The 57,312-nt window shown below is 73.3% G+C and carries 51 protein-coding genes (2 of these 51 only partly in view); 31 read left to right on the top strand and 20 right to left on the bottom strand.

Features of this window, described 5'->3' with window-relative positions; translation table 11 throughout:
- The 5 genes from OO47_RS15180 to OO47_RS15160 form a co-directional block, all read right to left on the bottom strand.
- Positions 1-245 carry the start of a flavoprotein gene (locus OO47_RS15180; protein ID WP_030214245.1) on the bottom strand. The gene continues 301 nt to the left of window position 1, outside the view, so 245 of the gene's 546 nt are visible here — the first part of the coding sequence; the start codon lies at positions 243-245; the stop codon falls past the left edge of the window.
- A 51-nt stretch (positions 246-296) separates the two neighbouring features.
- Complete coding sequence (locus OO47_RS15175) at positions 297-1,508, bottom strand: helix-turn-helix domain-containing protein (protein ID WP_030214242.1); 1,212 nt, start codon at positions 1,506-1,508, stop codon at positions 297-299.
- A gap of 216 nt (positions 1,509-1,724) precedes the next feature.
- Positions 1,725-2,669, bottom strand: a complete 945-nt coding sequence (locus OO47_RS15170; RefSeq protein ID WP_030214240.1) for a hypothetical protein — start codon at positions 2,667-2,669, stop codon at positions 1,725-1,727.
- Between the two features lie 42 nt (positions 2,670-2,711).
- Positions 2,712-4,343 carry a DUF6801 domain-containing protein gene (locus tag OO47_RS15165; RefSeq protein ID WP_030214238.1) on the bottom strand — a complete coding sequence of 544 codons (1,632 nt, stop codon included), beginning with the start codon at positions 4,341-4,343 and terminating at the stop codon, positions 2,712-2,714.
- A gap of 281 nt (positions 4,344-4,624) precedes the next feature.
- Positions 4,625-5,266, bottom strand: a complete 642-nt coding sequence (locus OO47_RS15160) for a hypothetical protein (protein WP_030214236.1) — start codon at positions 5,264-5,266, stop codon at positions 4,625-4,627.
- A gap of 710 nt (positions 5,267-5,976) precedes the next feature.
- Here OO47_RS15160 and OO47_RS15155 point away from each other — a divergent pair.
- From OO47_RS15155 to OO47_RS15095, 13 genes are read left to right on the top strand one after another with little or no spacing between them, the layout of a single operon-like run.
- The gene (locus tag OO47_RS15155) at positions 5,977-6,990 is read left to right on the top strand and encodes an ABC transporter ATP-binding protein (RefSeq protein WP_030214233.1); all 1,014 of its coding nucleotides are present in this window, start codon (positions 5,977-5,979) and stop codon (positions 6,988-6,990) included.
- Positions 6,987-7,751: an MlaE family ABC transporter permease gene (locus OO47_RS15150; protein ID WP_030214232.1), complete on the top strand. Its 765-nt coding sequence runs from the start codon at positions 6,987-6,989 to the stop codon at positions 7,749-7,751. Before OO47_RS15155 ends, OO47_RS15150 begins: the two co-directional genes overlap by 4 nt.
- Positions 7,752-7,756: 5 nt before the next feature.
- Positions 7,757-8,563, top strand: a complete 807-nt coding sequence (locus OO47_RS15145; protein ID WP_030214230.1) for an MlaE family ABC transporter permease — start codon at positions 7,757-7,759, stop codon at positions 8,561-8,563.
- Between the two features lies 1 nt (position 8,564).
- On the top strand, positions 8,565-9,818 hold the full coding sequence (locus OO47_RS15140; protein WP_030214228.1) for an MCE family protein: 1,254 nt from the start codon (positions 8,565-8,567) through the stop codon (positions 9,816-9,818).
- Positions 9,815-10,870: an MCE family protein gene (locus OO47_RS15135; protein WP_030214227.1), complete on the top strand. Its 1,056-nt coding sequence runs from the start codon at positions 9,815-9,817 to the stop codon at positions 10,868-10,870. The genes OO47_RS15140 and OO47_RS15135 overlap by 4 nt, the downstream gene beginning before the upstream one ends.
- Positions 10,867-11,916 carry an MCE family protein gene (locus tag OO47_RS15130; RefSeq protein WP_030214226.1) on the top strand — a complete coding sequence of 350 codons (1,050 nt, stop codon included), beginning with the start codon at positions 10,867-10,869 and terminating at the stop codon, positions 11,914-11,916. The genes OO47_RS15135 and OO47_RS15130 overlap by 4 nt, the downstream gene beginning before the upstream one ends.
- Positions 11,913-12,938: an MCE family protein gene (locus OO47_RS15125; RefSeq protein WP_030214224.1), complete on the top strand. Its 1,026-nt coding sequence runs from the start codon at positions 11,913-11,915 to the stop codon at positions 12,936-12,938. Before OO47_RS15130 ends, OO47_RS15125 begins: the two co-directional genes overlap by 4 nt.
- Positions 12,935-14,326 (top strand): MCE family protein, encoded by a 1,392-nt coding sequence (locus tag OO47_RS15120; RefSeq protein WP_030214221.1) that lies wholly within the window; start codon positions 12,935-12,937, stop codon positions 14,324-14,326. Before OO47_RS15125 ends, OO47_RS15120 begins: the two co-directional genes overlap by 4 nt.
- Positions 14,323-15,603 carry an MCE family protein gene (locus OO47_RS15115; protein WP_030214219.1) on the top strand — a complete coding sequence of 427 codons (1,281 nt, stop codon included), beginning with the start codon at positions 14,323-14,325 and terminating at the stop codon, positions 15,601-15,603. The genes OO47_RS15120 and OO47_RS15115 overlap by 4 nt, the downstream gene beginning before the upstream one ends.
- Positions 15,600-16,148: a hypothetical protein gene (locus OO47_RS15110; RefSeq protein WP_030214217.1), complete on the top strand. Its 549-nt coding sequence runs from the start codon at positions 15,600-15,602 to the stop codon at positions 16,146-16,148. Before OO47_RS15115 ends, OO47_RS15110 begins: the two co-directional genes overlap by 4 nt.
- Positions 16,145-16,825 carry a membrane protein gene (locus OO47_RS15105; RefSeq protein WP_033209090.1) on the top strand — a complete coding sequence of 227 codons (681 nt, stop codon included), beginning with the start codon at positions 16,145-16,147 and terminating at the stop codon, positions 16,823-16,825. Before OO47_RS15110 ends, OO47_RS15105 begins: the two co-directional genes overlap by 4 nt.
- A gap of 50 nt (positions 16,826-16,875) precedes the next feature.
- Positions 16,876-17,418 (top strand): nuclear transport factor 2 family protein, encoded by a 543-nt coding sequence (locus OO47_RS15100; RefSeq protein WP_030214213.1) that lies wholly within the window; start codon positions 16,876-16,878, stop codon positions 17,416-17,418.
- A gap of 48 nt (positions 17,419-17,466) precedes the next feature.
- On the top strand, positions 17,467-18,279 hold the full coding sequence (locus OO47_RS15095; RefSeq protein ID WP_030214211.1) for a hypothetical protein: 813 nt from the start codon (positions 17,467-17,469) through the stop codon (positions 18,277-18,279).
- A gap of 25 nt (positions 18,280-18,304) precedes the next feature.
- On the opposite strand, the gene OO47_RS15090 is transcribed toward OO47_RS15095, so the two are convergent.
- Positions 18,305-19,087: a putative protein N(5)-glutamine methyltransferase gene (locus OO47_RS15090; RefSeq protein WP_030214208.1), complete on the bottom strand. Its 783-nt coding sequence runs from the start codon at positions 19,085-19,087 to the stop codon at positions 18,305-18,307.
- Positions 19,080-19,562 carry a glutathione peroxidase gene (locus OO47_RS15085; RefSeq protein ID WP_030214206.1) on the bottom strand — a complete coding sequence of 161 codons (483 nt, stop codon included), beginning with the start codon at positions 19,560-19,562 and terminating at the stop codon, positions 19,080-19,082. The genes OO47_RS15090 and OO47_RS15085 overlap by 8 nt, the downstream gene beginning before the upstream one ends.
- Positions 19,563-19,605: 43 nt before the next feature.
- Here OO47_RS15085 and OO47_RS15080 point away from each other — a divergent pair, with 43 nt between their 5' ends.
- Together OO47_RS15080 and OO47_RS15075 are read left to right on the top strand one after the other, a co-directional pair.
- A complete protein-coding gene (locus OO47_RS15080) occupies positions 19,606-19,836 on the top strand; it encodes a DUF6011 domain-containing protein (protein ID WP_030214203.1) in 231 nt (76 codons plus the stop codon).
- Positions 19,837-19,945: 109 nt separating this feature from the next.
- Positions 19,946-21,016 carry an RNA ligase (ATP) gene (locus OO47_RS15075; protein ID WP_030214200.1) on the top strand — a complete coding sequence of 357 codons (1,071 nt, stop codon included), beginning with the start codon at positions 19,946-19,948 and terminating at the stop codon, positions 21,014-21,016.
- A gap of 52 nt (positions 21,017-21,068) precedes the next feature.
- Here OO47_RS15075 and OO47_RS15070 read toward each other — a convergent pair whose 3' ends face one another.
- Entirely contained in the window at positions 21,069-21,932 is an 864-nt protein-coding gene (locus OO47_RS15070; RefSeq protein WP_030214197.1) for an acyl-CoA thioesterase, read from the bottom strand.
- A gap of 14 nt (positions 21,933-21,946) precedes the next feature.
- Positions 21,947-24,460 (bottom strand): DEAD/DEAH box helicase, encoded by a 2,514-nt coding sequence (locus OO47_RS15065; protein ID WP_030214195.1) that lies wholly within the window; start codon positions 24,458-24,460, stop codon positions 21,947-21,949.
- A 131-nt stretch (positions 24,461-24,591) separates the two neighbouring features.
- On the opposite strand from OO47_RS15065, the gene OO47_RS15060 reads away from it, so the two are divergent.
- Positions 24,592-25,383 (top strand): metal-dependent hydrolase, encoded by a 792-nt coding sequence (locus tag OO47_RS15060; RefSeq protein ID WP_030214192.1) that lies wholly within the window; start codon positions 24,592-24,594, stop codon positions 25,381-25,383.
- Positions 25,384-25,450: 67 nt separating this feature from the next.
- On the opposite strand, the gene OO47_RS15055 is transcribed toward OO47_RS15060, so the two are convergent.
- Both OO47_RS15055 and OO47_RS15050 read right to left on the bottom strand, forming a co-directional pair.
- Positions 25,451-27,232 (bottom strand): ABC transporter ATP-binding protein, encoded by a 1,782-nt coding sequence (locus tag OO47_RS15055; protein ID WP_030214189.1) that lies wholly within the window; start codon positions 27,230-27,232, stop codon positions 25,451-25,453.
- Positions 27,229-29,052 (bottom strand): ABC transporter transmembrane domain-containing protein, encoded by a 1,824-nt coding sequence (locus tag OO47_RS15050; protein ID WP_030214185.1) that lies wholly within the window; start codon positions 29,050-29,052, stop codon positions 27,229-27,231. The genes OO47_RS15055 and OO47_RS15050 overlap by 4 nt, the downstream gene beginning before the upstream one ends.
- Positions 29,053-29,955: 903 nt before the next feature.
- Here OO47_RS15050 and OO47_RS15045 point away from each other — a divergent pair.
- From OO47_RS15045 to OO47_RS38425, 7 genes are all read left to right on the top strand, one after another.
- Positions 29,956-30,144: a cypemycin family RiPP gene (locus OO47_RS15045; RefSeq protein ID WP_030214182.1), complete on the top strand. Its 189-nt coding sequence runs from the start codon at positions 29,956-29,958 to the stop codon at positions 30,142-30,144.
- A gap of 363 nt (positions 30,145-30,507) precedes the next feature.
- The gene (locus tag OO47_RS15040; protein WP_234323176.1) at positions 30,508-32,013 is read left to right on the top strand and encodes an alpha/beta fold hydrolase; all 1,506 of its coding nucleotides are present in this window, start codon (positions 30,508-30,510) and stop codon (positions 32,011-32,013) included.
- Positions 32,003-32,563, top strand: coding sequence for a hypothetical protein (locus OO47_RS15035; protein ID WP_030214176.1), 561 nt, complete (start codon positions 32,003-32,005; stop codon positions 32,561-32,563). Before OO47_RS15040 ends, OO47_RS15035 begins: the two co-directional genes overlap by 11 nt.
- Complete coding sequence (locus tag OO47_RS15030; RefSeq protein WP_030214174.1) at positions 32,560-33,132, top strand: CypD family RiPP peptide-cysteine decarboxylase; 573 nt, start codon at positions 32,560-32,562, stop codon at positions 33,130-33,132. Before OO47_RS15035 ends, OO47_RS15030 begins: the two co-directional genes overlap by 4 nt.
- Positions 33,125-33,865, top strand: a complete 741-nt coding sequence (locus OO47_RS15025; protein WP_030214171.1) for a class I SAM-dependent methyltransferase — start codon at positions 33,125-33,127, stop codon at positions 33,863-33,865. Before OO47_RS15030 ends, OO47_RS15025 begins: the two co-directional genes overlap by 8 nt.
- Positions 33,862-34,494, top strand: a complete 633-nt coding sequence (locus tag OO47_RS15020; RefSeq protein ID WP_030214168.1) for an ABC transporter ATP-binding protein — start codon at positions 33,862-33,864, stop codon at positions 34,492-34,494. Before OO47_RS15025 ends, OO47_RS15020 begins: the two co-directional genes overlap by 4 nt.
- A complete protein-coding gene (locus tag OO47_RS38425) occupies positions 34,491-36,041 on the top strand; it encodes a hypothetical protein (protein WP_030214166.1) in 1,551 nt (516 codons plus the stop codon). The genes OO47_RS15020 and OO47_RS38425 overlap by 4 nt, the downstream gene beginning before the upstream one ends.
- Before the next feature lie 258 nt (positions 36,042-36,299).
- On the opposite strand, the gene OO47_RS15010 is transcribed toward OO47_RS38425, so the two are convergent.
- The 3 genes from OO47_RS15010 to OO47_RS15000 form a co-directional block, all read right to left on the bottom strand.
- Positions 36,300-37,688 carry a Gfo/Idh/MocA family protein gene (locus OO47_RS15010; protein ID WP_030214163.1) on the bottom strand — a complete coding sequence of 463 codons (1,389 nt, stop codon included), beginning with the start codon at positions 37,686-37,688 and terminating at the stop codon, positions 36,300-36,302.
- A gap of 135 nt (positions 37,689-37,823) precedes the next feature.
- Entirely contained in the window at positions 37,824-40,748 is a 2,925-nt protein-coding gene (locus OO47_RS15005) for an FAD-binding and (Fe-S)-binding domain-containing protein (protein WP_030214160.1), read from the bottom strand.
- A 39-nt stretch (positions 40,749-40,787) separates the two neighbouring features.
- Entirely contained in the window at positions 40,788-41,321 is a 534-nt protein-coding gene (locus OO47_RS15000) for a MarR family winged helix-turn-helix transcriptional regulator (RefSeq protein WP_030214157.1), read from the bottom strand.
- Positions 41,322-41,410: 89 nt separating this feature from the next.
- Here OO47_RS15000 and OO47_RS14995 point away from each other — a divergent pair, with 89 nt between their 5' ends.
- Complete coding sequence (locus tag OO47_RS14995) at positions 41,411-43,267, top strand: ABC transporter ATP-binding protein (RefSeq protein WP_051716034.1); 1,857 nt, start codon at positions 41,411-41,413, stop codon at positions 43,265-43,267.
- A gap of 91 nt (positions 43,268-43,358) precedes the next feature.
- The gene (gene mltG, locus OO47_RS14990) at positions 43,359-44,216 is read left to right on the top strand and encodes an endolytic transglycosylase MltG (protein WP_030214151.1); all 858 of its coding nucleotides are present in this window, start codon (positions 43,359-43,361) and stop codon (positions 44,214-44,216) included.
- 94 nt (positions 44,217-44,310) lie between these two features.
- On the opposite strand, the gene OO47_RS14985 is transcribed toward mltG, so the two are convergent.
- The 5 genes from OO47_RS14985 to OO47_RS14965 all read right to left on the bottom strand — a co-directional run bounded on the left by OO47_RS14985 (position 44,311) and on the right by OO47_RS14965 (position 49,533).
- The gene (locus OO47_RS14985) at positions 44,311-45,411 is read right to left on the bottom strand and encodes an NAD(P)-binding domain-containing protein (protein WP_030214149.1); all 1,101 of its coding nucleotides are present in this window, start codon (positions 45,409-45,411) and stop codon (positions 44,311-44,313) included.
- Positions 45,412-45,537: 126 nt separating this feature from the next.
- Positions 45,538-46,749: an LLM class flavin-dependent oxidoreductase gene (locus tag OO47_RS14980; RefSeq protein ID WP_030214146.1), complete on the bottom strand. Its 1,212-nt coding sequence runs from the start codon at positions 46,747-46,749 to the stop codon at positions 45,538-45,540.
- On the bottom strand, positions 46,749-47,780 hold the full coding sequence (locus OO47_RS14975; protein ID WP_030214143.1) for an ABC transporter substrate-binding protein: 1,032 nt from the start codon (positions 47,778-47,780) through the stop codon (positions 46,749-46,751). The genes OO47_RS14980 and OO47_RS14975 overlap by 1 nt, the downstream gene beginning before the upstream one ends.
- Positions 47,781-47,953: 173 nt before the next feature.
- Positions 47,954-48,685 (bottom strand): ABC transporter ATP-binding protein, encoded by a 732-nt coding sequence (locus tag OO47_RS14970; protein WP_033209087.1) that lies wholly within the window; start codon positions 48,683-48,685, stop codon positions 47,954-47,956.
- Entirely contained in the window at positions 48,658-49,533 is an 876-nt protein-coding gene (locus tag OO47_RS14965; RefSeq protein WP_033209084.1) for an ABC transporter permease, read from the bottom strand. The genes OO47_RS14970 and OO47_RS14965 overlap by 28 nt, the downstream gene beginning before the upstream one ends.
- An 851-nt stretch (positions 49,534-50,384) precedes the next feature.
- On the opposite strand from OO47_RS14965, the gene OO47_RS14960 reads away from it, so the two are divergent.
- Both OO47_RS14960 and OO47_RS14955 read left to right on the top strand, forming a co-directional pair.
- Positions 50,385-50,927 carry a nitrobindin family protein gene (locus OO47_RS14960; RefSeq protein WP_030214136.1) on the top strand — a complete coding sequence of 181 codons (543 nt, stop codon included), beginning with the start codon at positions 50,385-50,387 and terminating at the stop codon, positions 50,925-50,927.
- Positions 50,928-50,976: 49 nt separating this feature from the next.
- A complete protein-coding gene (locus OO47_RS14955) occupies positions 50,977-53,115 on the top strand; it encodes a prolyl oligopeptidase family serine peptidase (RefSeq protein WP_051716032.1) in 2,139 nt (712 codons plus the stop codon).
- Here OO47_RS14955 and OO47_RS14950 read toward each other — a convergent pair.
- Positions 53,009-53,995 carry a helix-turn-helix domain-containing protein gene (locus OO47_RS14950; RefSeq protein ID WP_030214130.1) on the bottom strand — a complete coding sequence of 329 codons (987 nt, stop codon included), beginning with the start codon at positions 53,993-53,995 and terminating at the stop codon, positions 53,009-53,011. The two genes, OO47_RS14955 and OO47_RS14950, sit on opposite strands and share 107 nt — an antisense overlap.
- Positions 53,996-54,177: 182 nt before the next feature.
- Here OO47_RS14950 and OO47_RS14945 point away from each other — a divergent pair, with 182 nt between their 5' ends.
- The 4 genes from OO47_RS14945 to OO47_RS14930 form a co-directional block, all read left to right on the top strand.
- Positions 54,178-55,590: an aminopeptidase P family protein gene (locus tag OO47_RS14945; protein ID WP_030214127.1), complete on the top strand. Its 1,413-nt coding sequence runs from the start codon at positions 54,178-54,180 to the stop codon at positions 55,588-55,590.
- A 98-nt stretch (positions 55,591-55,688) separates the two neighbouring features.
- Complete coding sequence (locus tag OO47_RS14940; RefSeq protein ID WP_030214124.1) at positions 55,689-56,090, top strand: nuclear transport factor 2 family protein; 402 nt, start codon at positions 55,689-55,691, stop codon at positions 56,088-56,090.
- Positions 56,091-56,192: 102 nt separating this feature from the next.
- Positions 56,193-56,573, top strand: coding sequence for an STAS domain-containing protein (locus tag OO47_RS14935; RefSeq protein ID WP_051716030.1), 381 nt, complete (start codon positions 56,193-56,195; stop codon positions 56,571-56,573).
- A 265-nt stretch (positions 56,574-56,838) separates the two neighbouring features.
- Positions 56,839-57,312 carry the 5' portion of an isochorismatase family protein gene (locus OO47_RS14930; protein WP_078489667.1) on the top strand. Its footprint extends 201 nt past the window's final position, so 474 of the gene's 675 nt are visible here — the first part of the coding sequence; it begins with the start codon at positions 56,839-56,841; its stop codon lies beyond the right edge, outside the window.

Here is a 57,312-nt window from a genome sequence, read left to right as displayed (position 1 = left end):
GCCACCACGATCGCGTCCGGCCCGGGCCACACGTCCGGCTGGCCGGGGAGCAGGTGGTCCCAGCGCACGGGGTGGCCGGTGAGCGCGGCGAGACCGTCGAGGGAGCCGGCGAGCCAGCGGGCGGCCGTCGGCGTGAGGCCGAGGCACACGTCCCAGCCGTCGGCCTGCGCCTCCTCGACGACCCGTGCGACGTCGAAGACGGGTGAGGCGGCACTGCTGAACAGGTACAGGGTCCGATCGTTCATGACCGCCATCCGATCACATGACGGGCGTACGGGAACGGCCCCGGCCCGGACTCAGTCCTTCCGCTTCTTGTCGCGGAGGTGCAGCGAGCGCAGCGCCGCTTCGAGCGCGAAGCGGCGGTCGGGGTCGAGGAGCCGGTCGCCGAAGTGGTTGTCCAGGTTCCGCAGCCGGTAGCGGACCGTCTGGGCGTGCACGCCCAGCATCTCGCCGACCTGCTCCGCCGGGGCCCGGGTGGAGACGTGGACGCGCAGGGTCTCGATCAGTCGGTCGCGCCGGCTGCCGGACAGGCCGTCCAGCGGGGCCAGTTCGCGCGCGGCGAGGTGGTGCGTGAGCGCCGGGTCCGAGAGCAGCCACAACGTTGTCAGGTGTTCCTCGCAGCGCACGAGCGGCGCGTCCGGCACGACGCCGTCGTCGATGAGCTGGAGGACGCGCCGCGCCCAGCGGATGGAGTGGGCGGCCTGCGGCGGCGGCACGGTCAGACCGACGACGGCGGGGGTGCCGGCCAGGGCGGCTTCGAGCATCGCCAGGCGCTCGGCGGTGAGCGGGCCCGGGATGAGCAGGTGCGGCTGGGGGAGGCTGAGGTCGGCGAGGACGTCCCGGTCGAGGCCGGCCTGGACGAGTTCGGCGACCGGAGCCCGTAAGGCCACCATCGTGCACTCGGCGGGCAGTTCCCAGGAGGACTCCCGGCACAGCTCGGCGATGGTCGTCCGGGGCAGCGGCGGTCCGGCGAGGACGAGGTGGAGGAGCTGTCTGCGCAGCGCCGCCGTGTCCGACATCGCGCGCCCCTGGACCATGGCGTGGCCCTCGCGGGAAAGCGCTTCCAGCTCCTCGACGTAGGCGAAGAGGGCGTCCGCGAAGGCCAGGATGAGGGTGGGGGAGAGGTTGTACGTGCGACCGATGCTCTTGGCCCGGCGCAGCGCGATGCGGGCGCCGAGGCGGTAGGCGCCCTGCAGGGTGTCGAGGTCGCGGCCCTCGTAGGCCTCCACCCGGCCGAACTTGCGCAGCAGTTCGTCGCGGAGGGCCGAGTTCGTGCCGGGGTCGGCGACCCGGTCGACGAACGCCGCCAGGGCCTGCTCCACGCCCTGGCGGATCGCGTCCGAGTGGGGCCCATTGAAGAGGTGGGCGTACACCGGGTAGGTCCGCTGGACCTCCACGCCGATCTCCTTGATGAGACCGGGGATCTCCGGCCTCATCAGCTCGGCGAACTCCCGGGGGAGCGGGTCGAGGGGCTCGCCGACGCTCGGCGGCTGTGCGATAGCGGGCATGGACCGATCCCTTGCTCTTCTGCGCGACCGGTGGGGGAACGGCGGTGCGGCGCCCCGCCCGGAGTGCGGGGCGCCGCCACGGCCGTCAGGTGCGTACCTGCGGGGACTGCTGAAGCTAGGACACCTGCTCGTTGCTGTACACAACTTGCGCAGGAGTTGGGGTCCCCGGGAGGGCGTGTGCCGCCGACTAGGCCGGTAATCGCCCCTGGGTGGCCGTTACTTTACGGCGGAGTGCCAGCTCTGGGAGAAGGCCTTCCCGGCGTCGGGGGCGACGACGCCCGGCGCGTAGAGGCCGGTCAGGTAGGTCTGGGTGTTGTTGAGGACGAGGCTGTTCTTCCCGGCGGGGGAGGGCAGGCCCGTCTTGAGGTTGACCGCACCGTCGATCAGGCCGAGCAGCCCGAGGCCGCAGCCGCTGGCGCCGGGGACGGCGAAGGTGTTGTCGCCCTGGGTGGAGCCGAGGAGGTTGATGCGGCTGATGTCGCCCTCCTCGTTCGGGGTGCCGTCGGCGCCGAAGCGCTCCAGGCCGAACTCGGGCGCGGTGAAGTTGCGCGGGCGCAGGAGGATCGGCTTCTCCTTCGTCCCGATGTAGCAGTTGCCGCCGAGGAACGGGTTCTCCAGGCGGATCCGGACCGGGAGGGTGACGATCGGCTGGTCGGTGAGGACGCCCGCGATCTGGTCGAAGTCCGAGGGGGCGCCGACCGACTCCATGGTGGCGGTGATCTTGTTGAGCTTCCCGTCGGAGAGCTGCTTGCAGATGTTGCTGATGAACGGGATGTCGCTCGGACACATCAGGCCGAGCAGGCCGCCGGGGACGGTGGCGGGGTCGGCGATGAGCGCGCCGGCGGGCGGGGCGACGACCGTGCTGGTGCCGTCGGCGTTCTGGATGGCCCCCATCTGGAGGTTGGTCCTCCCGGTGGGCACCGTCGTCTTGCCCAGCTTGATGGAGCCGCTGAGCGAGAAGGAGACGACGCACTGCGGCGTCCTGTCCAGGCCGTCGGCGGCGAGCATCGCCGGAGCGTCGACGGGGCAGCGGGTGGACGGCGCCCAGCCGCCGTTCAGCTCGGGCACGGCGGCGGTCGCCGTGCCCATCGAGGCGAAGGCGCCGAGGGCGGTGAGGGCGGAGACGGTGGCCAGCTTCGTGCGGGAGGGGACGAGGGGCATGGCGGAGGCCTTTCTGGCGGAAGGGGAACGGGGCGGGGCGGGTCAGCGCTCGGGCTTGGGGACCACGAGGGGCTGGGAGTCCTCGGTGCACTCGAGCGGGTTCCAGGCGTTGGGGTCGACGGCGCAGGACTGGCCCTGCATCTGCTTCACGTAGTTGCCGGGACCGGAGATGGAGGCGGTGAGGAGCCGGTCGAGGTCCTCTCCGCCGGCACCGCAGCCCTCGAAGGCCGGAATGGTCGTCTCCCCGGTGAGCGGGCCGCCGCTGGAGAGCAGGTAGCCGACGGCGTCGGTGCCGTTGACGAGTCGTCCCTTCCCCAGGAGCACCAGGTGCTTCCCCGGGTGCCGGGCGGGGTCGGGATCGGTGGAGGTGAGCGGCTGCGCCGTACGGCAGGAGGGGCCCACGTCCAGTTCGACGCCGTTGACCTTGACGTCGAGGACGCGCAGGACGAGCGGTGCCCGGACCACGGTCTCCGTGGAGTTCGAGAAGTCCGACAGGAAGATGCGCAGGAGCGCTTCGATCGTGATGGGACCGGCCTGTTCCAGGACCATGGTCGCCGTGACCGGCTGGAAGTCGAAGGACAGGAAGGTGGAGGTGAAGGGCGGGGTCTGTTTGCGCCCCTGGTAGGACAGGTTGCCCGTCGACGGGACGAAGAAGTGCATCTCGCCCGGCGGGGCGGGGTGGGGCGGCTCCCCCGAGAGGCCCTGCTCGATCAGCATGCAGGACACCGGGAGGAGCGAGGCGCCTTTCTGTTTCCGCACGTTGCTGTAGCCGGTGACGTAGGCGGACAGCGACATGGGTGTCGGGTTCCCGGTCAGGCAGGGGGGCGCGGCCGGCCGGGCCGCCGGTGCGGGGGACGCGGTCCCGCCGTCCGCTCGCCGGCCGACCCGCGGGCCCTCCGGGGCCCCGCTCGTCCCGTTCGTGGTCTCCGGCTTCGCCGGGGTCGTCCGGTCCGGCGGGAGCGACGGCGTGGGCCGGCCGGACGAGGGGGCGGACGGCGAAGGGGCGGACGGTGACGTGGGAGGGGGGCTCGGTTCCGTGGTGGGGGCGTCCGCGCCGACCGGGAGGGTGAGGAGCCGCGTGCGCTCCCCGGCGTCCGGGCCGGGGGCGCAGGTGACGGAGAGGGACGCGGGGGCGGTGGCCGCGCCGTCGGCCGTGCTCGGGGCGAGGCCGACGGCGAACGCCCCCGCGACGAGGGCCAGATCGCCGGGGACGTCCGTCGTCAGGGAGGGGACGTCCCCGGTCGTGGTGAGCACGAGGGGTCCTTCGGCGGGCACGGCGACGGGCTGCGACGTGCCGCTCCACGCGGCTTCCACGCGCTGCTCGCGCTGGACCACGCCGACCGCGAGCCGTGTCTCCGCCCGTACGGTGGCGGCCCCGAGCGCGGTGAGGTCGGCCACGGCCCCGGCGGGGAGTTCGACCGTCGTGGTGACGTCGGTGGGGCGTATCTCCTCGCCCACGGCCGCCCGTTCGGGGAAGGCCGCCGTGATCCGTACCGTCGCGGGCTGCTGTCCCGAAGGCAGGGTGCAGACGTAGGGCAGCGCGGTGTCGACCTTCAGCGTCCCCACGGCGACGGCCGAGGCCGGGAGCAGGGGGGCGAGCGCCACGAACGCGGCGACCGTCGCGCCGCGCGCGCGGACGCGGGGGGATCGGGTGGTGGGCCCGGGACCTCTCATCTGGGTGCTCCGCTCGGGTCGTTGGGTGCCGACGGGAGGAGGGGCCGGCGCGGGGCGCGGCCGGCCCGCGAAGGCGGGAAGCCGCGCCCTTACGGGTGGGAGCCGACGATCGTCGGAACGGTGGCGACGCCGCACTTCCTGATCGGTTCCTTCACGGTGCGGGGCTCTCCTCGGTGGTCGTCGCCCCCGCGCGGGAGCGGAGGGGAAGGGCGGTGGGACGCGCGGACAGCCCGCGCCCGCCCGACCGGGGTCGCCGGCCGGGCGGACACGGAGGGAACGCCTTACGGGTTGGAGCCCACGATCGTCGGGATGACGGTGGTGCCCGTCTTCTTGACGAGGTAGTCGCCCTTGAAGGTCGGCTTGGCGCCGACCGGGACGGCGGCACCGCAGCCGGTCGAGGAGACGACGGTCAGTTCGCCGGCGAGGCTGTTGACGGAGAGCTTGCCCGTCGAGTTGGTGTACGTGCCGGACGCCTTGCCCGTGACGCGGAAGACGCAGGCGCCCACGGTCACCTTGGCGTCGACGTTCCCGACGTAGCCCTTGGTGACCCCGGTCGCGGCGGTGTAGTCCTGCGCCACGATGGTCCAGGGGGTGGTCGCGACGGTGGTCACGTTGCCCAGGACGCTGGTGCAGGGGGCGCCGGAGGCGCCGAAGGAGATGGCGCTGATGGAGGCGACGGTCGCCGGGTTGCCGGTGGCGCTGGACATGGAGGCCGTGGCGGCCGACTTCGTACACGTCATCGCGATGCCGTTGACGCTCAGCACGATGTTCCCGCTGTTCGTCGCGGAGACGCCGACCGGCGACGGTGCCGGGCTGACGGTCCAGACCGTCGAAGGCACGGCCGAGGCCGGGGACACCGCGAGGGCGAACGCGGCGGAGGCGCCACCGGCGACGACGGCGAGCTTTCTGATGGGCTTCTTCATGGCTCTGGGACTCTCCTTGGGGATTGACCAGCAGAGGGTGGCCGCGGTGGAGGGGGACGAGCGGCCGGCGGCACGGGATTCCCCGGCTGCGAAACCTGACGTTACTTGCGGGAAACTTAGCTGAACAATGGCGAAGTCCATGATTCTTTGAAGTCGTCCGATTGCCTGTCAAGTGGGTGAGCGGTAGCGGGAATCGCCTTGGTTCCGGGGTGCGCAATGTCGACAATTATGATCGATCGCCCCAGGGGTGGGATCAAGCCGCGGTGCGATGGCCGCGCAAGCTCCGGAGAGGCTTGTATTCGCTCTTCCCGATGACAAGTCGAAGGGCGACTCTGTTTCCCCGATGACAAATATCCGGCCGTTCTTCCGCGTCTCCCGAAAACTCGGAACCCGGTATTGCCCCGGGAGGTTACTCGGCCGTAACGTTCCCCGGGCGGCGCTCAGTCGCAGGTCGGCGCGTACCCACAGGCCGGTCCGGCCGCCGCGCCGGGACGGGACTCCGGCGACGGAGACCCGCTCGCCGGGCCCTGAGGAGAAGCGACGCCCACTGTGTCTCGGCGGAGACAAAACCCGGTCCGGGCTTTGTCTCCGCGGTGACAAGAACGGCAATGGATCAAGGATCGCGGCGACGCGCCTATTGTCCCGGTGATCCGCACCGCCTTAACGTGCGCCCGCGGCGCGCGCCCCGACTCACGCCTGCTGGAGGTGGTATGGGAATCGAAGTAGCCGTTGAGGGTCTGACCATGTCCTTCGGCAAGCAGAACATCTGGCAGGACGTGACGCTGACATTACCGGCCGGAGAGGTGAGCGTGATGCTCGGCCCTTCCGGCACCGGCAAGACGGTCTTCCTGAAATCGCTCATCGGACTGCTGAAACCCCAGCGCGGCCGCGTCCTCATCGACGGGGTCGACATGGTCAGCAGCCCCGAACGCGACATCTACGAGACCCGCAAGCTCTTCGGCCTCATGTTCCAGGACGGGGCCCTCTTCGGCTCCATGACCCTCTTCGACAACATCGCCTTCCCGCTGCGCGAGCACACCCGCAAGCGGGAGTCGGAGATCCGGCGCATCGTCATGGAGCGCATCGAACTCGTCGGCCTCCTCGGCGCCGAGGGGAAGCTGCCGGGCGAGATCAGCGGCGGCATGCGCAAGCGCGCCGGCCTCGCCCGCGCCCTCGTCCTCGACCCCCAGATCGTGCTGTGCGACGAACCGGACTCCGGGCTCGACCCCGTCCGCACCGCCTACCTCTCCCAGCTGCTCATCGACCTCAACGCGCGGATCGACGCGACGATGCTGATCGTCACCCACAACCTGGACATCGCCGCCACCGTCCCCGACAACATGGGCATGTTCTTCCGGGGCGGCCTCGTCACCTTCGGCCCCCGCGAAGTCCTCCTCACCAGCGACGAACCGGTCGTCACCCAGTTCCTCGCCGGCCGCCGCGAAGGACCCATCGGCATGTCCGAGGAGAAGGACGCCGCCACCCTCGCCGCCGAGGCGGACAGCGCCGGAGGCGTACGGACGGACGCGCCCCGCGTCATCGTCCCGCAGCTGGAGCCCTCGCCCGGCCTCCCGCCCCGCGCGGCCGTCGCACGCCGCCGCGAACGGGTCCTCGGCATGCTCGACCGGCTGCCGCCCGCCGCCCGCGCCGCCATCCAGGACACCTACGCGCGGACCGCCGGAGCGCCCACCTTGCGCATGCCGGCCACCGGGAGCGGCTCGTGATCACCGGCGCGCTGCGGCAGACCGGCCGCCTCTTCGCCCTCGCCGCCGAGGTGAGCCGGGCCGTCTTCCGGCGACCCTTCCAGTTCCGGGAGTTCATCGAGCAGTTCTGGTTCGTCGCGAGCGTCACCATCCTGCCCGCCGCGCTCGTCTCGATCCCGTTCGGTGCCGTGATCGCCCTCCAGGTCGGCTCGCTCACCCAGCAGCTCGGCGCCCAGTCCTTCACCGGCGGCGCCAGCGTCCTCGCCGTCATCCAGCAGGCCAGCCCGCTCATCGTCGCCCTCCTGATCGCCGGCGCCGGCGGCTCCGCCATCTGCGCCGACCTCGGCTCCCGCAAGATCCGCGAGGAGCTCGACGCCATGGAGGTCATGGGCGTCTCACCCGTGCAGCGCCTGGTCGTCCCGCGCGTCCTCGCCACCATGGCGGTCGCCGTGCTCCTCAACGGCATGGTCTCCGTCGTCGGCACCCTGGGCGGCTACTTCTTCAACATCGTCCTCCAGGGCGGCACCCCCGGCGCCTACCTCTCCAGCTTCTCCGCCCTCGCCCAGCTGCCCGACCTCTACATCAGCGAACTCAAGGCCCTGATCTTCGGGTTCATCGCGGGCATCGTCGCCGCCTACCGGGGACTCAACCCCCGCGGCGGCCCCAAGGGCGTCGGCGACGCCGTCAACCAGTCCGTCGTCATCACCTTCCTGCTGCTGTTCTTCGTGAACATGGTGCTGACGGGCCTCTACCTGCAGATCGTCCCGCCGAAGGGAGGCTGAGGCCGATGGCCTCCCCGTTCGTCTGGCTCGACCGCTCCGGCGACCAGCTCCTGTTCTACGCCAAGGCGCTGCTCTGGATCCCGCGGACCCTGCGCCGCTACCTCAAGGAGGTGCAGCGGCTCCTCGCCGAGGTCGCCTTCGGCTCCGGCGGCCTCGGCGTCATCGGCGGCACCATCGGCGTGATGGTCGCGATGACCCTCTTCACCGGTACCGTCGTCGGCCTCCAGGGCCACGCGGCCCTCGAACAGATCGGCACCGCCGCCTTCACCGGCTTCGTCTCCGCCTACTTCAACACCCGGGAGATCGCCCCCCTCGTCGCCGGACTCGCCCTCTCCGCGACCGTCGGCGCCGGCTTCACCGCCCAACTCGGCGCCATGCGCATCAACGAGGAGGTCGACGCCCTCGAAGGCATGGGCATCCGCTCCATGCCGTACCTGGTCACCACCCGCATCATCGCCGGCGTCGTCGCCATCGTCCCGCTCTACGCGATCGGCCTGCTCTCCTCCTACCTGGCCTCCCGCTACGTCACCGTCCTCTTCAACGGACAGTCGGCGGGGACCTACGACCACTACTTCAACCTCTTCCTGTCACCGACGGACGTCCTCCTGTCGGTGCTCAAGGTGCTGATCTTCAGCGTGATGGTGATCATCGCCCACTGCTACTACGGCTTCCGCGCCTCCGGCGGCCCCGCCGGCGTCGGCATCGCCGTCGGCCGCTCCGTGCGCAACGCCATCGTGCTGATCAGCGTCACCGACTTCTTCCTGTCGCTGGCCCTCTGGGGCGCGACCACGACCGTGAAGGTGGCGGGGTGAGATGAGCGATCCACGAGCCCGGACCCTGAGCCGCCGGTTCGCCGGCGTCGTCTTCCTCCTGGTGCCCGCCCTGCTCGCCTGGCTGGCGGTCGCCGTCTACGAGAAGCGCTTCACCGACTCCGACCCGGTCGTCGTCGAGACCGGCAGCGTCGGCAACGAGATGCACCTCGGCGCCGAGGTCAAGCTGCGCGGCGTCGTCGTCGGCGAGGTCCGCGCCATCGAGTCCACCGGCACCGGCGCCCGGCTCACCCTCGCCATGCGGCCCGGCACCCTGGACCACGTCCCCTCCGACGTACGCGCCCAGATGCTCCCCACCACCCTCTTCGGCGAACGGTTCGTCGCCCTCGTACCGCCCGGCAACCCCTCGGCGAAGCCGCTGGGACCCGGCGCCGTCATCCCCGAGGACCGCTCCGACAACGCCGTCGAACTCCAGCAGGTCCTCGACAACGTCCTGCCCCTGCTCACCGCCGTCCAGCCGCAGAAGCTCTCGGCGACCCTCTCCGCCGTCTCCAGGGCACTGGAGGGACGCGGCGACAAGCTCGGCGACACCCTCACGCAACTCGACGCCCACCTGCGCGAGTTCAACCCCCACCTGCCCACCCTCAACAGGGACCTGAAAGAACTCGTGAAGGTCAGCCACCTCTACGCGGACGCCGCCCCGGACGTCCTCACCGCGCTCACCGACTTCACCACCACCAGCGGCACCCTCGCCGGGAAGGAGGCCGAACTGGCCGGCACCCTCGGCGCCACCACCCGGACGTCCCAGGACCTGACCGCCTTCCTGCGCCAGAACAAGGACAACGTCATCCGGCTCAGCGCCACGAGCCGGCCCACCCTGGAACGGCTCGCCGCGTACTCCCCGTCCTTCCCGTGCACCCTGCGCACCCTCGCCCAGTTCGTGCCCGCCATGGACAAGGCGCTCGGCAAGGGCACGAACCGGCCGGGACTCCACGTGAACGTCACCGCCGTGGCCCCGCGCGGCGCCTACGTCCCCGGCCGCGACACCCCCGCCTACGGCTCCGGCGGCGGCCCGCGCTGCCACCCCGTGCCCTACCTCGGCGCCCCGGCCGCACCCGCCGCCCGGGCCTCCGCCGCCGCCGACCAGGACCTCGGGCCCGCCAACTCCCCGCAGGAGAACGACCTCGTCAACGAACTCCTCGCCCCCGCCGCGAAGAAGCGGCCCGGCGACCTGCCGGACTGGAGCAGCCTCCTCGCCGGACCCGCCTTCCGCGGAGCGGAGGTGACCCTCCGATGACGAAGCCCCCCGCCCACACGCGACGGCGCGGCCTGACCGGCACGGTCCTGAAGTCCCTGGTGTTCGTCCTGGTCACGGCGTTTGCCACCACCGTCCTCGGCCTCAGCATCGCCAACACCGGCGTCGGCTCCGACACCGCCTCGTACAAGGCGCTGTTCACCGACGTCACCGGCCTCACCGAGGGCGACTCCGTCCGCATCGCCGGGGTGAAGGTCGGCGAGGTGACCGACGTGCGCGTCGTCGAACGCCGCACCGCCCAGGTCACCTTCACGGTCCGCGAGGACCGCACCCTGCCCCGCTCCGCCACCGCCGCCGTGAAGTACCTCAACATGGTCGGCCAGCGGTACGTCTCCCTCGACCGGGGCACCGGCGACCTGTCCGGCACGCTCCAGTCGGGGGACACCATCCCCCTGGAACGCACCACGCCCGCGCTCGACCTCACCCTGCTCTTCAACGGCTTCAAACCGCTCTTCGAAGGACTCTCGCCCGCCGACGTCAACGACCTCGCCGGCTCCCTCGTCCAGGTCCTCCAGGGCGAGAGCGGAACCGTCGACAGCCTCCTGCGGCACATCGGCTCCCTCACCAAGACCGTCGCCGCCAAGGACGAGGTCGTCGGCCAGGTCGTCACCCACCTCAACACCGTCCTGACCACCCTCAACGACCGCGAGGCCGGCTTCGACGACCTCGTCGTCACCCTCCAGAAGCTCGTCACCGGCTTCAACGCCGACCGCAAGCCCCTCGGCGAGGCCGTCCAGGCCATCGGCGACCTCACCACCACGACCGCCGGACTGTTCCAGGAAGGCCGCGCCCCCCTCAAGCAGGACATCCGCGAACTGGGCCGGCTCTCCGGGAACCTCGCCGACCGGACCCCCCGCATCGAGTCCTTCCTCGCCAACACCCCCGCCAAGATGACCGCCCTGGCCCGCCTCTCCTCGTACGGGTCGTGGTTCAACCTCTACCTCTGCGAGGCGCGCGTGAGCGGCGTGGGAACCTCCGACGGCTCCAAGCCCCCGACCGGCGTCGCCGTGACCGAATCGAGGTGCCGCGGATGAGCCCCCGCCCCCGGCTCAAGCCGGTCAAGGAGCGCAGCCCCGTCGCCGTCGCCGTCGCCGGACTCCTCCTCCTCGCCCTCCTCGCCACCCTCGCGTACAACGTGGAACGGCTCCCCCTCGTCGGCGGCGACACCGCCTACAGCGCCGACTTCACCGAGGCCGCCGGGCTCGACGAGGGCGACGAGGTGCGCATCGCCGGCGTCAAGGTCGGCAAGGTCACCGGAGTCGCCCTCGACGGACCCAAGGTCAAGGTGACGTTCGAGGTCGGCGACGCCTGGGTCGGCGACCGGTCGACCGCCGCCATCGCCATCAAGACCCTCCTCGGCGAGAAGTACCTGGCGCTCGACCCGCTGGGCTCCGCCCCGCAGGACCCCGGCACCCGCATCCCCCGGTCGCGCACCACCTCGCCGTACGACGTGACGCAGGCCTTCCAGGACCTCAGCGGCACCGTCGACGCCATCGACACCGAGAAGCTCGCGGAGAGCTTCGAGACCATCTCCGACACCTTCAAGAACTCCCCGCCGCACGTCCGCAACGCCGCCACCGGCCTCTCCGAACTGTCGAGGACCGTCTCCAAGCGCGACACCGAACTCGCCCGGCTCCTGGAGAACAGCAAGAAGTTCACCAAGACCCTGGAGGGCAGGAAGTCCAGCTTCGAGACGCTCATCGAGGACGGCGGCTCCCTGCTCGGGGAGCTCAAGAAGCGCCGCGACGCCATCCGCGCCCTGCTCAAGGGCAGCAGGGAGCTGGGCACCCAGCTCGGCGGCCTCGTCGGGGACAACGACCGGCAGCTCGGCCCCACCCTCAGGGCCCTCGGCCGCGTCACCGCCGTCCTGGAGAAGAACAGCGGCCAGCTCGACAAGACCCTCGCGCTCGTCGGCCCGTACTACCGGCTCGTCGGCAACACCCTCGGCAACGGCCGCTGGTTCGACAGCTACCTGTGCGGCGTGGTCCCCCGGACCTACCTGCCCGAAGCCTCGCAGCCCACGACCGGATGCCTGCCGCCGAAACAGACGGCGACGGCCAAGGGGAGCGGTGAACGATGACCAAGCCCAGAACGCCCCTCGCCGCCGGACTCGCCCTCGTGGTGCTCGCCGCCTGCGGATTCGTCGCCGTACGCGTCCTCGAACCCGACGGCACCCGCGTCACCGCCTACTTCGACCGGGCCGTCGGCGTCTACGCCGGCTCCGACCTGCGCGTCCTCGGCGTACGGGTCGGGGAGGTCGAGTCCGTCGAACCGCAGGGCACCCGCGTCCGCGTCCGGCTCCGCCTCGACGAGGGCGTCCGCGTCCCCGCCGGGGCCCGGGCCGTCGTCGTCGCCCCGAGCGTCGTCGCAGACCGCTACGTCCAGCTCGCCCCCGCCTACAGCGGCGGCCCCGCCCTCGCGGACGGCGCCGAACTGCCGGCCTCCCGCAACCGCGTCCCCGTCGAGATCGACCAGCTCTACGCGTCGATCACCGACCTGAGCGAGGCCCTCGGCCCGGACGGCGCCAACTCCGCCGGAGCCCTGTCCGCGCTCCTGGACACCGGGGCGAAGAACCTCAAGGGCAACGGTGCCTCCATCGGCACCTCCATCGAGGAGTTCGGCAAGGCCGCCAAGACCCTCGACGGCAGCAGCGAGCAGCTGTTCACCAGCCTCGCCCAGCTCCAGACCTTCACCACCATGCTCAAGAAGAAGGACGGCGACGTCCGCACCGCCCAGGAGCGCCTGGACGAGGTCGTCGGCTACTTCGCCGACAACAAGGACGACCTCACCGGCGCCCTCAAGGAGCTGGGCAAGGCCCTCGCCCAGGTCAAGACCTTCATCCAGGAGAACCGCGGTGAACTGAAGAAGAACGTCGACCGGCTCGTGCCCCTCACCCAGACCCTCGTCGACCAGCGCGCCTCCCTCGCGGAAGCCCTGGACGTCGCCCCGCTCGCCGCCGGCAACCTCGTCAACACGTACAACCCGAAGACCCGCACCCTCGACGGGCGCGCCAACCTCAACGAGATCAGCATGGGCGGCCCGCTGCTCCCGCTGCCGGTGGCCGGCGGCTCCGCGGCGGGCACCGGGAAGGGGGAGCGATGAGCCGCTCCACCTCGCCCTCCGGGAAGCTCCTCGGCGCCGGAGCCGTCGGCACGGTCGCCCTCGGCCTGGGCATCGCCGTCGTCCTCGGCATGGTCCCGGCCGACCCGCTCCGGTTCGACGGCATCGAGGACCTGCCGCTGCCCGGCGGCGCCGACCTCGGCTCCCACCCCTACACGGTCACCGCCGAACTGGAGGACGTCCTGAGCCTCGCGCCGCAGTCCGCGGTCAAGGTCAACGACGTCGCCGTGGGGCGTGTCACCGCCATCGAGCTGGTGCCCGGGAGCTGGACCGCCCGGGTCACCCTGAAGATCAACGGCGACGTCCGGCTGCCCGCCGACTCCGGCGCCCGCCTGGAGCAGTCCAGCCTCCTGGGCGAGAAGTACGTCCAGCTCGTCGCGCCGGGCGGAAACGGGAGCGGGAGCAGCGCGGGCAAGACCGGCGTCCGGCAGACCGCCGCGCGCCGGGGCGGGGACGACCTCACCGACGGCAGCGTCATCCCGCTGGCGCGCACCAGCCGGAACACCGAGGTCGAGGAGGTCTTCGGCGCCCTGTCGCTGCTGCTCAACGGCGGCGGCGTCAACCAGCTGAAGACCATCACCCGGGAACTCAACGCGGCGCTCGGCGGCCGCGAGCCCGAGGTCCGCTCGATGCTCAACCGGGTGAACACCCTGGTCACCGACCTGGACGCGCACCGCGGCGACATCACCCGCGCCCTCGACGGGGTCAACCGCCTCTCCGCCACCCTCGCCGGCCGCAAGAAGGACGTCGACACGGTCCTCACCGGCCTCTCGCCCGGCCTGAAGACGCTGGAGAACCAGCGGGGCTCCCTGCTGACCATGCTGCGCGCCCTGGACACCCTGTCCGGCGTCGCCGTCTCCACCGTGAACGCGAGCAAGAAGGACATGGTGGCCGACCTGAAGGCCCTCGCGCCGACCCTGAAGGCCCTCGCGGACGCCGGCGCCGACCTGCCCGAGTCGCTCCAGGTCCTGCTGACGTACCCCTTCACCGACGAGGTGATGCGGGGCATCAGGGGCGACTACCTCAACACCTATCTGCACCTCGCCGCCGCCCCCGGCACCGAGATCATCCCGCCCCTGATCCCCGAGGCCGATCCCGGCCCCGAGCCCACCCCGTCGTCCCCGGAGACGACGGAACCGGAGCCGGAGCCGGAGCCGGAACCCGAGCCCGTGCCGGAACCCGAGCCGGGCGCCCGTCAAAGCCGAAACCAAAGCCAGGGCCAAAACCAAAGCCGGGGCCAAAACCAAAGCCGGGGCCAAAACCAAAGCCAGGGCCACAACCAAGGCCGGGTCCCGAGCGCCGGACCGACCCTGCCGCTGCCCCCCGTCCACACGGGCGGCACCCCGACGCACGGAGGCGAGAACCGGTGATCACCCGCACCGTACGGCTGAAGAACCTCGCGTTCCTCGTCATCGCCGCCCTCGTCCTCGGCTTCGTCGGCATCCGCTACGCGGACCTCGGCCGCCACGTCGGCGTCGCCGACCACTACACCGTCAAGGTCCACCTCGCCCGTACGGGAGGCCTGTTCACCCACTCCGACGTCACCTACCGGGGCGTCTCCGTGGGACGCGTCGGCGACATCGGCCTCACCGCCGAAGGCGTCGTCGCCGAGCTGCGCATCAAGAAGTCGGCCCCCCGGATCCCCGCCGACGCGAAGGCCGTGGTCGCCGGGCTCTCCGCCGTCGGCGAGCAGTACATCGACCTGCGCCCCGAGAGCGACGGCGGCCCCTACCTCGCCGACGGCGCCCGCATCGAGCAGACCGACACCCAGGTGCCGGCCCCCGTCACCGACGTGCTCGCGAGCATGAACGACCTCACCACCTCCGTACCGCTGGAGTCCCTGCGCACGGTCGTCGACGAGTTCGGCAAGGCCTTCGAGGGCCACGGCGACGACCTCCAGGCCCTCCTCGACAACGGCAGCGCGTTCGTCCAGGCCGCCGACCGGGCCCTGCCCTCCACCGTCCGGCTCATCGACGACGGCGAGGTCGTCCTGCGCACCCAGGCCGACGAGAGCCGCGCCATCCGGGGCTTCGCCACCGGAGCCCGCGACCTCGCCGCCGCCCTCAAGGGCTCCGACGCCGACCTGCGGCGCCTCCTGACCGTCACCCCCGACGCGGCCGGCCAGGTCAGCGGCCTCCTGCGCGACCTCGACCCGAGCCTGAGCGTCGTCCTCGCCAACCTCCTCACCACCTCCGAGGTCGCCGTCACCCGGCAGCGCGGCATCGAGGAACTGCTCGTGAAGTACCCGGCGGCCGTCTCGGCCGGAGCCACCGCCGTCGACGGCGGAAAGGTCAACTTCGGCATGGCCGTCACCTTCTTCAAACCCCTGCCCTGCACCTCCGGCTACGGCGGTACGCGCTACCGCAACGGCCTCGACCTGGGCACCGCGCCCGCCCTCAACACCGGCGCGGCCTGCACGGGCTCCGCCGCTGCCGGGATCAACGTGCGCGGCTCGGCGCACGCCCCGAAGGGCGGCCCCGTACCCGTCCCGGCCAGGCCGGGCTCCCTGCCCTCGGGCAGCGCGGGCGCCGGTACGGCGGGCCCGCAGCGGCAGCCCCTGCCCGGCGCGCTCGCGCTGCCCGGCCAGGGCGGCGGCCCGACGGACATGGCCGGGCTCCTCGGCCTGGGCAGCGGAGGTACGCGATGAGGCGGGCGAGGGTCCTCGGGGCCGGCGCCCTCGTCGTCGCCCTCGGCTTCTGCGGCACCGGCGCGTGGACCTATGCGCAGGCCCGTTCGGACGAAGGCCTCTCCTTCGGCCGCGAACGGGACACCGCGCTCGCCGAGGGCCGGCGGCACCTCACCGTCCTGAACACGCTCGACGCCTCGACCCGCGAGCACGCCGAAGCGGGCGTACGGGCCTGGCGGGAGGCCTCCACCGGCCCGCTCCGCACCGAACTGGGCCGCACCGCGCCCGCGGTGGGCGCCTCGGCGCGCGCCGAGGTCACCGAGGCCGCCCTCACCGCGCTCGACGTGCGCGCCGGTACGGCGAAGCTCATCGCGACCGTGCGCGTCGACGTCACCCCCCGCGGGGGCGCCGCCGCGACCTCCGACCGCAAGCGGCTCGAAGCCGTCCTGAACCGCACCGGTGAGAACACGTGGAAGGTCGCGGCCCTGAGCGCGGTCCCCGTCGCCGGTGCGGAGGGAAGCGGGAAGGCGGAGGAGAACGAGAAGAAGGAGGGCGGGGACGAGTGACGCGACTGCTGCGCGGAACGGCGGAGGAGACGGACGGAAAGGCTCCGGACCTCGGGGCGGCCCCCGCCGAGGGCGGCCCCGAGCCGCACACCCCGGACGCCCCGCACACCCCGGACACCCCGGACACCCCGGACACCCCGGACGACGGCGACGACACCGGCGTCGGCAGCCGGTTCACCACCCGGTGGCGGACGGCCGTCCTCGTCGCGGCCGTCGTCGCCCTCCTCCTCGGCGGAAGCGCGTTCTTCCACGGGGCCCACCAGCTCCGCTCCACCCCCTCCGCCCGCAACCACGCGCTCACCGACACCGCGGCCACCACCCGCGTCGGCGGCGACGTCGGCGAAGGCCTCGCCCGGGTCTTCTCCTACGCGCCCGCCCAGGCCGACGCCGCCGAACGCTCCGCCAGGACCGTCCTCTCCGGGCGCGCGGCCCGCCAGTACGCCGACCTGTTCGCCCAGGTCCGCGCGAGCCTGGTCGCCCAGCGCGTCACCCTCACCACCCAGGCCGTCCGCACGGGGGTGATCGAACTCAAGGGGAACACCGCGCGCCTGCTCGTGTTCCTCGACCAGACCTCGCAACGGGACGGGGCACCCGCCACGTCCGCCGCCGCCCAGCTCACCGTCACCGCGGAGTTCCGGGACGACCGGTGGCTGATCGTCGACATCAAGGCCCGCTGAACGTGCGCACGGACACCAGCAGGCGTACGAGCGGGAGACGGGAGCACTCCATGACACGCACGGTCCGCACCCCGGCGGGCGTCCGGCCCGCCCTGGCGGTGGCCCTCGTCCTCACCCTCGTCGCGGGCGCCTTCGCGGCCTGGGCGGGCCGGGACTGGTACGCCGCGGCCCACGACGACTCCGCCGCGTACGCCGTGCAGCGCGACCGGGCGCTCGCGGCGGGGGAGCAGGCCGTGCAGAACCTCAACACGCTCGACCACCGGCGCGTGGACCAGGGCCTCGACCTCTGGGAGTCCTCCACGACCGGTGAACTCCACAAGCAACTCGTGGACGGGCGCACGGAGTTCGCCGGACAGGTGAAGGCCGCGAAGACGGTGACCACGGCCCGGGTGCTGTCCGGCGCCGTCACCGAGCTCGACGACCGCGCGGGACGGGCCCGGCTGCTGGTCGCCCTGCGCATCACCGTCACGACACCCGACAGCAAGAGCACCGACAAGGACAGCCGCATGCTGGGCGAACTGACCCGGACCGACGGCCGGTGGAAGCTCAGTGCCCTGGGGCAGGCCCCCGTGGGCGGCACGGCGGCCGGCTGACCGGCCCGTACCAGCGAGAGCCGCCCGCACGCGAAAGGACGACGCACGATGCCCACGCCCCGCCACCACCTCAACCGCCGGCGCCGCCGCCAGGCCCTCGCCGCCGCACCCGGGGACACGGCCCCCCGCCCCCGTACGTCCGTGGGCCTCCTGACCGAGCCCGCCGCCGAGGCCCGGCGGCGGACGGCGGCGAAGCCCGTACGGGAGGAGGCCGAAAAGGAGGCCGAAAGGAGAGCCGGAGCGAAGGCCGTACGGGAGGAGGCCGAAGAGAAGGCCGGGCGGCCGGACCGGGAAACCGCCGGGCGGCGGACCCGGTCACGCGGTCCCGTCCCCCTCGTCGTCCTCTGCGTCCTGACCCTCCTCCTCGGCGGCTTCGCCGGTTGGGCGCACAGCCGGGCGGGCGACCTCCGCGACGACCCCGCGCGCGGCAACACCGCCCTCACCGACCTCGCCCGTACCAGCGAGATCAAGGGACAGACCGCCGCGGCCGTCGCCGCGCTCTTCTCCTACGACCACGCCGACCCGGCCGCCTTCGAGGAGGCCGGGAAGGCCCTCCTCACCGGGAAGGCCGTCGAGCAGCACCGGACGCTGCTCGGCGGGGTGCTCGCCCGGGCGGCCGAGCAGAAGACGGTGATCACCACGGCGGTCACCGACAGCGCGGTCGAGCGGATCGACGGCGACCGCGCCCGGGTCCTGGTCTACGCCGACCAGAGCAGCGTGAGCACGGCCGGGACCACCAAGGGCGGCAAGCAGCAGAAGGCCCAGGACCAGGGGGTCTACGCGGGCGCGATGTTCGCCGTGGACGTCGTCCACCGGGACGGCCGCTGGCTCGTCGAGAACATCGACACCTTCGGCCGCTGAGCCGCCGGAACGCCGTCTGCGGGCCTCACCCGGCCCGCGTGGCGACCAGCACCGTCGCGTACCGCTCCTCGCACGTGACGACCTCCGCCTCCAGGCCGTGCGCGGAGACCGCCTCCAGCGCCGCACCGGCCTGCCGCTCGCTCGTCTCCACCAGCAGGTGCCCGCCCGGCGCCAGCCACTCCGGCGCCCCTGCGGCGACCCGCCGCAGCACGTCCAGGCCGTCCGGCCCGCCGTCGAGCGTGACGAGCGGTTCGTGGTCGCGGGCCTCGGGCGGCAGCAGGCCGATGTCCCCGGTGGGCACGTACGGCACGTTGGCGACCAGGACCTCGACCCGGCCCCGCAGCTCCGGAGGCAGGGGCGCGAACAGGTCCCCCTCGTACACCCGGCCGCCGCGCGGCCCGAGGTTCCGCCGGGCGCACTCCACCGCCGCCGGCTCGACGTCCGAGGCGTGCACCTCCGCGCCCTCGACCCGGTCGAGCAGCACCGCGGCCGCCGCGCCCGAGCCGCAGCACAGGTCGACGCAGAGCGCGCCGGGCGCGGCCAGCGCCACGGCCCGCTCGACCAGGAGACCGGTCCGCCGCCGGGGCACGAACACCCCCGGGTCCATGGCGATCCGCAGCCCGGCGAACTCGGCCCACCCCACGACGTGTTCGAGCGGCAGCCCGGAGGCCCGCCGCTCGACCATCAGGTCGAGCTCGGCGGGCCCGTGAGCGGCCGCGAGCAGCATCGCGGCCTCCTCCTCGGCGAAGACGCAGCCGGCGGCCCGCAGCCGCTCGACCACCCCCGCGCCGTCCACCACGTCAGACAAGCTGGGCCTCGATGGCCGCCACGACCTCGGGGGCGTCCGGCTCGGTGCGCGGACGGAAGCGGGTGACCCGCCCGTCCCGGCCGATGAGGAACTTCTCGAAGTTCCACTGCACGTCACCGGCCTCGCCCCCGGCGTCCGCGACCTTCACCAGCTCCGCGTAGAGCGGGTGGCGGTCCGGGCCGTTGACGTCCGTCTTCTCCAGGAGCGGGAAGGACACCCCGTACGTCGTCGAGCAGAACGTCCGGATCTCCTCCGCGCTGCCCGGCTCCTGGCCCGCGAACTGGTTGCAGGGCACGCCGAGCACGGTGAGGCCGCGCTCCCCGTACTCCTTCTGCAGCCGCTCCAGACCCGCGTACTGCGGGGTCAGACCGCACTGGGAGGCGACGTTCACGACCAGGACCGCGCGGTCCCGGTAGTCGGCCAGGGAGACCGGGTCGCCGGTCAGGGTCTTCAGCGGAATGTCGTACAGGCTCATGGCCGCTCCTCGCGCGAACAGGGGGATGGGGTTTGATCTGACCATGGGCGACGAACCACTGGCAATCCCGATCGAATCCCCCGCGCGACCGGCGCCGCGCCGGGTCCTCTGCCGGCTCTGCGGCCGCCCCCTGACGGGCGCGGACTCGCGCCGCACCGGTCTCGGCCCGACCTGCGACGCCAAGCTCCACCCGCCGGGCCCGGACATCCGCACCCGCCGCCACGAGGTGGAGCAGGACGCCCTGCCGGGCCTGGACCCGCCGGAAGCCCGGTGAGCCGCGCGACGCTACCAGCCGCGAAAACCGGTGGGCCAGCGGTTTCCGGCCCGGCAGGCTGGCCGCGATGAGAACGCCACCCGAGCCACCGGAACCGGAGTCCTGAACCGTGTCGACCCTGCGCGTCACCGCCGAAGTCCTGACCGTCCACCCCCATCCCAACGCCGACGCCCTGGAACTGGCCCAGGTCGGCCTCTACCGGGCCGTCGTCGCCAAGGGCGCCTACAAGACCGGCGACGCCGCCGTCTACATCCCCGAGCAGGCGGTGCTGCCCGCCGCGCTCATCGAGGAACTGGGCCTGACCGGGCGCCTCGCCGGCGGGAACGCGGACCGGGTCAAGGCCGTGCGGCTGCGCGGGGAGCTGTCCCAGGGGCTCGTCTGCCGGCCCGCCGCCCTCGCGGACACCGACCTGGTACGGGCCGCCGCCGAGGGCACCGACTTCGCGGAGCGGCTCGGCATCGTCAAGTGGGCGCCGCCGATACCGACGCACATGAGCGGCGACGTGGAGAGCGCGCCCGACCTGCTGCCCTGGGTCGACGTCGAGAACCTCCAGCGCTACCCGGGCGTCTTCGAACCGGGCGAGCCCGTCGTCCTGACGGAGAAGCTCCACGGCACGGCCTGCCTGCTGACGTACCACGCCGGGGACGGGCGCGTCCGGGTCTCCTCCAAGGGCTTCGGCGCCAAGGGCCTCGCCCTCAAGGAGGACCCGCGCAACCTGTACTGGCGCGCCGTCCACGGCCACGGCCTGGCCGCCGTCGCCGAACGCCTGGCGCAGCGCCTCGGCGCCCGCCGCGTCGGCCTCTTCGGCGAGGTGTACGGCGCCGGGGTGCAGGACCTGGCGTACGGCGCCGACGCCCGCGGCGGGACCGTCGGGTACGCGCTGTTCGACGTGTCCGCCGAGATCGACGGACAGGTCCGCTGGCTGGACCCGGCCGAGGTCCTGGAGCCCGGCGAGGTCCCGCTCGTCCCGCGCCTGTACTCCGGCCCGTACGACCTGGACACCGTCCTCGCCCACGCGAGCGGCCGGGAGACGGTCTCCGGCCGGGAGGCACACCTGCGGGAGGGCGTCGTCGTGCGGTCCGCGACCGAGCGGTACAGCCCGGTCCTGGGCGGCCGGGCCATCGCCAAGGCGGTCAGCCCGGCCTACCTCACCCGCAAGGGCGGCACCGAGTTCGAGTGACGGCCTCCGGGGGCCCGTCCGGCGGATCGTGGCCGGACGGGCCCCCGGACCCTCACAGCTTGCGGAACAGGCCCTCCTGGACCACCGACACCAGGAGCCTGCCCTCGCGGTCGTAGATCCGGCCCCGCGCGAGTCCCCGGCCGCCCGTGGCGATCGGGGACTCCTGGTCGTACAGGAACCACTCGTCCGCCCGGAACGGCCGGTGGAACCACATCGCGTGGTCGAGCGACGCCATGTCGAAGCCGCGCGGGCCCCAGAGGGGTTCGACCGGGATCCGGACCGCGTCGAGCAGGGTCATGTCCGAGGCGTACGTCAGGGCGCAGGTGTGGACCAGCGGGTCGTCGCCCAGCGGCCCCACGGCCCGCATCCACACCGCGCTGCGCGGATCGGCGCCCTCGACCTCCTCCTTCGTCCACCGCAGCCGGTCCACGTACCGGATGTCGAAGGGCTGCCGGCGGGCCATCCGCTCCAGGGCCTCCGGCAGCTCGCCCAGGTGGTCGCGGATCTCGTCCACCAGCATCGGCAGGCTCTCCGGGTCCGTCATGTGCCGGGGCGGCAGCTGGTGCTCGAACCCGGCCTCCTCCGGCCGGTGGAAGGAGGCCGTCAGATTGAAGATCGTCCGCCCCTCCTGCACCGCCGTCACCCGGCGGGTCGTGAACGAGCGCCCGTCGCGCACCCGCTCCACCTGGTACACGATCGGCACCCCGGGACGGCCCGGCCGCAGGAAGTAGGCGTGCAGCGAGTGCACCGGCCGGTCGTCCTCCACGGTCCGCCCGGCCGCCACCAGGGCCTGCCCGGCGACCTGCCCGCCGAAGACCCGCTGCAACGACTCCTGCGGGCTGCGGCCCCGGAAGATGTCGACCTCGATCCGCTCCAGGTCGAGCAGGTCCACCAGTCTCTCGGCGGGATTGGTCACCACGGCAACTCCTCCTACAGCTGTCCGACGGACGTCACGCGGACGACCGCGCGCCCCTCCTCGTCGGAGGCCGCGAGATCCACCTCCGCGCTGATGCCCCAGTCATGGTCGCCGTTCGGGTCGGCGAAGGTCTGCCGGACGCGCCACAGGCCGTGGGCGGCGTCCTCCTCGATGTTCAGCAGCTTCGGGCCGCGCGCGTCCGGGCCCGTACCGAGGTCGTCGTACTCGTCCCAGTACGCATCCATCGCCTCGCCCCACGCGTCCGCGTCCCAGCCGGACTCCGCGTCCAGCTCGCCGAGCGCGTCCACGTTGTCCAGGGCGGCCAGCTCCACGCGGCGGAACAGGGCGTTGCGCACCAGGACCCGGAAGGCGCGGGCGTTGGACGTGACCGGCTTGACCTGGTCGGCCTTCTCCTGCGCCTCCTCGGCCGTCTGGACCTCCGGGTTCGCCAGCTGCTCCCACTCGTCGAGGAGCGAGGAGTCCACCTGGCGCACCATCTCGCCCAGCCAGGCGATCAGGTCCTCCAGGTCCTCGGTCTTCAGGTCGTCCGGGATGGTGTGGTCGAGCGCCTTGTACGCGCTCGCCAGATACCGCAGGACGATGCCCTCGGTCCGCGCCAGCTCGTACCAGGAGGTGAACTCGGTGAAGGACAGGGCCCGTTCGTACATGTCGCGGATGACCGACTTCGGAGACACCGGGTGGTCGCCCACCCACGGGTGCGACGTCCGGTAGACGTTGTACGCGTGCCAGAGCAGTTCTTCCAGCGGCTTCGGGTACGAGATTTCCTGGAGCCGTTCCATCCGCTCCTCGTACTCGACGCCGTCCGCCTTCATCCTCCCCACGGCCTCGCCGCGCGCCTTGTTCTGCATGGCGGCGAGGATCTGGCGCGGGTCGTCGAGCGTCGACTCGACCACGGACACCATGTCCAGGGCGTACGAGGGGGATTCGGGGTCGAGCAGGTCGAACGCGGCGAGCGCGAACGTCGACAGCGGCTGGTTGAGCGCGAAGTCCTGCTGGAGGTCGACCGTCAGCCGGATCGTCCGCCCCTCCGCGTCCGGCTCGTCCAGCTGCTCCACCACGCCGCCGTCGAGCAGCGAGCGGTAGATCGCGATGGCCCGGCGGATGTGCCGCAGCTGCGCCTTGCGCGGCTCGTGGTTGTCCTCCAGGAGCCTCCGCATCGCCTCGAAGGCGTTGCCCGGCCGGGCGATCACCGAGAGCAGCATGATGTTGGTGACCTTGAAGCGGGAGGTCAGCGGCTCCGGCTCGGCCGCGATCAGCTTCTCGAAGGTCGTGTCGCTCCAGGCGACGAAGCCCTCCGGAGCCTTCTTGCGGACCACCTTGCGGCGCTTCTTCGGGTCGTCGCCGGCCTTCGCGAGCGCCTTCTCGTTCTCGATGACGTGCTCGGGGGCCTGCGCCACGACCAGCCCGGCCGTGTCGAAGCCGGCCCGGCCCGCCCGGCCCGCGATCTGGTGGAACTCCCGGGCGCGCAGCGTGCGCACCCGGTTGCCGTCGTACTTGGTGAGGGCCGTGAAGAGCACCGTGCGGATCGGCACGTTCACGCCCACGCCGAGCGTGTCCGTCCCGCAGATCACCTTCAGCAGACCGGCCTGCGCCAGCTTCTCCACCAGGCGCCGGTACTTCGGCAGCATGCCGGCGTGGTGCACGCCGATGCCGTGGCGCACGAACCGCGAGAGGTTCTGGCCGAACTTGGTGGTGAAGCGGAAGTTGCCGATCAACTCCGCGATCTTGTCCTTCTCCTCGCGCGTGCACATGTTGATGCTCATCAGCGACTGCGCGCGCTCGACGGCCTGCGCCTGCGTGAAGTGCACGATGTAGACGGGCGCCTGCCTGGTCTCCAGGAGCTCCGTCAGGGTGTCCGTGATGGGGGTGAGCCGGTACTCGTACGACAGCGGCACCGGCCGGGTCGCGGAGCGGACCACCGAGGTCGGCCGGCCCGTGCGCCGGGTCAGGTCCTTCTCGAACATCGACACGTCGCCGAGCGTCGCCGACATCAGCACGAACTGCGCCTGGGGGAGTTCGAGCAGCGGGATCTGCCAGGCCCAGCCGCGGTCCTGCTCGGCGTAGAAGTGGAACTCGTCCATGACGACCTGGCCGATGTCGGCGTACTTGCCGTCCCGCAGCGCGATCGAGGCCAGGACCTCCGCCGTGCAGCAGATCACCGGCGCGTCCGCGTTCACGGAGGCGTCGCCGGTCAGCATGCCGACGTTCTCGGTGCCGAAGAGCTTGCACAGGTCGAAGAACTTCTCCGACACCAGCGCCTTGATCGGCGCGGTGTAGAAGGTCACCTGGTCGTTCGCCAGCGCGGTGAAGTGCGCGCCGGCCGCGACCAGCGACTTTCCCGATCCGGTGGGGGTGGACAGAATGACGTTCGCACCGGAGACGACCTCGATCAGCGCCTCTTCCTGGGCCGGATAGAGCGTGATGCCCCGCTCCTCGGCCCAGGAGGAGAAGGCCTCGAAGAGGGCGTCGGGGTCGGCGGTCGGCGGCAGCTGGTCGATAAGGGTCACGCCCCCATCTTGCCTGGATTCCGTCCGGAGCAGGGAACCGGCCACCGGCGGTGTTGATCACGGGCGGTAGGCTCGTCCGTCGACCGGGCGCCAACCGAGCGCCGGCAGGGGAGAAACGAGGCGGGCCAACCATGATGGGACCGGCGCACTCGCTGTCCGGAGCGGCGGCCTGGCTGGGGGTCGGGGCCCTCGCGGCGGCCTACGACCGCCCGATGCCCTGGCCGGTCCTCGTCGTCGGCGCGCTCATCTGCGCGGGCGCGGCCCTCGCCCCCGACCTCGACCACAAGTCCGCGACCATATCGCGCTCCTTCGGGCCCCTCTCCAAGATCCTCTGCGGGATCATCGACAAGCTGTCGTACGCCGTCTACAAGGCCACCCGTTCCAAGGCCGACCCCCGGCGGACAGGGGGGCACCGGACCCTCACCCACACCTGGCTCTGGGCGGCCCTGATGGGTGTCGGGGCCTCCGCGGCGGCGGTCAGCGGCGGCCGGTGGGCGGTCCTCGCCCTCCTCTTCGTCCACGCGGTCCTGGCCGTGGAAGGCCTCCTGTGGAAGGCCGCGCGGGCTTCCAGCGACGTCCTGGTCTGGCTGCTCGGAGCGGCCGGCGCCTGGATCATGGCGGACATCCTCGAAGACCCCGGCAACGGCGCGAACTGGTTCTTCACCGGTCCCGGCCAGGAGTACCTGTGGCTCGGCCTGCCGATCGTCCTCGGCGCCCTCGTCCACGACATCGGCGACGCCCTGACGGTCTCGGGCTGCCCGGTCCTCTGGCCCATACCCGTCGGCCGCAAGTTCTGGTACCCGGTCGGCCCGCCCAAGTTCATGCGGTTCCGGGCCGGAAGCTGGGTCGAGCTGAAGGTCCTCACGCCCGCCTTCATGCTCCTGGGCGGGCTCGGCGGGGCCTCCGCGCTCGGCTACATATAGCCCCGTCCGTACGCACGGGTGAGGGCCCGCACCGGAGATCCGGAGCGGGCCCTCACCCGTGTACCGCTCATCCGTGCCAGGACCGCCACAGCGCCGCGTACGCCCCGTCCGCCGCGACCAGTTCGTCGTGGCTGCCGAGTTCGCTGATCCGGCCGGACTCGACCACGGCGATCAGGTCGGCGTCGTGCGCGGTGTGCAGCCGGTGCGCGATCGCCACGACCGTGCGCCCGTCGAGGACCCGGCCCAGGGACCGCTCCAGGTGGCGGGCCGCCCGCGGGTCGAGCAGGGAGGTCGCCTCGTCCAGGACCAGGGTGTGCGGGTCCGCCAGGACGAGCCGGGCCAGGGCGATCTGCTGGGCCTGCGCCGGAGTGAGCGTCCGGCCGCCCGAGCCGACCTCGGTGTCCAGGCCCGCGTCGAGCCCCCGGGCCCAGCCCTCCGCGTCCACGGCCGCGAGCGCCGCCCACAGCTCGGCGTCGTCGGCCCCGGCCCGAGCCAGCAGCAGGTTGTCCCGGAGGGAGCCCACGAAGACGTGGTGCTCCTGGTTGACCAGGGCCACGTGCTCGCGGACCCGCTCGGCGGGCATCCGCGCCAGCTCGGCCGCGCCGAGCGTGACCGAACCGGCCCTCGGGGCGTACACGCCCGCGAGCAGCCGCCCGAGGGTGGACTTGCCCGCCCCGGACGGGCCGACCAGGGCGAGCCGGGTGCCCGGCGCCACCGTCAGGGACACCTCGTGCAGCACGTCGGCGCCCTCCCGGTAGCCGAACCCCACCTCGTCCGCCCGCACCGTCCGGCCCTCGGGCCGCACCGTCCCGTCGCCCGTCTCCGGCTCGATGTCCCGGACGCCGACGAGCCGGGCCAGCGACACCTGCGCGACCTGGAGCTCGTCGTACCAGCGCAGCACGATCCCGATCGGTTCCACCAGCATCTGCGCGAGCAGCGCGCCGGTGGTCAGCTGCCCCACGTCGATCCAGCCCCGCAGCACGAACACCCCGCCGATCAGCAGCACGGCGCACAGCACCGTCGTGTGGGTGAGGTTGACGACGGGGAAGAGCACCGACCGCAGGAAGAGCGTGTACCTCTCCCACGCGACCCAGTTCTTGATCCGCCGGTCCGACAGGGCGATCCGGCGCCGGCCGAGGCGGTGCGCCTCGACCGTGCGGCCCGCGTCGACGGTCTCGGCGAGCGCGGCGGCCACCGCCGCGTACCCCGCCGACTCCGAGCGGTACGCCGAGGGCGCCCGCTCGAAGTACCACCGGCAGCCCACGACCAGGAGCGGCGCGGCGAGCAGCACGGCGAGGGCGAGCGGCGGCGCGGTCACCGCGAGGCCGCCGAGCAGCAGCCCCGCCCACACGACGCCGACGGCCAGCTGGGGCACGGCCTCGCGCATCGCGTTGGCGAGCCGGTCGACGTCCGTGGTGATCCGGGAGAGCAGGTCGCCGGTCCCGGCCCGTTCGAGCACGCCCGGCGGCAGGCCCACCGCGCGCACCAGGAAGTCCTCGCGCAGGTCCGCCAGCATCTCCTCGCCGAGCATGGCCCCGCGCAGCCGGACGAGCCGCACGAAGACGGTCTGGACGAGGAGTGCGCCCGCGAACAGCGCGACCGTGCGCTCCAGGTGCAGGTCGCGGGCCCCGGCCGCCAGGTCGTCCACCACCGAGCCCAGCAGGTAGGGGGCGACCATCGAGGCGATCACGGCGACCGCGTTCACCCCGACGAGCAGGGCGAACGCCCGGCGGTGGCGGCGGAGCAGGTCGCGCACGTAGGCGCGGACGGTCGAGGTCGCGGCGACGGGCAGCGTCGTCGCCGTCGTCGGGGCCCCCGGGTCGTACTCCGGCGGAGCCAGGCCGATCATGCCGATTCCCCTTCCAGCGCTTCTTCCGCTTCCAGCGGGTCCCCGGGAGCGGGGACGGCGGCGAGCTCCTCGTCCGTCTCGCGGGTGACGACCGCGCGGTAGCGGGGCTCCCGGGCGAGCAGTTCGCGGTGGGTGCCGACGGCGACCGCCGCGCCCTCGTGGACCAGGACGACCCGGTCGGCCCGGTCCAGGAGCAGCGGCGAGGAGGCCAGGACGACGGTGGTGGCGCCCGCGCGCAGCCCGGCGATCCCGGCGGCCACCCGCGCCTCGGTGTGCGCGTCGACGGCCGAGGTCGGCTCGTCCAGCACCAGTACTTCCGGGTCGGCCACCAGGGACCGGGCGAGCGCCAGGCGCTGGCGCTGGCCGCCGGAGAGCGACCGGCCGCGCTCGGTGATCCGGGTGCGCATCGGGTCGCCGCCGGTGTCCACGGAGGCCTGGGCCAGGGCGTCGAGGACGTCCTCGCAGCGGGCGGCGGCCAGCGCGTCCTCGGCCCGCACCGCGCCCGAGGAGGGCACGTCGAGCAGTTCGCGCAGGGTGCCGGAGAGCAGCACCGGGTCCTTGTCCTGGACGAGGACGGCGGTACGGGCGGTCTCCAGGGGCAGTTCGTCGAGCGGGACCCCGCCCAGGAGCACCGGGGCGTGACCGGCCTCCGGCTCGGCCGGATGGCCGCCGAGCCGGTCCGCGAGCCGTCCGGCCGCGTCCGGGTCGCCGCAGACGACGGCGGTGAACAGACCGGCCGGGGCGCGCAGCCCGGTCAGCGGGTCGTACAGGTCGCCGCCCGCCCCCGGCCGCCCGCCCCCGCCGGCCGTGGTCACGGTCGTCGTGGTCCGGGTCAGGGCGAGGACCCGGGCGGCCCGCTTCGCGGACGGCCGGGAGAAGGAGAACGCCATCGCGATCTCCTCGACGTTGCGCAGGGGATGGTGGGTCAGGGCCACGGCGCCGTAGACGGTGACCAGTTCGCCGACCGAGATCCGCCCGTCGAGCGCGAGCCGGGCCCCGTACGCCACCACCACGATGAGCAGGACGCCGGGCAGCACGACCTGGATCGCGGCGATCAGCGCCCACATGCGCGCGCTGTGCACGGCCGCCCGGCGGACCTCCTGCGAGGCGGCGCGGTAGCGGCCGAGGAACAACTCCTCGCCGCCGATGCCGCGCAGCACGCGCAGCCCGGCGACGGTGTCGGAGGCCAGCTCCGTGGCCCGGCCCGCCTTCTCGCGCTGGACGTCGGCCCGGCGGGTGGCGCGGGGGAGGAGCGGCAGCACCGAAAGCGCGAGGACCGGCACGCCGACGGCCACCACGGCGCCCAGGGCCGGCGCGTAGACGACGAGGCCCGCGCAGACGGCCACCAGGACGACGGCGCCCGCCGCGAACCGGGACAGGGCCTCGACGAACCAGCCGATCTTCTCGACGTCGCCGGTGGAGACGGCGACGACCTCGCCCGCGGCGACCCGCCGGGTCAGGACGGAGCCGAGCTCGGCGGTCTTGCGGGCCAGGAGCTGCTGCACCCGGGCGGCCGCGGTGATCCAGTTGGTGACGGCGGTCCGGTGCAGCATCACGTCGCCGGTCGCGACCGCCGCGCCGAGGAGCACGAGCAGCACCCCGGCGAGCGCGAGCCGCCCGCCGTCGCGGTCCACCACCGCCTGGACGGCGAGCCCGACGCCGAACGGCAGCCCGGCGATGCCCAGGTGGTGCAGCAGCCCCCAGAGCAGGGACTTCACCTGCCCACCGAGCTGCTGACGGCCGATCCAGACGAGGAACCGCGTGCCCGAACGGACGTCGGGCACCCCGGGATCGGCGTAGGGAAGATCTCGAATCTGCATGGCGTCCCAGGAGCTCCGGGTCGGACGGGGGAAACGCGCGCCGGGGATGCGCGGCGGCGTCGGAAACCGTGCAAGGTTCGCTTTTTCCCCGCGTACCGGCAAACGATTTTCCACCCGGGAGGAACAGATCCGGCCATGGCCGTGCCCGGACGACGGCGCTGCCGGGGACAAGGGCCGGGCGGGACGCGGCCTCGGCTGCGCTGCGGTGGGACGCTCGGGTCGGTGTCCGGAGCCGTACGGCTGTTGCTCGGCATCCCGTTGTGGCGGTCCCGGAGGCGGCGGAGGAGGAGGGCCGCCGTGAGGTCTCCCATGGATGTGTCGGACCCGAACGCGGCCTGGCTGATCGCGGCGTACGCGCTGCGGCCGGTGATCACGCCGCTTGCGGTCCGCGAGTCCGGGTGCCGCCGCCCGCAGCAGATGCGCCGGGTCGGAAGGGGCTCAGTCTCTCCGGTCCGTGGGTCCGTGGGTCCGTGGGTCCATGGCCGAGAATATGCGCCACGGCGCGACCGGGCGCGGGGAATGTGACGCACTGCCGTCCAGTACCGGCCGATGATTCGTCGCCCTCCGGTGGCCCGGAGGGCGCTCCCGGGCGCGCCCTGTTGCCTCCCGGTACTGGATGAGGTCCGTCTCCGCCGCACCCTCGCTTCGGTTTCTCTCGATGGCTGAAAAGGATCGCATTTTCTGCTCCATCTCCTTCTCCGTGTTAGTAGTGGGGCAGTGGATTAGCCATGTTTGACGCGTTGCTGAATGCGTGTTTAGGGTGGGCCCGAGGCGTCGATTTTTGGGCGCCGCGCGGCACGTTCACGCGAAGCGGGTGGCGGGAGCCGCGATATTCGGCACGCCGAGACCATTCGCTCGCATGACCACCGACGAAAGGTTAATCAAGTGCGATCTGTATCGGCCATGACGCGACAGGATTCCACTGCCGTCCACCCGGAGGTGCTGGCGGCGCAGGACTTCGCGAACACCGTCCTCGAAGGCGCGGCGCCGGGCTTCCACTCGAACTGCGAGACGCCCGCCATGGCCACGCCGGCCACCCCGACCGTCGCCCAGTTCGTCATCCAGGGCAGCACCATATGCCTGGTCTGCTGAGTTAAGGACCGAGCCGTCGCCGGAGGGGCCCGCACGGCCGGGCCCCTCCGGCGCGCGACCTCGCGGCACTCATGACGACAGCCGGGCCCGTGACGGACGGAGACGAGTAATCCGGTGGAAAAGAAGTGGTGGAGGCGGTACGCCTCGAAAACGTCCACCATCCAGGCGGCAGCCGATCGCGTATTTCTCCCGATAGCGATCGGACAGGCTCTGGCGGCCGCTGAGAGCCTTTTTCTCCGTGCGGAATTCGAAGAAGACGGATACCTCCGGGGAACGTCGGCCCGACAGTACCCACCGGGCAGCCTGAGGCATCGGGTCGGCCGTGTGCTCGACCATCCCCGCACCCCTCGCGTACTCGCGGGAGTGACCCTCGCCGCGTCGGCCGGGCTGGCACTCGCGCGCGGTAACCGGAGGGCGCAGATCGCCGCCGCGACCGTCATCGGGACGTGCAACCGGCTGAGCGAGATCCGCACCCCGTACGGGCGGGACGGCGCGGACCAGATGACGGCCGTCGTCACGCAGTACCGCGCCCTCACGGCGCTCATACCCGACCAGAGGTTCTCCGACGACCTCTTCCTGCGTGCGGTCAACTTCCAGGCCGCGCTGAGCTATGCGGTCTCGGGCGTCTCCAAGGCATTCGGCAGCAGCTGGGTCCAGGGCGACGCCCTGATCGAAGTCCTGCGGACGGAGGCGTACGGCAGTGGACCGGCCGCGGCCCTCCTGCGCAGGCATCCGAAGCTCTGCCGGGCCCTGACCATCGGTACGGTGGCGTGGGAGACGGCCTTCCCGCTCGTCTACCTGCTGCCGCGTGAACAGGCGTCCCACGCGCTCTCGGCGGTCAAGGCCTTCCACGCCGGCGTGGCGGCAGCCATGGAGCTTCCCCGTTTCGTCTGGGGGTTCTTCGGCGCCCATGGAGCCGTCGGCTACGTCCTGGACACGCGCGGCACGCCCCGGACGTTCGAGAAGGCCGTGGTCGGCATCGCCGGCGGCGTCGTCCTCGCCAGCGCCCTGATCGCCCGCGAGAAGCGCCTGACCGCCCGGGAACGGCGGCTCGGCCCCAAGGGCTCCGCACGGCTCCGCCACGCCGGCGGCGACGTCGAGTACCGGGTGGACCGCCCCGGGGACGGGGCCGCCTCCCGCACGGTGATCGTTCTGGAGTGCGGCCTGGGGCAGTCCCTCGAATCGTGGGAGTGGGTCGCCGAGGGCCTGGCCCGTCACCACACGGTCGTCCGCTACCACCGGTCCGGATACGGTCTCACGACGTCACGGGCGGCGAGTGGGGACCTCCTCGCCGCGGTCCTCGACGAGATCGGGGCCGAGGGCGAGATCGTGGTGGTCACCCACTCGATCGGCTCGCTGAGCGCGGCCTCCTACGTACGGGACCCGCGCTTCGCGGACCGGGTCGACAAACTGGTCGTCGTCGACGGCACCGACCCGGCACTCCTGGACGAGGACCGCACGGACCGCAGGCGGTTCGGCACCTTCCTCCAGGCACAGCTCTACACCCTGCTGGCGGCGGTCACCGGGATCTACGAATGGGCACCCAACGCGGTGGAACGGCAGGCCGGATACACGCCCGACACCCAGTTCGGCCACGTGCAGTTCGTCTTCTCCCCGAGGAACGTCGTCAACTCGGTCCGCGAGTACCGGGCGGTCCGGACCGAGGGTGCCCTGTCCCGCCTCGGCGCGGTTCCCTCGGTCCTGGTCGTCGCCTCGGACGAGTTCGCCGACCAGCAGGCGGCCCTGGCCGAGAAGCTCGGGGCGAAGTACGAGGTGGTGCACGGCTCGGCGCACCGCTCGATCATCGGGCACCGCCACCACGCCGAGAAGGTCGAAGACGCCGTCAGAAGGTTCGTCGATGCTTGCTGACCAGCTCAAGGGCGGGGCGACCGCCTTCGCCGTCGGAGCGCTCGCGACGCACCTGGTCGCGACCGTCCTCCAGAACACCCCCGACTCCTACAACCAGGACCTGCGCAAGTTCACGGGCGGCTGGCCCCTCCCCGGATGGCGCTTCTTCGCTCCCAACCCCGGGGTGCAGAACGTGCACCTGCTGGTGCGGGAGACCGCTGGTGACGGCCCGACGCCGTGGCGCGACGTGACCCCCGTCGTGCCGCACGGCTGGACGCAGGTGCTCTACAACCCGCGGAGCCGCGGGCCCAAGGCGCTGTTCGACGCCATGCAGCAGCTCTCCGTCATGAGCGCGAACCAGGCCGACTTCGCCTGGGTCACCCGGAGCCTGCCGTACGAGCTGGTGTGCGCGGCGAGCCGGGCCGCGGTGTCCGACGAGGCACGGGCCCTCCAGTTCCTGCTGATGAACGTGTTCCCCAGCGCGCCGGCGCAGCACCGGATGAAGCCGATCCTCACCTCCGAGTGGATCCCCCTCGGCACCGCCCCGCGCGCGGCGGAGGCCGCCGCGTGAACGGGGAGAAGTACGAGGGGACGGAGCTCCACCTCCACGTCACCGGCTCCATCGGCGCGGCGCTCGTGCCGTGGTGGATCCACTGGCTGCGGGAGCTCCACCCGGACCTGGTCGTCAATGTGTCGGTGACGCCCGCCGCGTCACGGTTCCTGGCGGTTCGGGCGCTCCGCCATCTGGCCAACGGCACGGTGTGGACCGACACGTGGGACGATCCGGACGTACCGCCCGAGGTCAACGCCGGACGCAGCGGCGGATCCGAGTGCTTCGTCGTCTTCCCCGCCACCCTGGACACCGTCATGCGCCTGGCACAGGGCCGCGCGGACTCGCCCGCCCTCCTGATGCTCCAGGTGACCGACGCGCCCATCGTCGTCGCGGACACCTTCCCGGGGACCAACGAGATCGTCGAGAGCCACCTGCGTACGCTCGAACTCCGACCGAACGTGGCGTTCGCGCCCCGTGTCAACGGCGTGCGCGCGAGCGACCGGTCGTCGGCCGAGGTGGGGTTCAACCTGCCGGGCGCCCTCGGTGTGGCCAACAGGATGCGGAAGGAAGGACGTTCCGGTGAGTGACCCGAGCGTGTACGACGAGTCGGCCGTCGAGGCGTACGACCTGGTGTCCTCGATGCTCTCCCCGGGGGCCGGCCACGCCGCCTGGGTGGCATCGCACAGGCCCCTGGCCGGGCGGACCGTCCTGGACCTGGGATGCGGCACGGGCGTCTCCTCGCTCGCGCTCGCCGACGCCGGCGCGCGGGTCGTGGCCGTCGACGCCTCCCGGCCGTCACTGGACGTCCTGAAGGAGAAGTGCCTCGACCACGACGTCGAAGCGGTCGAGGGGGACTTCCGCGACCTCCGGCTGGACTCCGCGTTCGACGTCGTCACCCTGTCGAGGAACACCTTCTTCCTCGCCCAGGAGCAGGAGGAGAAGATCGACCTCCTGCGCGTCGTCGCACGGCACCTGGCACCGGGCGGCGCGGCCTTCCTCGACTGCACCGACCCCGCCGAGTTCCAGCGCGCGGGCGGCGACGCGCACTCGGTCACCTACCCGCTCGGCCGGGAGCACATGGTGACGGTGACGCAGACCTCGGACCGGGCCGCCCAGCAGATCCTGAGCATCTTCCTGGTCCAGGGCGCGTCGACCCTCACCGCGTTCCACGAGCAGGCCACCTGGGCCACGCTCGCGGAGATCCGGCTGATGGCACGGATCGCGGGTCTGGAGGTGACGAGGGTCGACGGGTCGTACGCGGGAGAGCCCTACGGCGCGCGCTCGCGGGAGATGCTGATCGTCCTGGAACAGCAGCGGTGAGCGGCGTGCCCGCGATCGCCGCGGAGGACGCCACCGTCGTCCTGGACGACACCGTCCTGCTGGCGCCGACGACGTTCGAGGTGATGCCGGGCGAGTTCCGGTGCCTCACCGGAAGCAACGGCTCGGGGAAGACGACCCTCCTCCGGGCCTTCCTGGGAAGCCGGCGGCTGACGGACGGCGCCGTTCTCGTGCGGGGCGAGACCGTCGACATGGGCAGGCCCCGGCACCGGCGGTCCGTGGCGTCGCTCGTCGACCCGGTTCCCGTCGCCCGCGACATGACGCTGCACGAGCAGGTGGCCCTGGTCGCCGCCTCCTGGTACGGCAACACCGCGACCACCGCCGAGCGCGCCGAGGAGGTCGTCGGACGCCTGGGCCTCACCGCCCTGGCCGGGCGGTTCCCCTCGCAGCTCTCCTCCGGCCAGCTCCAGCTCTTCAACCTCGCGCTGACCCTGGTCCGCCCCGCCGACGTCGTCCTGCTCGACGAGCCCGAGCGGCACCTCGACACCGACCGCGTCGACCTCGTCGCCACCCTGCTCGCCGAGCGCGCGGAGCAGGGGACCGCATTCCTGGTCGCCACCCACGAGCCCGTCATGGTGGACGCCTGCGACGGCGTCGTGGAGCTGGGATGACGACGGACACCCTCAGCATGGCCGAGACCGACCCCAAGGACCGCGTCCACGCGGTACGGCACCGGTACGCCCACCGCGGCGACCGCGGCACGGTGCGGGAGTGGGCGTACCCCGTCTATCTCACCGTCGTCCTCGTCCTCGTCTACGTGGTGCCGGTCGTCCACCTGGTGAGGACCGCCCGGACGCTCCTCCCCCTGGAGTCCTCCGCAGCGGCGACCCCCGTGGCGTGCCTGGTCGCGGCGGCGGCGGTCTGGGGCGCCCAGCTCACCGGCCGGTTCTGGGGACCGCTGGTGCTGAAGCCGTTCCTGCTGCACGTGTTCATGTCCACGGACCTGTCCCCGGCGGACTACCTCGGCACGATCGCCCGCCGCCGGCTGCTGTACGCGGGACTCGGCACGCTGCTGGCGGTGGTCACCGCGACCTTCCTCGTGACCGACCTGTTCGACCGGCCGGGAAGCGTGCTCCTGCCGCAGGGCGTGGCCGTCGCGGTGGGCGTCGGCGCCGTCGCCCCCGTGGCATGGCTGTGGGGTCAGGTCCGGACGGTCCGCGAGAACCTGCTGCTCGCCGCCGGGACGGCCGTCACGGCGGTCGCCGTGGCACTGCTCGGCTCCTCCCCCCTCCTGGGCGGGGGCGGCCTGTGGCTCGCCGCCGGCGTGCCGGCGGCCGCGGCGGCGCTGCTCTCCCGGTCCGTCTTCCGCTCCCTCCACGCGGTCGACCTCGCCCGGCTCGCCCGCGAATCGGCGCGCGCCGCCGAGGCCCAGACCTTCGCCTGGACCGGCACGCTCCACCATGCGCTCGACCTCTACCGCCCGGAGCCCCGGGGGCTCACCTCGGCCCTGATCCGCCGGGACGGGCGCCTGCGCGGCCACCTCGTCCAGGGCGCGGTCCGCGCCCTCCGCACCCGGGGCCGCACGATCGCGGCCGCTGCGTTCCTGCCGGCCGGCGGTGCCCTGCTGACGCTCGGCGTCGCGGAGCCGGACGCCAGGACGGCGACGCTGTCCTGGGCGGTCGGCGCGGCCGCCGTCTACTGGGGGTCCGGGTGGGTCGGTGAGACCTGGCGCGGCCTGCGCGACGAACTGACCCTGGCCCCGCTGCTCGGCGAGAGGTGGGGCGGGACGCTCGCACGCACCCTGGCCTGGCCGCTCGTCGCGGTGGTGACCGCGGCGGGCCTGGCGAGCGGTGCCGCGCTCCTGGCCCGGTGGCCACTCCAGGACGGCCGGGCGGCCGACGCGTCGCTGCTCGTCGCGGGGTCGTTGGTGCTCGTGCTCGGTGCCCGGTTCCTGCGTGAGATGAAGACCGACCTGCCCGTCGAACTGCTGCTCCCCATCATCACGCCCTTGGGCGACTTGTCCGGACTCCGTGTCTTCGCGTGGCAGTTCGACGGACTTGTCGCCGTGCTGCTGGGCGTCCTCGTGATGAACGAGATGCCGTCCGCGTCGGGCGCGGCCCTGACCGCGTCGGGCCTGGCCGCCTGCTGCGTCTGGGCGGGCCTGCGCCGGACGGGGTGGTCCCCCAGGACCCTGGCCGCCCGCCTCGGCCGGACGTGAGGAACCCGGGTCCGGCACGGAGCCGACCTCCCCGTGTGGGCACACGACGACGAAGGCCCCGGCCGCACTGCGGTCGGGGCCTTCGTACGCCCTGCCGGGCGCCGGCGGAGGACACGGGGTCCGCACAGGTGAGGGGGACGCCCCCACACGCTTTCCGAGTGGGCCGCCGGCACCGCCGACACCCTCGCGCCGGGCATCCTGTGCGAGGAGGACGGAACGCCATGGCCCCGCATACGGGGCCGGGTGCGGGGCGTTCTCTCAGGCCGGTTTCGCCGAGTCCACGCCCGGCCGGGACCGCTGCCACTCCCCGCGGGTGAAGTCCGGGATCTCCTGCGGCGCCCCGCCCGCCTTGATCGAGGCGTGGCTCAGGGGCAGTGGGGCCGTCCAGACGGCGGCGTCGTACACGTCGAAGTCCGGTACGAGGCCTTCCCGCAGGCACTGGAGGAGGCGGTAGACCATGAGGTAGTCCATGCCGCCGTGCGCGCCTGGCGGGTTGGCGTGCTCCTTCCAGAGCCAGTGGTCGAACGCGGCGGCGTAGGCCGAGAAGTCGCCCCACTCGTCGTTCTCGTGGTCCGGCTCCAGATAGATCCGGGGCGGGTAGTCCTCGAAGACGCCCCGGGTGCCGCCCAGGCTGTTGACCCTGCTGTACGGGTGCGGGGTGGAGACGTCGTGTTCGAGGCGGATCACCCGCCCCCTCGCCGTCCGGATCAGGCTGACGGTGCGGTCGCTCCCGACGTACGTCTCCTTCCAGCTCGGGTCGCCGGGCGGCACGTGCTCCTTCCGGTACTCGGCGAGGGCGAGCGCCGGGGTGCCGAGGCTGCTGATGCTCACCGCCCGGTCGCCCCGGTTGACGTCCATGTAGTTCGCGACCGGGCCGAAGCCGTGGTTGGGGTAGAGGTCGCCGCGCAGCCGGGTGTGCCACAGCCGGCGCCAGGGCCCCTCGTAGTACGCCGACGAGAACAGCAGGGCGCGCAGGTCGTGGTGGTACGCCCCCGCCCCGTGCAGGAGTTCGCCGAACTTCCCCGCGTGCGCCATCCGCAGCACCCGCATCTCGTTCCGGCCGTAGCAGCAGTTCTCCAGCTGCATGCAGTGCCGGCGGGTCCGCTCCGAGAGGTCGACCAGCTCCCACAGCTCGTCGATCGTCATGGCGGCCGGACACTCCACGCCGACGTGCTTGCCGTTCAGCATCGCGGACCGGGCGATCGCGAGGTGGCTCTCCCAGGGGGTCGCCACGTACACGAAGTCGAGGTCGGCGCGGGCGCAGAGGTTCGCGTAGTCCTCCTCGCCGTTGACGTACAGGGCGGGGGCCGGGTGTCCCGCGGCGACGACCTGCGCGGCGGCCCGCTCGGCCTTCGCGCGCACCGGGTCGCAGACGGCGGCGACCCGCACCCAGGAGTGGGCGAGGAAGTGCCCGATCATGGCGGCGCCCCGGTTGCCGAAGCCCACGATCCCCACCCGGACCGTGGAGCGGGCGTCGAAGGGGACACCGGCCATGGTGGCGCCCTGGCGTGCGGGGGCGGCCGCGGGGGCGGTGCCGGGGGCGGCGTGGGCCGCCCCGGTGCCGGCGGCGGCGAGACCGAGGCCCGCTCCGGCGCCGGTCCTGAGGACCTCGCGGCGGCTCGGGGGGTGCGGCGTCTGCTCGTTCACGGAACCTCCCGGAGCCGGAGTCGGACAGTCGGACTGTACGTTCCCGCTCCGGCGCCGTGCCGGACCGCCCGCCGCGCCTCACCCGAACGTGCGAAAGGTTCCACCGCCCTAACGTGCCCGGGTGCTGACGTCAGGTCAGGGGCGTGTGGCGCGCTCCAGGGCGATCAGCGCCGACACGTAGGTGCGGCCCGTCGCCCGGTCCATCCCGATCTCGCACGTCCGGTTGGCCGAGAGGTGTGCGTCGAACGGCCGGGCCGTGACCTCGGCCGTCTCCCGGGCCGTCGCCGACGCCGTCAGCTCCGGGTGCAGCATGCCCCGGTCGCCCGCGAAGGCGCAGCAGCCCGCGTCGGCGGGCACCACGACCTCCTCCGCGCAGGCCCCGGCCAGCGCGGTCAGCCGGTCCTCGTCGCCCAGGTGCCGCATCGAGCACGTGGGGTGGACCACGGCGGAGCCGACCCGGCGGCGCACGTCGAGCCGGGGGAGCAGCTCGTCCGCCGCCCACACGAGGGAGTCCACCACCGTCAGTTCCGCGTGCAGCTCCCGGTTCTCCTCCGTCAGGTACGGCACCACCTCGCGCGCGATGCCGAGCGTGCACGAGGAGGCGTCCACCACGAGCGGCAGCCGCCCGCCCGCCGTCCAGCCCCAGGCCGCCTCGACGATCCGGTTGGCCATCACCTCGTCGCCCCGCTCGTACCCCTTGGAGTGCCAGATCGTCGCGCAGCAGGTGCCGGCCACGTCGTCCGGGATCCACACCGGCCGCCCGGCCCGCGCCGACAGCGCGACGACGGCCTCGGGGAGCGAGGGCCCGGGCTCGTCGTCCGGGCCGCCGAAGATCCGGTTCACACAGGCCGGGTAGTAGACGGCGACCGCCGCCGGGCGGTGGGTGCGGGGCAGCCGGCGCGGCGCGGCGCCGGGGACCCCGGGCAGCCACGCCGGTACGAGGTCGGGGCGGACCGCCCGGCGGGCGAGGCCGGTCACCGACTCCGCGGCCCGGTCGCCGATCCGGTCGGCGGCGGCGACCGCGAGCCGAGCGGAGGCCTCCACGGCCCGGAAGTTCCGGGCGGCCAGCGCGGCGATCCGCTCCTCGCGCGGCGCGTGCCGCGCGTGCCGGAACTCCTTCATCAACGCGCCCGTGTCGATGCCGACCGGGCAGGCGAGCGCGCACGTGGAGTCGCCGGCGCAGGTGTCGACGGCGTCGTACCCGTACTCCTCCAGGAGCCGGTCCTCGACCGGTGAGCCGTCCTCCTGCCGCAGCATCTCCCGGCGCAGCACGATCCGCTGGCGCGGAGTGGTCGTCAGGTCGCGGCTGGGGCAGACCGGTTCGCAGAAGCCGCACTCGATGCAGGGGTCGGCGATCCGTTCCACGGTCGGGATCGTCTTCAGGCCGCGCAGATGGGCCTGCGGGTCGCGGTCCAGGACGACCCTCGGGGCGAGCACCCCGGCCGGGTCGAAGGCCTCCTTGATCCGCCACATCAGCTCGGTCGCCCGCGTCCCCCACTCCAGTTCCAGGAAGGGCGCGATGTTGCGGCCGGTGGCGTGCTCGGCCTTCAGGGAGCCGTCGAAGCGCTCCACGGTCAGCTTGCAGAACTCGTCCATGAAGGCCGCGTACCGCTCGACGTCGGACGGGTCGGCCGCGTCGAACGCGAGCAGGAAGTGCAGGTTGCCGTGGGCCGCGTGACCGGCCACGGCCGCGTCGAAGCCGTGCCGCTCCTGGAGGTCGAGCAGCGCGGCGCAGGCCTCCGCGAGCCGGGCCGGCGGCACCGCGAAGTCCTCGGTGATCAGGGTCGTACCGGAGGGGCGGGAGCCGCCCACCGCCGTCACGAACGCCTTGCGGGCCTTCCAGTAGCCGCCGATCCGCCCCGGCTCGCGGGTGAACGCGTTCTCCACGGACGCCACCGGGGCGACCGGGTCGAGCCCGGCGAGGACGGCGTCCGCCGCCCGCTCGTACGCGTCGAGGGCCGCCGCGTCCGGGGCCCGGAACTCGACCAGGAGCGCCGTGGTGTCCTTCGGGAGGTCCGCCCAGTCGGCGGGCACGCCCGCCACGCTGACCGAGGCCCGCAGCGTGTTTCCGTCCATCAGCTCGACGGCGACCGCCCCGGCGTCGTTGAACAGCGGCACGGCCGCGGCGGCGGCCGGCAGCGAGGGGAAGAAGAGCAGGGCCGTGGAGACCTCGCGCTCCAGCGGCAGGGTGTCGAAGACGACCTCGGAGAGGAAGCCGAGGGTGCCCTGGGAGCCCACCATGAGGCCCCGCAGGATCTCGACGGGCGTGTCCCCGTCGAGGAAGGCGTCGAGCCGGTAGCCGTTGGTGTTCTTGAGGGTGTACTTGGCCCGGATGCGGGCGGTCAGCTCGGCGTCCGCCTCGATCTCGGCCTTCAGTGCGAGCAGCTCCGCGCAGAGCGCCGGCTCGGCCCGCGCCAGCTCCTCGTCGGCGTCCGGGGCGCCGGTGTCGACCACGGTGCCGCTCGGCAGGACGGCGGTGAGCGAGGCGACGGTCCGGTACGAGTTGCGGGTCGTCCCGGCCGTCATGCCCGAGGCGTTGTTGGCGACGACGCCGCCGATCGTGCAGGCGATCGCGCTGGCGGGATCGGGGCCGAGGACCCGCCCGTACGGGGCGAGCGCCGCGTTGGCCCGCACGACGGTGGTGCCGGGGCGGATGCGGGCGCGGGCGCCGCCGTCCAGGACCTCGACGCCGGCCCAGTGGCGGCGCACGTCCACCAGGACGTCCTCGCCCTGCGCCTGCCCGTTGAGGCTGGTCCCGGCGGCCCGGAAGACCACCTCGCGGCCCTTGCCGTGCGCGTACGACAGGACGGCGGAGACGTCGTCCAGGTCCTCGGCGACCACGACGACCTGCGGGACGAAGCGGTAGGGGCTGGCGTCCGAGGCGTAGCGGACCAGGTCGGAGATCCTGCCGAGGACCTTCCCGGGGCCGAGGAGCGCGGTCAGCTCCTCGCGCAGCCGGCGCGAGGTCCCCTTGGCGTGCAGCGCCGGGACCCGGTCCGGGGCCGGGGTCCGCACCCGACCGGGACGGAGGGCCTGCGGGTCCGGTTCCAGCAGCGGCATGTCACGGCTCCCCTTCGGCGCGATCCCGTCCCCGAGGGGTCAGCAGCCGCCCTCCGGTCCGGGGTCGACCAGGGCGGTCAGCAGGCCTCCGAGCACCTCGCGCTGTTCGGCGGTCAATGGAGCAAGGATGTCCTCTGCGGCCGCCCGGCGCGCGCTGCGCAGCTCCCGCAGCGTGGCGCGGCCCGCGTCGGTGAGCTCGATCCGGATCACGCGGCGGTTGTCCGGATCGGGTGCCCTGCGCACCCGGCCGGCGGCCTCCAGGCCGTCGACGAGGCTGGTCACCGCCCTGGGGACGACTTCGAGGCGGGCCGCGAGGTCGGCCATCCGGGGCGGTTCCCCGAAGGCCGCGACCGTGCGCAGGAGCCGGGACTGCGCGGGGGTGATGCCGACCGGCTCCAGATGGCGCTTCTGGATGCGGTGCAGCCGGCGGGTGAGCCGGAGCAGCTGCTCGGCGAGGAGCCCGTCGGCGTCGGAGGCGCCCGGCCCGCCCGCACGGTCCGCGCGGCTCGGGACGCCCGCCTCGCTCGTGCGGCCGGGGGCGTCCGGATCGCTCGTACGGTCGGTAGTGCTCATGACGGGAACAATATCAGGACGCCGTTCATTGTGAGCATAGGTAACAGTGACCTATGCTCTGATCGACACCGAATCCACCGAAGGAGCCCATGCGCCCCCACGACGAGTCCGAATGGACGCCCCCGCCCCGTGACCCCGGAGAACCGGAGGAGCCCGCCCAGGTGCGGCGCATCCTGCGGCTCTTCCGTCCCTACCGCGCGCGCCTGGCGCTCGTCGGCCTCCTGGTCGGCGCCGCCTCGCTCGTCACGGTCGCCTCGCCGTTCCTGCTCAAGGAGATCCTGGACGTCGCGATCCCCCAGGGCCGCACCGGCCTGCTCGGCCTGCTCGCCCTCGGCATGATCGTCGCCGCCGTCCTGACCAGCGTCTTCGGCGTCCTCCAGACCTTCATCTCGACCACCGTCGGCCAGCGCGTCATGCACGACCTGCGCACCGCCGTCTACGAGCGGCTCCAGCAGATGCCGCTCGCCTTCTTCACGCGCACGCGTACCGGCGAGGTCCAGTCCCGCATCGCCAACGACATCGGAGGCATGCAGGCGACCGTGACCTCCACGGCCACCTCCCTCGTCTCCAACCTCACCGCCGTCGTCGCGACCGTCGTCGCCATGCTCGCCCTCGACTGGCGGCTCACCCTCGTCTCGCTGCTCCTGCTGCCGGTCTTCGTCTGGATCAGCCGCCGCGTCGGCCGCGAGCGCAAGCGCATCACCACCCGGCGCCAGAAGCAGATGGCCGCCATGGCCGCGACCGTCACCGAGTCCCTCTCGGTGAGCGGCATCCTGCTCGGCCGCACCATGGGCCGCTCCGACTCCCTGACCAGGTCCTTCGCCGAGGAGTCCGAGCGCCTGGTCGACCTGGAGGTGCGCTCCTCCATGGCCGGGCGCTGGCGGATGTCCGTCATCGGCATCGTCATGGCCGCCATGCCCGCCCTGATCTACTGGGCCGCGGGCCTGGCCGCCGGAGCCGGCGGCACCGCGATCTCCCTCGGCACGCTCGTCGCCTTCGTCTCGCTCCAGCAGGGCCTCTTCCGGCCCGCCGTCAGCCTGCTCTCCACCGGCGTGCAGATGCAGACCTCCCTCGCGCTCTTCCAGCGCATCTTCGAATACCTCGACCTGCCCGTCGACATCACCGAGCCCGCCGACCCGGTCCGGCTGCCGGAGATCCGCGGCGAGGTCTCCTTCGAGAAGGTCGGGTTCCGGTACGACCCCGGAGCCCCGGGCCGCGCCACCCTGGACGGCGTCGACCTGACCGTACCCGCCGGCGGCAGCCTGGCCGTCGTCGGCCCGACCGGCTCCGGCAAGTCCACCCTCAGCTACCTGGTGCCCCGGCTGTACGACGTCACCGACGGGCGCGTCACCCTCGACGGCGTCGACGTGCGCGACCTGGACTTCGACACCCTCGCCCGCGCGGTCGGCGTCGTCTCGCAGGAGACGTACCTCTTCCACGCCTCCGTCGCCGACAACCTCCGCTTCGCCAAGCCGGACGCCACCGACGAGGAGATCGAGGCCGCCGCCCGCGCCGCCCAGATCCACGACCACATCGCCTCGCTCCCGGACGGCTACGACACCCTGGTCGGCGAGCGCGGCTACCGCTTCTCGGGCGGCGAGAAGCAGCGCCTCGCCATCGCGCGCACCATCCTGCGCGACCCGCCCGTGCTCATCCTCGACGAGGCGACCAGCGCCCTGGACACGCACACCGAGCACGCCGTGCAGCGGGCCATCGACGCCCTGTCGGCCGGCCGCACCACCATCACCATCGCCCACCGCCTCTCCACCGTCCGCGACGCCGACCAGATCGTCGTCCTGGAGGAGGGGCGGATCGCCGAGCGCGGAACGCACGAGGAACTGCTCGCCCGGGACGGGCGGTACGCGGCCCTGGTCCGCCGGGACGGCGCCGCGGACCCGGAGGGCGAGCGGGCGGGTGCGGAGGCCGTCACCTCCCGGACCGCGTGAGCCTTCCGGGAGGCGGCGCCCGGCCTCCGTACGGGGGCCGTCGCGTGCGGGGTTCCCCGGATTCCCGTACGGGCCGGGTTAGCGTGCGCCCATGACGTACCGGCCGACACCGTACGCACCCCCGCACCGCCCCCGTTCCCGTCTCACCCGCCGCGGGCGCCTGGTGCTCCTCCTCGGAGCCGCGCTCGCCGTGGCCGTCGCGGTCACCGCCACCCTGCTGCTCGTCCGCGACGAGCGTCCGGCCGCCGAGCGGCCCCGCCCCCTGCTGGTCCCGGAGGGCTGGCGCTCGGCCCAGGTCTACACGGCCGTCGACCGGGCGCTCGGACTGCCCGAGGGGGCCGCCCGGAAGGCCGCGACCGCCCCCGCCGCCCTCCCGCTGCCCGCCGAGGCCCGCGGCAACCCCGAGGGCTACCTCTTCCCCGCCACCTATCCGGTCCTCTCCACCACCGAACCGGAGGGCCTGCTGCGCTTCATGGTGGACACGGCCGGAAAGCGGTTCGGCACCGCGAGGGTCGCCGAGGGCGCCAGGGCCCACGGGATGAGCGTGTACGAGACGGTGATCGCGGCCAGCATCGTCCAGGCCGAGGCCGACAATCCGGACGACATGGCCAGGGTCGCCCGGGTCGTCCACAACCGGCTCGCCCGGGGCATGGCCCTCCAGATGGACTCGACCCTCAACTACGCCCTGGGCCGCAGCACCGTGGACACCACCCACGAGGACACCCGCTCCACGAGCCCGTACAACACCTACGCGCGCAAGGGCCTGCCGCCGACCCCCATCGGCAACCCGGGGGACCAGGCCCTGGACGCGGTGATCGACCCGGCGGACGGGGACTGGCTCTACTTCGTCACGGTCGCCCCGGGCGACACCCGCTTCACCGCCGACTACGCCTCCCACCGGGCGAACGTGGCCGAGTTCAACGCCAACCGGAGGACGGGGAGGACCTGAGCCGGTGGACCGGCCCGGGCGGGGAAGCTTCGGACCGGTGGGTCGGCCGGGCGGGGAGGCTTCGACCGGCGGACCGGCGGACCGGCGGGGCGGGTCAGCCCGCGGGAACGGCGGTCCGGTCCTGCTCCCGGTCCCGCTCCCGCTCGCGGCGCAGGAGCCGTCGGACGTCGGAGGCCGCCGCGCGCCCGGCCCGGTTGGCGCCGATGGTCGAGGCCGAGGGTCCGTAACCCACGAGGTGGACGCGCTCGTCCCGTACCGCGCGCGTGCCCTCCACCCGGATGCCGCCGCCCGGCTCCCGCAGCCGCAGCGGGGCCAGGTGGTCGATCGCCGCCCGGAAGCCGGTCGCCCACAGGATCACGTCCACGTCGACGTTCCGGCCGTCGTCCCAGGCCACCCCGGTCGGGGTGATCCGGTCGAACATCGGGAGCCGGTCCAGGACCCCCCGCGCGCGTGCCTCCCGGATCGCGTCGTTGAGGGGCAGACCGGTGACCGAGACGACGCTCTGCGGCGGCAGCCCCCGCCGTACCCGCTCCTCGACCAGCGCGACGGCCGCCCGCCCCTCCGCCTCGCCGAACGGCCCCTCGCGGAAGACGGGCTCGCGGCGGGTCACCCAGAACGTCTCGGCGGCGACCTCCGCGATCTCCATCAGGTGCTGGGTCCCCGAGGCCCCGCCGCCCACCACGAGCACCCGCTCGTCCGCGAACTCCTGCGGGCCCGGGTATCCGGCGGTGTGCAGCTGACGGCCCCGGAAGGTCTCCTGCCCCGGGTAGCGCGGCCAGAAGGGCCGGTCCCAGGTGCCGGTGGCGTTGATCAGGGCCCGGGTCGCGTAAGAGCCCTCCGAGGTCTCCACCCGCAGCCGCCCGTCCCCGGCCTCCCGGACGGCGGTCACGTCCACGGGCCGGTGGACCCGCAGGCCGAAGGTCCGCTCGTACGCGTCGAAGTAGCCACCGATCACCTCGGAGGAGGGGCGCGCGGGGTCCGCGCCGGTCAGCTCCATCCCGGGCAGCGCGTGCATGCCGTGGACCTTGCCGTACGTGAGGGAGGGCCACCGGAACTGCCAGGCGCCGCCCGGGCGCGGGGCGTGGTCCAGGACGACGAAGTCCCGGTCCGGCTCCAGGCCGGTGCGCCGCAGGTGGAAGGCGGCGGAGAGCCCCGCCTGTCCGGCGCCGACCACGACGACGTCCACCGCGCGCACGCTCCCGGCCGCCGCTTCGTCCCTCACGAAATCGTTCACGTTTCTACCAACCGGGGCGGGGGCGCGGATCTTCCCGCGCCCCCGCCCCGCCGGCGGCCCCCACCGGCCGCCGGCCGCCGCCGGTTCCTACCGGCCGCCCGGCACGAGCAGCGGGGCGCCGCCCGGGGCCGAGGCCGGGCGGCCGTTCGCCGCCGGGACGCCGAGGAGCGGAGGGGACGGGGGAGAGGGGAGGAGTCCGCGCGCGGCCAGCTCCGGCGTCACGCCCTCGCCGAACCAGTACGCCTCCTCCAGGTGCGGGTAGCCCGACAGCACGAAGTGCTCCACCCCGAGGTCGTGGTACTCCTCGATCCGGTCCGCGACGTCGGCGTGGCTGCCGACGAGCGCGGTCCCGGCCCCGCCCCGCACCAGGCCCACGCCCGCCCACAGGTTCGGCGAGATCTCAAGGCGGTCGCGGTCGAGCGCACCCCCCTGGTGCAGCGCCAGCATCCGCTGCTGGCCCACCGACTCGCTGCGGCCGAGGAGCTCCTGCGCGGCGGCGACCGTCTCGGCGTCGAGGTCGGACAGCAGCCGGTCGGCGGTCGCCCAGGCCTCGCGGGCCGAGTCCCGGGAGATGGTGTGCAGCCGGATGCCGAACCGGACCGTCCGGCCGCGCTCCTCCGCGAGCCGCCGGATCCAGTCGATCTTCTCCTTCACCTGCCACGGCGGCTCGCCCCACGTCAGGTACACGTCCGCGTGCTCCGCCGCCACCGGCCCGGCCGCCTCGGACGAGCCGCCGAAGAAGATCTCGGGCAGCGGGTCCGGCGGCAGGGCCGTGAGCCCGCCCTCGACGTGGAAGTGCTCGCCCTCGAAGTCGTACGGCCGCCCGCTCCACACGCCCCGCACCACCGACAGGAACTCGGCCGTGCGCGCGTACCGCCGGTCGTGGTCCAGGTGGTCGCCGAAGCGGCGCTGCTCGGCCGAGTCGCCGCCGGTCACCACGTTCAGGAGGAGCCGGCCCCGGGTGATCCGCTGGTACGTGGACGCCATCTGGGCCGCGAGCACCGGCGAGATCACCCCCGGCCGGAACGCCACCAGGAACTTCAGCCGCTCGGTGTGCTGGGCGAGCGCGACCGTGGTCAGCCAGGCGTCCTCGCACCACGTGCCGGTCGGGGTCAGCACCGCCTCGAAGCCCAGCTGCTCGGCCGCCTTGGCGATCTGGACCAGGTAGTCGATGTCGGGCGCGCGCACCCCGGACACGGTCCGGTTCCGGGTGATCCCGCCGTCCGTGTAGGCGTGCCGGTCGACGAGGGTCCGGCCGTCGCCGCCGGTCGGCAGGAACCAGTGCAGGTGGACGCTCATCAGGAGGCCTTTCCGTAGCTGCGCGCCGCGGTGGTCGACGGCGGCAGGTCCTTGTTGAAACGGGTGTCCACGTAGTCCGCGAAGCGGAACTTCCGCGGAATCAGCTTGAGTTCGGCGAAGGTGTCGGCGATCTGCTGCTCGGAGGCGATGGCCGCCCCGTCGAGGGCGACCGGGATGCGGGTGCCGTTGCTGCGCTTCACGGCGGCGAGCGCCACCTCGTACGGCAGGCCGGTCTCCTTCGCCCAGACCTTCGCCCACTCCTCGGGGTGCTCGAACACCCAGTCCTGGGCGCGGCGCAGCCGCTCGACGAAGTCGCCGATCGCCTTCGCCTTCTCCTGGTCGGCGAGCGCGGAGGGGGAGGCGACCTGGAAGCCCAGGCCGTTGACGAGCCCGCGTCCGTCGGTCAGGACCCGGCCCTTCCCGCCGAGCAGGACCTGGGAGGTGTACGGGTCCCAGACCGCCCAGGCGTCCACCTTGCCGGTGGTGAACGCGGCCAGGGCGTCGGCCGGCTGGAGCAGGGTGACCTGGACGTCGGACGGCTTCAGGCCGGCCTTCGCGAGGGAGGCGACGAGCTGGAAGTGGGCGGAGCTGCCCTGCGCGACGGCGACCTTCCTCCCCTTCAGGTCGCGCGCGGTGCGCAGCGGCGAGTCCTTCGGGACGAGGATCGCCTCGCCCGCCGAGTCGCCGTGGGTCGCGGCGATCACGGTGATCTTCGAGTCGGCGCCGGCGGCGAAGACGGGCGGGGTGTTGCCGACGGAGCCGATGTCGACGGCTTTCGCGTTCACCGCCTCCAGGAGGGGTGGACCGGAGGTGAACGTCGACCACGTGACGCGGTACGGCAGGTCGTCGAGCTCACCGGCGGCGCGCAGCAGGGCCTCGGCGCCGCCCTTCTGGTCGCCGACGTTCAGGACGAGGGAGCCCTTGCCGTCGGTGTTCGAGGCCTCGCCGGCCGCGGAGGCGCCGGAGCAGGCGGAGGCGAGCAGCGCCAGCGGCAGGAGCAGGGCGGCGAGGGACGGGCGGAAGGACTTCACGGTTTCCTCTCCTCGGGAGGTGCGTTCGGGCAGTCGGGGGTGGGTGCGGATGGTCGGGGCGCGTAGGGGGGGGTACGGGGGCGGATGTACGTACGGAGGTCGGGTGTACGTAGGGAAGCCGGGGGCGCGTACGGGGCCGGGTACGCGTACGGGGTCGGGGGCACGTGCCGGGGTCAGGCCGCCTTCTCCGCGACATCGCCCTCCTCCACGCCGAGTTCGGCGAGCAGGCAGGTGCGGAGCGCGGCCAGCGCGGGATCGCCGGGGGAGCGGGGCCGGTCCAGATCGACGGCGGTGTCGTACGCGATGACCCCGTCCCGCATCACCAGGGCGCGGTCCGCGAGCAGCAGCGCCTCGTCCACGTCGTGCGTGACGAGCAGGACCGTGCAGCCCCGCCGCTGCCACAGCTCGGCCACCAGGCGCTGCGCCTTGATCCTGGTGAGCGCGTCGAGCGCGCCGAACGGCTCGTCGAGCAGCAGCAGGTCCGGGTCCCGTACCAGCGCCCTCGCGAGGGAGGCGCGCTGGGCCTCGCCGCCGGAGAGGGTCTTCGGCCAGGCGCCCGAGCGCTCGCCGAGGCCCACCTCGGCCAGGGCCCTCTCCGCGACCTCCCGGTCCGGCTTGCCCGGCAGGCCGAGCAGTACGTTGCGCCAGACCCTCTTCCAGGGCATGAGGCGGGGCGCCTGGAAGGCGACGGCGCGGCGGCGCGGGACGAGCACGGTGCCGGATATCTCCCGGTCGAGCCCGGCCAGGACGCGCAGCAGCGTCGACTTGCCGCAGCCGCTGTGCCCGAGCAGCGCGGTGAACTGCCCGGCGTGGAGGGTCAGATCGAGCCCGTCGACCACGGGACGCCCGTCGAAGGAGCGGGTGAGGCCCTGAACGGTCACTGCCCGGTGAAGGTCGGTCGCCATTGCAGCAGCAGCCTTTCGAGAGTGCGGACGAGGGCGTCGGCGAGCAGGCCGAGGAAGGCGTAGACGACCAGGCAGACGACGATCACGTCCGTGCGGAAGAACTCCCGGGCCTGGTTCATGAGGAAGCCGATTCCGGCGTCGGCGTTGATCGACTCGCCGAAGACGAGCGCCAGCCAGGCGGTGGCGAGGGAGTACCGCAGTCCGGTCATGGCGCCGGGCAGCGCGCCCGGCAGGACGACGTGCCGGACCAGGCCCCACCGGCCGAGCCCCAGGGACTCGCCGGCCTCGACCAGTTGGGCGTCGACGCCCCGGATCCCGGCGTACACGTTCAGATAGAGGTGGAAGGCGACGCCCAGGGCGATGAGCGCGACCTTCGGGGCCTCCCCGATGCCCAGCCAGATGATGAACAGCGGGATGAGACCGACCCAGGGCACCGTCCGCAGCATCTGCACGGGGGCGTCGACCAGGTCCTCGCCGAGCCGCGAGAGCCCGGACACCAGGGCGAGGGTGATCCCCACCGCCCCGCCGAGCAGCAGCCCCACGGCGACCCGCCGCAGCGAGACCCCCATCGCGTGCGGCAGCGTGCCGTCCACGATCAGCTCGCCGGCCGCCCGCGCGATGGTCCCCGGCGAGGCGAGCACGTCCGCCGGCAGCACCCCCGCCGCACTCGACAGTTGCCAGAGGAGGAGCAGCAGCACCGGCCCGACGGCCCGTCGCAGCCAGCGGGGGACGGAGAAGCCGCGTCCCGGCCCCCGTGCGGGAGTGAGGGATTCGACCTTCGCATCGGGCAGAACCGATATGTCGGGCGCGGAAGGGGCCGTGGGAGGTGGGGCATGGTCGACCGTCATGACGGACTCCGGGGAAAGGGGGAAGGGAGGAAAGAGAGAAAAGGGAGGGGAGGGAAAGGGCGGCGGGGTACGCGTCGGCGTCCGTGGGCGCGGAGCGGCCGCGCACACGGCGATCAGGGCGTCAGGAGCACGAAGAACGCGTCGGAGGAAGCGAGAGGAACGCGGTCAGGAGTGCGAAGGGCGGTGAAAGGGCGTCAGCGGCCGCGACGACACGCGGCGGAGGCCACCCGCAGCAGGTCGATGTGACCGCACGTGGTGAGCAGGGCTGTACGCAACATGGCGCGAACGTAGCGGCCGCCTCGCGGCGGGTCAACGGTTGTCTCGGGGAGTGGACGCGCCGTCCCGAGGCCCGGAACGGGCTGTGTCCGTGCCCCGCGCCCGGCCCTCGCCCGAGCACGGCCCGGCGCCGATTGCGGCATTCGCGGCAGTCCGTCAACGGGATGAGTGCCGTCACCGGCGGCCACATCGCCTCGGGCCGCGGGCCCTTCGGCGCCCTCCACGGGCAGCCCGTCGGCGCCCTGTGGACGTCGGCGGACGGACGGGCCGGACGAGGAGGGCCGCCGCGAGAACGCGACCGTCGAGCTGCGGCGGGAGCCCTACGGCGCGATCCGGGTGACCGTGGCGGGCCGACCGCACAGAATCTTCCGCTCGGGAGGAGAGGCGGAGTCCCGCTGCGTCGTTCCGCACGGACGACCCCGCCGCCCCGCACCACCTCCGCGTGCCGCCCGCGCACGGCACCGGCCGCACGGGTTACGGTGCGCGGGCGATCCGCGCCCGGCCGTGGCGCCCCGCCGGCCTTCCGGCCGCCACCCGGCGCCCGTCACCGCCCACCCCTCCCAGGAGCACACCCCATGACCGACCGCGACCGGCAGCACCCCTACCCCGACGCCCTCCGCCCGGACGAGGGGCCCGCGCCGCACCCGCTGCTCGCGCCGGTCCTCGGGCTGCTGGGGGTCTGGAGGGGCCGGGGGCGGGGCGGGTACCCGTCGCTCGGTGAGGACTTCGCGTACGAGCAGGAGGTCGTCCTCAGCCACGACGGGCGGCCCTTCCTCCACTACGAGGCGCGCGCCTGGCTGGTCGACGGGGACGGGACCCCGCTGCGCCCCTCCGCGCGGGAGAGCGGCTGGTGGCGGCTCCAGCCGGAGGGGCGCGTCGAGGCGCTGATCACCCAGCCCACCGGCATCGCGGAGCTCTCCACCGGCCGCGCGGACGGCGGCACGGTCGACCTCGCCACCCATCAGGTCGCCCTGGCCCCCACCGCGAAGCAGGTCGACGCCACCCGCCGCCGCTACACCCTCGCCGACCCGGACACGCTCGACTTCGTCCACGACCTGGCGGCCGTCGGCCGGCCGCTCCAGCACCACCTGGGCGCGCGCCTCCACCGGACCGCCTGAGACCGGAGGCCCCCTTCGGCCGCGGACGCCGGTCCCGCACAATACGGAAATGAGCGATGACGACCCGTACCTGTGGCTGGAGGAAGTCTCCGGCGACGCCGCCCTCGCGTGGGTGGCCGACCGGAACGCCGAGACTGCGGAGGCCCTGGTCGCCGACCCCGGGTTCACCCCGCTGAAGGAGCGCCTGCGGGAGGTGCTCGACGCCTCGGACCGCATCCCGTACGCCGTCCGGCGCGGCGCGCACCTCTACAACTTCTGGCAGGACGCCGAGCACGTGCGCGGGGTGTGGCGGCGCACGACCCTGGAGCAGTACCGCAAGGACGAGCCCGAGTGGGAGGTCCTCCTCGACGTCGACGCGCTCGCCGCCGAGGAGGACGAGAAGTGGGTGTGGGGCGGGGCGTCCGTGCTCCGGCCCGACCACGACCGGGCCCTGGTGGAGCTGTCGCGGGACGGCGCCGACGCCGCGGTGGTCCGTGAATTCGACCTGAGAACGAGGGAGTTCGTCGAGGACGGCTTCCGGGTGCCGGAGGCGAAGACGCAGATCGACTGGATCGACGCCGACACCGTCTTCGTCGGCACGGACACCGGACCGGGCTCCCTGACCCACTCCGGCTACCCCCGCACGGTCCGCCGCTGGCGGCGCGGCACCCCCCTCGAAGAGGCCGCGACGGTCTTCGAGGCCGAGGCCGGGGACGTGTCCGCCTGGGGCTACCACGACGACACCCCCGGCTTCGAGCGGGACTTCGTCGGCCGCTCGCTGGACTTCTTCCGCGGCGAGACGTACCTCCTGGAGCCCGACGGGACCCCCGTACGGATCGACGTGCCCGACGACGCCTCCGCCTACGCGCACCGCCAACACCTGATCGTCACCCCGAGGTCCGCGTGGCTGGGGCAGCCGAGCGGCTCCCTCCTCGCGTTCGACTTCGACGCCTTCCTCGCGGGCGACCGCTCCTTCGAGGCCCTGTTCGTCCCCGACGAGCGGACCGCCCTCGCCGGGCACTCCTGGACCCGCCACCACCTGATCCTGGAGACGATGCGCGACGTCGGCACCCGCATCGAGGTCCTCACCCCGACCGACGAGGGCCCCTGGCGCCGCGAACCCCTCGTCGGCGTCCCGCCCCTCTCCGCGGTCGACGTCGTCGACACGGACCCGGACGTCTCCGACGAGTACTTCCTCGACGTGTCGGGGTTCCTCCAGCCCTCCACCCTCCACCGGGGGAGCGTCGGCGGGGACGCGGAGGTCCTCAAGCAGGCCCCGGACCGCTTCGACACGACCGGCCTGAGCGTCGCGCAGCACTTCGCGACCTCCCGGGACGGCACGCGCGTGCCGTACTTCGTCATCGGCCCCGACCACTCCGCCACCGGCCCCGGCCCCACCCTGCTCTACGGCTACGGCGGCTTCGAGGTCTCCCTCACCCCCTCCTACGACGCCGTACGCGGCCGGGCCTGGCTGGAGCGCGGCGGCACCCACGTCATCGCCAACATCCGGGGCGGCGGCGAGTACGGCCCCGCCTGGCACCAGGCCGCGCTCCGCGCCGAACGGCCGCGCGCCTTCGAGGACTTCGCGGCCGTCGCCGAGGACCTGGTCGCCCGGTGCATCACCACCCCGGACCGGCTCGGCGCGGTGGGCGGCAGCAACGGCGGCCTGCTCATGGGCGCGATGCTCACCCGGTACCCCGAGCTGTTCGGCGCGATCGTCGCCCAGGTGCCGCTCCTCGACATGACCCGCTTCCACAAGCTCCTCGCGGGCGCGTCCTGGATCGCCGAGTACGGCGACCCGGACGACGAGGCCGACCTGCCGCACCTGCGGGACCTCTCCCCGTACCACCGCATCGAGGCGGACCGCGCCTACCCGCCCGTCCTCCTGACGACCTCGACCCGCGACGACCGCGTCCACCCCGGCCACGCCCGCAAGACGGCAGCGCGGCTCCGGGAACTCGGCCACCCCGTCCTGTTCCACGAGAACACCGGCGGCGGCCACGCGGGCGCGGGGGACAACGAGCAGGCCGCCCACAACAGCGCCCTCCTGCACGCCTTCCTGTGGAAGAACCTCACGAAGGCGGACGGACCGGAGAGCGGCGTCACAACCACCCCGAGCGCTGCGCCTGGAGCGCCATCTGGAACCGGCTCGCGGCACCGAGCCGGGCCATCAGGACCTGGATCCGGCGGAAGAGCGTACGGCGGCTGATCCCCAGCTCCCGGGCGACGACGTCGTCGCCCGCCCCGGCCGCGAGCAGCCGGAGCAGCCGGCGGTCGGCGGGCAGCAGCCCCGCCGGCCGCACCGAGCGGCCGTGCAGGGGCAGCGCGCTCCGCCAGGTCTGCTCGAAGAGCGCCACGAGCGCCGAGAGCAGACCGCACGGCTGCACGACCAGCATGCTGTTGTGGACGTCGGCCTCCCGGATGGAGAGCGACACCAGCGCGTACGCCTCGTCGATGACCAGCAGCTTCACCGGCACCGACGGCAGCACCCGGGCCTGCTCGCCCGCCTCCACGCACGGCTCGATCGACTCCTCCAGCTGCCCCGGGTACTCCAGGGAAGCCTGCGAGTAGACGACCCGCTGCGTCACCCCGCGCGCCAGGGTCGCGAGGGCGTCGTCGGTGGCGCCCGGCAGCGGGAAGTACGGGGGCGAGTCCAGCTGCCGGATCTGCTCCCGCGCGCTGGCCCAGGCCTGCCGCATCCGGGGCCCGACCGCCTCCCCGGTCACCACCTCGACCAGGTCGTCGTGGTACGCCGCGAGCCGCTGCCGCCGGAACGCCTCGAACGCCCCGCCGACCGTGATCCGGGACTCGTCCAGCTCGGCCGCCCGGTGCCGGCCGAGGATCTCCAGACCGGCGGCCGGGGGCACGGGCGCCACCGGGTCCCCGCCGTCCCCGACCGCGCTCGCCAGGCCCGCGTCGACCAGCTCGCCGTACGCCGCCGCGAGCCCGCCGCCCGCCAGGCCGGCCGCCGCACCGATCGCCTCCAGCGGTGCGGGTCCGAGCTCCAGGAGGTGCGGATAGAGCCGCCGGGCCCCCTCCCCGATCCCCAGGAGCCGAAGCGCCTCACCGAGCTTCGCGTCGTTCGCCATGCCCGCATTATCGGCTCCCGCCGCGCCCCGCCGTGGCCGATCCGTGCCACTGGCGGACCCCGGCCACCGGCGGGCGCCGATCGCAGTACCGTCCGGGGGCCGCCGACGCCCGGCGGCCGTACCCCCCCCCGAAGAACCCGAAGAACTCGAAGAACCCGAAGGTTCGGAAGAAGGAGCAGGACGTGGCGAAGGGTCGCAAGAACGGTCTCTACGAAGGCGTCTCCGAGGAGCTTTCCGCCCTGATGAGGAGGGGGTGGGCGGACACCGAGCGGCACGGGCTCGAACCCGGCGAGCAGGCCCCCTACGCGGCCCGCCGCCGCGCCGCGCTCTCCGCCCTCTTCCCGGGCGAGCGCCTGGTCGTCCCCTCGGGCAACCTCACGTACCGCTCCAACGACGACGCCCACCCCTTCCGTCCGTACTCGGGCTACGTGCACCTGACCGGCGACCGGGCCCGCGACGGCGCCCTCGTCCTCGAACCCCGCGCGGACGGCGGCCACGACGCGTACTGCTACCAGCTTCCCCGCGACAGCCGGGAGGACGACGAGTTCTGGCTCGGCTACACGGCCGAGCTGTGGACGGGCCGCCGTCCCTCCCTCGCCGAGTCCGGCGCCGTCCTCGGACTGCCCTGCCGCGACGTCCGCACCGCCGCCGACGACCTGGCCGCCGGCTCCGGCGTCCCGACCCGGATCGTCCGGGGGGTCGACCCGGCCCTCGAAGCGGCCGTCACCACCGACGAGGAGCGCGACGAGGAGCTGGAGGAGGCGCTGAGCGGCCTCCGGCTCGTCAAGGACGCCTGGGAGATCGGCGAGTTGCGCAAGGCGGTCGACTCCACCGTGCGCGGCTTCACCGACTGCGTCGCGGAGCTCTCCCGCGCGGTCGCCTCCTCCGAGCGCTGGATCGAGGGCACCTTCTTCCGCCGCGCCCGCCTGGAGGGCAACTCCGTCGGCTACGGCTCGATCTGCGCCGCCGGCGAGCACGCCACGATCATGCACTGGACGGACAACGACGGCCCGGTGCGCCCCGGCGACCTGCTCCTCCTCGACGCCGGCGTGGAGACCCGCACCCTCTACACCGCCGACGTCACCCGCACCCTCCCGATCAGCGGCACCTTCACCCCCGTCCAGCGCCGGGTGTACGACGCCGTGTACGAGGCGCAGGAGGCCGGGATGGCCGCGGTGAGGCCGGGCGCGCCGTACCGCGCCTTCCACGAGGCGGCGCAGCGCAGCCTGACGGCCCGCCTGGTCGCATGGGGCTTCGTCGAGGGCCCGGTGGACCGCGCGTACGCCCTCGGGCTCCAGCGCCGCTTCACCATGGCCGGCACCGGCCACATGCTGGGCCTGGACGTCCACGACTGCGCGCGGGCGCGCACGGAGGAGTACGTCGACGGCGTCCTCGCGCCGGGCATGGTCCTGACCGTCGAGCCGGGCCTCTACTTCCAGCCCGACGACCTGACCGTGCCCGAGGAGTGGCGCGGCATCGGCGTCCGCATCGAGGACGACCTGCTCGTCACCGAGGACGGCCACGAGAACCTGTCGGCGGGCCTGCCGCGCTCGGCGGACGAGGTCGAGGCGTGGATGGCACGGGTGGCGGGCTGACGGCCCTCCCGGTTCCTCCCGGGGCCTCTGGACACGGCGCGCTCCCTACGGTTAGCTGCACTCGCACCTATTCAACTAGTTGCCTATGGAGTCGCGCCGTGCATCCGTTCCGCACCGCCGTGGAGAACCGCGACCTCGACGCCGTCGAGGCCCTGCTCGCCGAGGACGTCGTCTTCACCAGTCCCGTCGCCTTCGAGCCGTACCCCGGCAAGGCCCTCACCGCCGCGATCCTGCGCGGGGTCCTCCGCGTCCTCACCGACTTCCGGTACGTCCGCGAGATCGAGGGCGCGGACGGCCGCGACCACGCCCTCGTCTTCACCGCGAAGGTCGGGGACAAGGAGATCGACGGCTGCGACTTCCTCCACTTCGACGAGGAGGGGAGGATCGACGAGTTCACCGTCATGGTCCGCCCGCTCTCCGCCGCCCAGGCGCTCGCCGCCGCCATGGGCGCCCAGTTCGACCGCATCCAGGAGGAGGCCGCCGCGGGGAAGCAGGCCTGATATTCCCCGATTCGGGTGATTGCGTGACGGGCGAAACGTCCCCTCCGGGTAAGAGGTGGTCACGCTCTGTGTGACACGTGGAACCACCCCCTGGAGAGGTCGATGCAGCTGATCCCCCGTCAAGGCCGACATCTGGAAGCGCGTTCGTCCGGCGGGCACACCGTCGCCGCCCTCCGGGGCGAGCTCGACCTCGTCCTGGTGCGGCGCCTGCGCCCCGAACTCGACGTCCTCGCCCGGGAGTCCGACGCCCTGACCCTCGACATCCGGGGACTCACCTTCTGCGACGCCACCGGACTCGGCCTCCTCGTCCGCTGCGCCGAGCGCACGCGCGAACGGGGCGCGCGCTGGCGGCTCCTCTGCGACCAGCCGCGGATCCTCCGGCTCATCCGCCTGACCGCGCTCGGTGACCTCCTCCGCCCGGAGGCGGCCCCCGCCGAGGCGGCCTCCGGGGCCTCCGGGGCGCGAACCCGCCGGGCGGAATAGGCCGGGGTGCGGTCGCCGCGCGTCCGAAGTCCGGTCGACCACGCCCTCCCGCCCCGTGCCCGGCGTCACCGACGAGCCGGGCGAGACCGGTCCGTACGACGTGAAGGCCGGCGCGGCGCGGACCGTGGCGCCGTTCCGGTCCATGCCGCACGCGCAGGTGCACGCGCGGTGCGACCGGCTCCCGGGGGCGGAACTCCTCTCGGAGGCGCGCCGGCCCGGACGAAATCCCGTAGCGACACGGGCGGGCGGGGGCGAGGATGACGGGATGACCGACAGCGCGCAGCCCGTGGCGGCCCCGCCCGCCGACGCCTCGCCCGTGGCGGCCCCGCCCGCCGACGCCTCGTCCGTGGAGCCCCCGCCCGTCGACGCCCTGATCGTCGTGGACGTGCAGGCGGCGTTCGTCACCGGAGACGGGGCCGTGCCCGACGCGGACCGGCTCGTCGACCGGACGACGGACCTGATCGCCCGGGCCCGGCGTGCCGGAGCGCTCGTCGTCCACCTCCAGAACGACGGTCCGCCCGGCTCGGAGGACGAACCCGGCACCCCCGGATGGGAGTTGCACCACCACGTGGTGCCCGGTCCCCGGGAGCTGGTGATCCGCAAGCCCGAGGACGACGGCTTCCGGCGGACGCCGCTGGGCCGCGTCCTCGCCGACGCGGGGGTGCGGGCGGTCGCCGTCTGCGGGGTGATGTCGGAGATGTGCGTGCGGGCGACGGCCCGTACGGCCCTGGAGCGCGAC

Origin of the sequence: Streptomyces bikiniensis (assembly GCF_000716625.1) — a bacterium.
Classification (GTDB): Bacteria; Actinomycetota; Actinomycetes; order Streptomycetales; family Streptomycetaceae; genus Streptomyces; species Streptomyces bikiniensis.
This window is presented reverse-complemented; position numbering and strand designations above follow the sequence as displayed.

Coding starts and splice junctions, on each gene's coding strand:
- OO47_RS15175 (WP_030214242.1), bottom strand. CDS start 1,508: ATGCCCGCTATCGCACAGCCGCCGAGCGTCGGCGAGCCCCTCGACCCG.
- OO47_RS15170 (WP_030214240.1), bottom strand. CDS start 2,669: ATGCCCCTCGTCCCCTCCCGCACGAAGCTGGCCACCGTCTCCGCCCTC.
- OO47_RS15165 (WP_030214238.1), bottom strand. CDS start 4,343: ATGAGAGGTCCCGGGCCCACCACCCGATCCCCCCGCGTCCGCGCGCGC.
- OO47_RS15160 (WP_030214236.1), bottom strand. CDS start 5,266: ATGAAGAAGCCCATCAGAAAGCTCGCCGTCGTCGCCGGTGGCGCCTCC.
- OO47_RS15155 (WP_030214233.1), top strand. CDS start 5,977: ATGGGAATCGAAGTAGCCGTTGAGGGTCTGACCATGTCCTTCGGCAAG.
- OO47_RS15145 (WP_030214230.1), top strand. CDS start 7,757: ATGGCCTCCCCGTTCGTCTGGCTCGACCGCTCCGGCGACCAGCTCCTG.
- OO47_RS15140 (WP_030214228.1), top strand. CDS start 8,565: ATGAGCGATCCACGAGCCCGGACCCTGAGCCGCCGGTTCGCCGGCGTC.
- OO47_RS15135 (WP_030214227.1), top strand. CDS start 9,815: ATGACGAAGCCCCCCGCCCACACGCGACGGCGCGGCCTGACCGGCACG.
- OO47_RS15130 (WP_030214226.1), top strand. CDS start 10,867: ATGAGCCCCCGCCCCCGGCTCAAGCCGGTCAAGGAGCGCAGCCCCGTC.
- OO47_RS15125 (WP_030214224.1), top strand. CDS start 11,913: ATGACCAAGCCCAGAACGCCCCTCGCCGCCGGACTCGCCCTCGTGGTG.
- OO47_RS15120 (WP_030214221.1), top strand. CDS start 12,935: ATGAGCCGCTCCACCTCGCCCTCCGGGAAGCTCCTCGGCGCCGGAGCC.
- OO47_RS15110 (WP_030214217.1), top strand. CDS start 15,600: ATGAGGCGGGCGAGGGTCCTCGGGGCCGGCGCCCTCGTCGTCGCCCTC.
- OO47_RS15100 (WP_030214213.1), top strand. CDS start 16,876: ATGACACGCACGGTCCGCACCCCGGCGGGCGTCCGGCCCGCCCTGGCG.
- OO47_RS15095 (WP_030214211.1), top strand. CDS start 17,467: ATGCCCACGCCCCGCCACCACCTCAACCGCCGGCGCCGCCGCCAGGCC.
- OO47_RS15085 (WP_030214206.1), bottom strand. CDS start 19,562: ATGAGCCTGTACGACATTCCGCTGAAGACCCTGACCGGCGACCCGGTC.
- OO47_RS15080 (WP_030214203.1), top strand. CDS start 19,606: ATGGGCGACGAACCACTGGCAATCCCGATCGAATCCCCCGCGCGACCG.
- OO47_RS15060 (WP_030214192.1), top strand. CDS start 24,592: ATGATGGGACCGGCGCACTCGCTGTCCGGAGCGGCGGCCTGGCTGGGG.
- OO47_RS15055 (WP_030214189.1), bottom strand. CDS start 27,232: ATGATCGGCCTGGCTCCGCCGGAGTACGACCCGGGGGCCCCGACGACG.
- OO47_RS15050 (WP_030214185.1), bottom strand. CDS start 29,052: ATGCAGATTCGAGATCTTCCCTACGCCGATCCCGGGGTGCCCGACGTC.
- OO47_RS15045 (WP_030214182.1), top strand. CDS start 29,956: ATGACGCGACAGGATTCCACTGCCGTCCACCCGGAGGTGCTGGCGGCG.
- OO47_RS15035 (WP_030214176.1), top strand. CDS start 32,003: ATGCTTGCTGACCAGCTCAAGGGCGGGGCGACCGCCTTCGCCGTCGGA.
- OO47_RS38425 (WP_030214166.1), top strand. CDS start 34,491: ATGACGACGGACACCCTCAGCATGGCCGAGACCGACCCCAAGGACCGC.
- OO47_RS15005 (WP_030214160.1), bottom strand. CDS start 40,748: ATGCCGCTGCTGGAACCGGACCCGCAGGCCCTCCGTCCCGGTCGGGTG.
- OO47_RS15000 (WP_030214157.1), bottom strand. CDS start 41,321: ATGAGCACTACCGACCGTACGAGCGATCCGGACGCCCCCGGCCGCACG.
- OO47_RS14995 (WP_051716034.1), top strand. CDS start 41,411: ATGCGCCCCCACGACGAGTCCGAATGGACGCCCCCGCCCCGTGACCCC.
- mltG (WP_030214151.1), top strand. CDS start 43,359: ATGACGTACCGGCCGACACCGTACGCACCCCCGCACCGCCCCCGTTCC.
- OO47_RS14980 (WP_030214146.1), bottom strand. CDS start 46,749: ATGAGCGTCCACCTGCACTGGTTCCTGCCGACCGGCGGCGACGGCCGG.
- OO47_RS14970 (WP_033209087.1), bottom strand. CDS start 48,685: ATGGCGACCGACCTTCACCGGGCAGTGACCGTTCAGGGCCTCACCCGC.
- OO47_RS14965 (WP_033209084.1), bottom strand. CDS start 49,533: ATGACGGTCGACCATGCCCCACCTCCCACGGCCCCTTCCGCGCCCGAC.
- OO47_RS14960 (WP_030214136.1), top strand. CDS start 50,385: ATGACCGACCGCGACCGGCAGCACCCCTACCCCGACGCCCTCCGCCCG.
- OO47_RS14955 (WP_051716032.1), top strand. CDS start 50,977: ATGAGCGATGACGACCCGTACCTGTGGCTGGAGGAAGTCTCCGGCGAC.
- OO47_RS14950 (WP_030214130.1), bottom strand. CDS start 53,995: ATGGCGAACGACGCGAAGCTCGGTGAGGCGCTTCGGCTCCTGGGGATC.
- OO47_RS14935 (WP_051716030.1), top strand. CDS start 56,193: ATGCAGCTGATCCCCCGTCAAGGCCGACATCTGGAAGCGCGTTCGTCC.